The 52433-nt window shown below is 69.3% G+C and carries 63 protein-coding genes (2 of these 63 running past the window's edge); 33 read left to right on the forward strand and 30 right to left on the reverse strand.

All coding sequences use genetic code 11. From position 1 onward, the window contains the following. The 6 genes in view from BDK92_RS29270 to BDK92_RS29295 are tightly spaced (each overlapping or abutting the next) and all read left to right on the forward strand, a layout consistent with a single transcriptional unit that may run on beyond the window. On the forward strand, positions 1 to 335 hold the end of the coding sequence (locus tag BDK92_RS29270) for a glycosyltransferase (protein WP_121159605.1). It extends 883 nt beyond the left edge of the window; 335 of the gene's 1218 nt are visible here — the last part of the coding sequence; the start codon falls outside the window, past its left edge; its stop codon occupies positions 333 to 335. Continuing rightward, positions 335 to 1138 carry a D-sedoheptulose-7-phosphate isomerase gene (locus BDK92_RS29275; RefSeq protein ID WP_121159606.1) on the forward strand — a complete coding sequence of 268 codons (804 nt, stop codon included), beginning with the start codon at positions 335 to 337 and terminating at the stop codon, positions 1136 to 1138. Before BDK92_RS29270 ends, BDK92_RS29275 begins: the two co-directional genes overlap by 1 nt. After that, on the forward strand, positions 1135 to 2574 hold the full coding sequence (locus BDK92_RS29280; RefSeq protein ID WP_121159607.1) for a PfkB family carbohydrate kinase: 1440 nt from the start codon (positions 1135 to 1137) through the stop codon (positions 2572 to 2574). The genes BDK92_RS29275 and BDK92_RS29280 overlap by 4 nt, the downstream gene beginning before the upstream one ends. After that, a complete protein-coding gene (locus BDK92_RS29285; protein WP_121159608.1) occupies positions 2571 to 3272 on the forward strand; it encodes an SDR family oxidoreductase in 702 nt (233 codons plus the stop codon). The genes BDK92_RS29280 and BDK92_RS29285 overlap by 4 nt, the downstream gene beginning before the upstream one ends. Further along, on the forward strand, positions 3269 to 4291 hold the full coding sequence (locus tag BDK92_RS29290) for a glycosyltransferase family 9 protein (protein WP_121159610.1): 1023 nt from the start codon (positions 3269 to 3271) through the stop codon (positions 4289 to 4291). Before BDK92_RS29285 ends, BDK92_RS29290 begins: the two co-directional genes overlap by 4 nt. Further along, on the forward strand, positions 4275 to 5258 hold the full coding sequence (locus tag BDK92_RS29295; protein WP_121159611.1) for a DNA topoisomerase IB: 984 nt from the start codon (positions 4275 to 4277) through the stop codon (positions 5256 to 5258). The genes BDK92_RS29290 and BDK92_RS29295 overlap by 17 nt, the downstream gene beginning before the upstream one ends. 25 nt (positions 5259 to 5283) lie before the next feature. Here BDK92_RS29295 and BDK92_RS29300 read toward each other — a convergent pair whose 3' ends face one another. From BDK92_RS29300 to eno, 3 genes are all read right to left on the reverse strand, one after another. After that, positions 5284 to 6015, reverse strand: coding sequence for a MerR family transcriptional regulator (locus BDK92_RS29300; protein WP_121159613.1), 732 nt, complete (start codon positions 6013 to 6015; stop codon positions 5284 to 5286). Then, positions 6012 to 7391 (reverse strand): serine hydrolase domain-containing protein, encoded by a 1380-nt coding sequence (locus tag BDK92_RS29305; protein ID WP_121159614.1) that lies wholly within the window; start codon positions 7389 to 7391, stop codon positions 6012 to 6014. The genes BDK92_RS29300 and BDK92_RS29305 overlap by 4 nt, the downstream gene beginning before the upstream one ends. 255 nt (positions 7392 to 7646) lie before the next feature. Then, positions 7647 to 8951: a phosphopyruvate hydratase gene (eno, locus tag BDK92_RS29310; protein WP_121159616.1), complete on the reverse strand. Its 1305-nt coding sequence runs from the start codon at positions 8949 to 8951 to the stop codon at positions 7647 to 7649. An 83-nt stretch (positions 8952 to 9034) separates the two neighbouring features. Here eno and BDK92_RS29315 point away from each other — a divergent pair, with 83 nt between their 5' ends. Continuing rightward, entirely contained in the window at positions 9035 to 9523 is a 489-nt protein-coding gene (locus BDK92_RS29315; RefSeq protein WP_246017310.1) for a MarR family winged helix-turn-helix transcriptional regulator, read from the forward strand. Between the two features lie 171 nt (positions 9524 to 9694). Here the strand turns inward: BDK92_RS29315 and BDK92_RS29320 are convergent, their stop codons facing one another. Genes BDK92_RS29320 through BDK92_RS38570 form a run of 3 tightly spaced genes read right to left on the reverse strand, consistent with a single transcriptional unit; the run spans position 9695 to position 10453 of the window. Then, positions 9695 to 9988: a hypothetical protein gene (locus BDK92_RS29320; protein ID WP_246017311.1), complete on the reverse strand. Its 294-nt coding sequence runs from the start codon at positions 9986 to 9988 to the stop codon at positions 9695 to 9697. Next, the gene (locus BDK92_RS29325) at positions 9985 to 10257 is read right to left on the reverse strand and encodes a hypothetical protein (protein ID WP_121159619.1); all 273 of its coding nucleotides are present in this window, start codon (positions 10255 to 10257) and stop codon (positions 9985 to 9987) included. The genes BDK92_RS29320 and BDK92_RS29325 overlap by 4 nt, the downstream gene beginning before the upstream one ends. Next, positions 10247 to 10453, reverse strand: a complete 207-nt coding sequence (locus BDK92_RS38570; RefSeq protein ID WP_147457149.1) for a hypothetical protein — start codon at positions 10451 to 10453, stop codon at positions 10247 to 10249. The genes BDK92_RS29325 and BDK92_RS38570 overlap by 11 nt, the downstream gene beginning before the upstream one ends. A gap of 179 nt (positions 10454 to 10632) precedes the next feature. Between BDK92_RS38570 and BDK92_RS29330 the strand changes: the two genes are divergently transcribed. From BDK92_RS29330 to BDK92_RS39225, 3 genes are all read left to right on the forward strand, one after another. Beyond that, positions 10633 to 11403: a helix-turn-helix domain-containing protein gene (locus tag BDK92_RS29330; protein WP_121159620.1), complete on the forward strand. Its 771-nt coding sequence runs from the start codon at positions 10633 to 10635 to the stop codon at positions 11401 to 11403. Continuing rightward, on the forward strand, positions 11391 to 11582 hold the full coding sequence (locus tag BDK92_RS29335; RefSeq protein ID WP_121159621.1) for a DUF397 domain-containing protein: 192 nt from the start codon (positions 11391 to 11393) through the stop codon (positions 11580 to 11582). The genes BDK92_RS29330 and BDK92_RS29335 overlap by 13 nt, the downstream gene beginning before the upstream one ends. A 182-nt stretch (positions 11583 to 11764) precedes the next feature. Continuing rightward, positions 11765 to 11914 carry a hypothetical protein gene (locus BDK92_RS39225; protein ID WP_170208728.1) on the forward strand — a complete coding sequence of 50 codons (150 nt, stop codon included), beginning with the start codon at positions 11765 to 11767 and terminating at the stop codon, positions 11912 to 11914. 40 nt (positions 11915 to 11954) lie between these two features. Here BDK92_RS39225 and BDK92_RS29340 read toward each other — a convergent pair whose 3' ends face one another. Beyond that, positions 11955 to 13049, reverse strand: coding sequence for a DUF5937 family protein (locus BDK92_RS29340; RefSeq protein WP_211349409.1), 1095 nt, complete (start codon positions 13047 to 13049; stop codon positions 11955 to 11957). Between the two features lie 91 nt (positions 13050 to 13140). Between BDK92_RS29340 and BDK92_RS29345 the strand changes: the two genes are divergently transcribed. After that, a complete protein-coding gene (locus BDK92_RS29345; protein WP_246017312.1) occupies positions 13141 to 14382 on the forward strand; it encodes an MFS transporter in 1242 nt (413 codons plus the stop codon). A gap of 143 nt (positions 14383 to 14525) precedes the next feature. On the opposite strand, the gene BDK92_RS29350 is transcribed toward BDK92_RS29345, so the two are convergent. From BDK92_RS29350 to BDK92_RS38575, 3 genes are read right to left on the reverse strand one after another with little or no spacing between them, the layout of a single operon-like run. After that, positions 14526 to 14819 (reverse strand): hypothetical protein, encoded by a 294-nt coding sequence (locus tag BDK92_RS29350; RefSeq protein WP_246017313.1) that lies wholly within the window; start codon positions 14817 to 14819, stop codon positions 14526 to 14528. Further along, positions 14816 to 15094 (reverse strand): hypothetical protein, encoded by a 279-nt coding sequence (locus BDK92_RS29355; protein ID WP_121159623.1) that lies wholly within the window; start codon positions 15092 to 15094, stop codon positions 14816 to 14818. The genes BDK92_RS29350 and BDK92_RS29355 overlap by 4 nt, the downstream gene beginning before the upstream one ends. Next, complete coding sequence (locus BDK92_RS38575; RefSeq protein ID WP_147457150.1) at positions 15084 to 15299, reverse strand: hypothetical protein; 216 nt, start codon at positions 15297 to 15299, stop codon at positions 15084 to 15086. The genes BDK92_RS29355 and BDK92_RS38575 overlap by 11 nt, the downstream gene beginning before the upstream one ends. A 181-nt stretch (positions 15300 to 15480) precedes the next feature. On the opposite strand from BDK92_RS38575, the gene BDK92_RS29360 reads away from it, so the two are divergent. Both BDK92_RS29360 and BDK92_RS29365 read left to right on the forward strand, forming a co-directional pair. Further along, complete coding sequence (locus tag BDK92_RS29360) at positions 15481 to 16251, forward strand: DUF5753 domain-containing protein (RefSeq protein WP_121159625.1); 771 nt, start codon at positions 15481 to 15483, stop codon at positions 16249 to 16251. Next, positions 16242 to 16430 carry a DUF397 domain-containing protein gene (locus BDK92_RS29365; protein WP_121159626.1) on the forward strand — a complete coding sequence of 63 codons (189 nt, stop codon included), beginning with the start codon at positions 16242 to 16244 and terminating at the stop codon, positions 16428 to 16430. Before BDK92_RS29360 ends, BDK92_RS29365 begins: the two co-directional genes overlap by 10 nt. A gap of 459 nt (positions 16431 to 16889) precedes the next feature. Here BDK92_RS29365 and BDK92_RS29375 read toward each other — a convergent pair whose 3' ends face one another. Further along, the gene (locus tag BDK92_RS29375) at positions 16890 to 17792 is read right to left on the reverse strand and encodes a serine hydrolase (protein WP_121159628.1); all 903 of its coding nucleotides are present in this window, start codon (positions 17790 to 17792) and stop codon (positions 16890 to 16892) included. After that, entirely contained in the window at positions 17789 to 18682 is an 894-nt protein-coding gene (locus BDK92_RS29380) for a LysR family transcriptional regulator (RefSeq protein ID WP_121159629.1), read from the reverse strand. Before BDK92_RS29380 ends, BDK92_RS29375 begins: the two co-directional genes overlap by 4 nt. A 140-nt stretch (positions 18683 to 18822) precedes the next feature. Between BDK92_RS29380 and bla the strand changes: the two genes are divergently transcribed. Continuing rightward, positions 18823 to 19788, forward strand: a complete 966-nt coding sequence (gene bla / locus BDK92_RS29385) for a class A beta-lactamase (protein ID WP_121159630.1) — start codon at positions 18823 to 18825, stop codon at positions 19786 to 19788. Between the two features lie 286 nt (positions 19789 to 20074). On the opposite strand, the gene BDK92_RS29390 is transcribed toward bla, so the two are convergent. Next, the gene (locus BDK92_RS29390; protein ID WP_121159631.1) at positions 20075 to 21022 is read right to left on the reverse strand and encodes a LysR family transcriptional regulator; all 948 of its coding nucleotides are present in this window, start codon (positions 21020 to 21022) and stop codon (positions 20075 to 20077) included. A 129-nt stretch (positions 21023 to 21151) separates the two neighbouring features. Between BDK92_RS29390 and BDK92_RS29395 the strand changes: the two genes are divergently transcribed. From BDK92_RS29395 to BDK92_RS41285, 6 genes are all read left to right on the forward strand, one after another. Beyond that, a complete protein-coding gene (locus tag BDK92_RS29395) occupies positions 21152 to 22468 on the forward strand; it encodes an MFS transporter (protein ID WP_121162702.1) in 1317 nt (438 codons plus the stop codon). Then, positions 22419 to 22961, forward strand: coding sequence for a GNAT family N-acetyltransferase (locus BDK92_RS41280; RefSeq protein ID WP_425462273.1), 543 nt, complete (start codon positions 22419 to 22421; stop codon positions 22959 to 22961). Before BDK92_RS29395 ends, BDK92_RS41280 begins: the two co-directional genes overlap by 50 nt. Before the next feature lie 405 nt (positions 22962 to 23366). Continuing rightward, positions 23367 to 23747, forward strand: coding sequence for a VOC family protein (locus BDK92_RS29405; RefSeq protein ID WP_121159634.1), 381 nt, complete (start codon positions 23367 to 23369; stop codon positions 23745 to 23747). Positions 23748 to 23916: 169 nt separating this feature from the next. Beyond that, on the forward strand, positions 23917 to 24684 hold the full coding sequence (locus BDK92_RS29410) for a DUF5984 family protein (protein WP_121159635.1): 768 nt from the start codon (positions 23917 to 23919) through the stop codon (positions 24682 to 24684). 52 nt (positions 24685 to 24736) lie between these two features. Further along, positions 24737 to 25384, forward strand: a complete 648-nt coding sequence (locus tag BDK92_RS29415; RefSeq protein WP_121159636.1) for a class I SAM-dependent methyltransferase — start codon at positions 24737 to 24739, stop codon at positions 25382 to 25384. Between the two features lie 143 nt (positions 25385 to 25527). Then, on the forward strand, positions 25528 to 25818 hold the full coding sequence (locus BDK92_RS41285; protein ID WP_425462322.1) for a beta/alpha barrel domain-containing protein: 291 nt from the start codon (positions 25528 to 25530) through the stop codon (positions 25816 to 25818). A gap of 210 nt (positions 25819 to 26028) precedes the next feature. Here the strand turns inward: BDK92_RS41285 and BDK92_RS39230 are convergent, their stop codons facing one another. After that, complete coding sequence (locus tag BDK92_RS39230) at positions 26029 to 27405, reverse strand: hypothetical protein (protein WP_170208730.1); 1377 nt, start codon at positions 27403 to 27405, stop codon at positions 26029 to 26031. A gap of 139 nt (positions 27406 to 27544) precedes the next feature. On the opposite strand from BDK92_RS39230, the gene BDK92_RS29430 reads away from it, so the two are divergent. Both BDK92_RS29430 and BDK92_RS29435 read left to right on the forward strand, forming a co-directional pair. Continuing rightward, on the forward strand, positions 27545 to 27856 hold the full coding sequence (locus BDK92_RS29430; protein WP_121153559.1) for a transposase: 312 nt from the start codon (positions 27545 to 27547) through the stop codon (positions 27854 to 27856). Further along, on the forward strand, positions 27853 to 28779 hold the full coding sequence (locus tag BDK92_RS29435) for an IS3 family transposase (RefSeq protein WP_121153561.1): 927 nt from the start codon (positions 27853 to 27855) through the stop codon (positions 28777 to 28779). Before BDK92_RS29430 ends, BDK92_RS29435 begins: the two co-directional genes overlap by 4 nt. Here BDK92_RS29435 and BDK92_RS40490 read toward each other — a convergent pair. Next, the gene (locus tag BDK92_RS40490) at positions 28745 to 29233 is read right to left on the reverse strand and encodes a hypothetical protein (protein ID WP_246017314.1); all 489 of its coding nucleotides are present in this window, start codon (positions 29231 to 29233) and stop codon (positions 28745 to 28747) included. The genes BDK92_RS29435 and BDK92_RS40490 overlap by 35 nt on opposite strands. A gap of 93 nt (positions 29234 to 29326) precedes the next feature. Here BDK92_RS40490 and BDK92_RS40495 point away from each other — a divergent pair, with 93 nt between their 5' ends. The 3 genes from BDK92_RS40495 to BDK92_RS29450 are packed head-to-tail and all read left to right on the forward strand — an operon-like array spanning position 29327 to position 31631. Beyond that, positions 29327 to 29740, forward strand: coding sequence for a hypothetical protein (locus BDK92_RS40495; RefSeq protein ID WP_246017315.1), 414 nt, complete (start codon positions 29327 to 29329; stop codon positions 29738 to 29740). Further along, positions 29737 to 30357 (forward strand): tetratricopeptide repeat protein, encoded by a 621-nt coding sequence (locus tag BDK92_RS29445; RefSeq protein WP_121159639.1) that lies wholly within the window; start codon positions 29737 to 29739, stop codon positions 30355 to 30357. Before BDK92_RS40495 ends, BDK92_RS29445 begins: the two co-directional genes overlap by 4 nt. Before the next feature lie 8 nt (positions 30358 to 30365). Further along, positions 30366 to 31631 (forward strand): glycosyltransferase, encoded by a 1266-nt coding sequence (locus BDK92_RS29450; RefSeq protein ID WP_121159640.1) that lies wholly within the window; start codon positions 30366 to 30368, stop codon positions 31629 to 31631. 86 nt (positions 31632 to 31717) lie between these two features. Here the strand turns inward: BDK92_RS29450 and BDK92_RS29455 are convergent, their stop codons facing one another. Continuing rightward, entirely contained in the window at positions 31718 to 32299 is a 582-nt protein-coding gene (locus BDK92_RS29455) for an SUKH-4 family immunity protein (RefSeq protein WP_170208731.1), read from the reverse strand. 28 nt (positions 32300 to 32327) lie between these two features. Then, the gene (locus BDK92_RS29460) at positions 32328 to 32765 is read right to left on the reverse strand and encodes a GNAT family N-acetyltransferase (protein ID WP_121159643.1); all 438 of its coding nucleotides are present in this window, start codon (positions 32763 to 32765) and stop codon (positions 32328 to 32330) included. 233 nt (positions 32766 to 32998) lie between these two features. Between BDK92_RS29460 and BDK92_RS29465 the strand changes: the two genes are divergently transcribed. Next, a complete protein-coding gene (locus tag BDK92_RS29465; protein WP_121159645.1) occupies positions 32999 to 35215 on the forward strand; it encodes a choice-of-anchor J domain-containing protein in 2217 nt (738 codons plus the stop codon). An 82-nt stretch (positions 35216 to 35297) separates the two neighbouring features. On the opposite strand, the gene BDK92_RS38585 is transcribed toward BDK92_RS29465, so the two are convergent. The 7 genes from BDK92_RS38585 to BDK92_RS29500 all read right to left on the reverse strand — a co-directional run bounded on the left by BDK92_RS38585 (position 35298) and on the right by BDK92_RS29500 (position 41460). Continuing rightward, on the reverse strand, positions 35298 to 35582 hold the full coding sequence (locus tag BDK92_RS38585) for a hypothetical protein (RefSeq protein ID WP_147457152.1): 285 nt from the start codon (positions 35580 to 35582) through the stop codon (positions 35298 to 35300). A gap of 190 nt (positions 35583 to 35772) precedes the next feature. Continuing rightward, positions 35773 to 37272, reverse strand: a complete 1500-nt coding sequence (locus BDK92_RS29475; protein WP_121159648.1) for an FAD-binding oxidoreductase — start codon at positions 37270 to 37272, stop codon at positions 35773 to 35775. 363 nt (positions 37273 to 37635) lie between these two features. Beyond that, entirely contained in the window at positions 37636 to 38244 is a 609-nt protein-coding gene (locus tag BDK92_RS29480; RefSeq protein WP_342775859.1) for a DUF305 domain-containing protein, read from the reverse strand. A 114-nt stretch (positions 38245 to 38358) separates the two neighbouring features. After that, positions 38359 to 38814, reverse strand: a complete 456-nt coding sequence (locus tag BDK92_RS41290) for a DUF6153 family protein (RefSeq protein WP_425462274.1) — start codon at positions 38812 to 38814, stop codon at positions 38359 to 38361. A gap of 434 nt (positions 38815 to 39248) precedes the next feature. Beyond that, on the reverse strand, positions 39249 to 39605 hold the full coding sequence (locus BDK92_RS29490; RefSeq protein WP_147457153.1) for a hypothetical protein: 357 nt from the start codon (positions 39603 to 39605) through the stop codon (positions 39249 to 39251). A 129-nt stretch (positions 39606 to 39734) separates the two neighbouring features. Next, positions 39735 to 40778 carry an aminoglycoside phosphotransferase family protein gene (locus tag BDK92_RS29495; RefSeq protein WP_246017316.1) on the reverse strand — a complete coding sequence of 348 codons (1044 nt, stop codon included), beginning with the start codon at positions 40776 to 40778 and terminating at the stop codon, positions 39735 to 39737. A gap of 61 nt (positions 40779 to 40839) precedes the next feature. Beyond that, entirely contained in the window at positions 40840 to 41460 is a 621-nt protein-coding gene (locus BDK92_RS29500; protein WP_170208732.1) for a TetR/AcrR family transcriptional regulator, read from the reverse strand. 128 nt (positions 41461 to 41588) lie between these two features. Between BDK92_RS29500 and BDK92_RS29505 the strand changes: the two genes are divergently transcribed. After that, positions 41589 to 42044 carry an anthrone oxygenase family protein gene (locus tag BDK92_RS29505; protein WP_121159655.1) on the forward strand — a complete coding sequence of 152 codons (456 nt, stop codon included), beginning with the start codon at positions 41589 to 41591 and terminating at the stop codon, positions 42042 to 42044. A 152-nt stretch (positions 42045 to 42196) separates the two neighbouring features. Here the strand turns inward: BDK92_RS29505 and BDK92_RS39235 are convergent, their stop codons facing one another. After that, complete coding sequence (locus tag BDK92_RS39235) at positions 42197 to 42352, reverse strand: hypothetical protein (protein ID WP_170208733.1); 156 nt, start codon at positions 42350 to 42352, stop codon at positions 42197 to 42199. Positions 42353 to 42489: 137 nt separating this feature from the next. On the opposite strand from BDK92_RS39235, the gene BDK92_RS29510 reads away from it, so the two are divergent. Together BDK92_RS29510 and BDK92_RS29515 are read left to right on the forward strand one after the other, a co-directional pair. Next, the gene (locus BDK92_RS29510) at positions 42490 to 43776 is read left to right on the forward strand and encodes an ABC transporter permease (protein WP_121159657.1); all 1287 of its coding nucleotides are present in this window, start codon (positions 42490 to 42492) and stop codon (positions 43774 to 43776) included. Positions 43777 to 43855: 79 nt separating this feature from the next. Next, on the forward strand, positions 43856 to 44878 hold the full coding sequence (locus BDK92_RS29515; RefSeq protein WP_121159658.1) for a hypothetical protein: 1023 nt from the start codon (positions 43856 to 43858) through the stop codon (positions 44876 to 44878). A 40-nt stretch (positions 44879 to 44918) separates the two neighbouring features. On the opposite strand, the gene BDK92_RS29520 is transcribed toward BDK92_RS29515, so the two are convergent. The 4 genes from BDK92_RS29520 to BDK92_RS40890 form a co-directional block, all read right to left on the reverse strand. Further along, on the reverse strand, positions 44919 to 46673 hold the full coding sequence (locus tag BDK92_RS29520; protein WP_121159660.1) for a serine/threonine-protein kinase: 1755 nt from the start codon (positions 46671 to 46673) through the stop codon (positions 44919 to 44921). A gap of 76 nt (positions 46674 to 46749) precedes the next feature. Continuing rightward, positions 46750 to 47193: a nitroreductase family deazaflavin-dependent oxidoreductase gene (locus BDK92_RS29525; protein ID WP_121159661.1), complete on the reverse strand. Its 444-nt coding sequence runs from the start codon at positions 47191 to 47193 to the stop codon at positions 46750 to 46752. Positions 47194 to 47247: 54 nt separating this feature from the next. Further along, complete coding sequence (locus BDK92_RS29530; protein ID WP_121159662.1) at positions 47248 to 47751, reverse strand: hypothetical protein; 504 nt, start codon at positions 47749 to 47751, stop codon at positions 47248 to 47250. 104 nt (positions 47752 to 47855) lie between these two features. Then, positions 47856 to 47990 carry a hypothetical protein gene (locus BDK92_RS40890; protein ID WP_281278655.1) on the reverse strand — a complete coding sequence of 45 codons (135 nt, stop codon included), beginning with the start codon at positions 47988 to 47990 and terminating at the stop codon, positions 47856 to 47858. A 147-nt stretch (positions 47991 to 48137) separates the two neighbouring features. Between BDK92_RS40890 and BDK92_RS29535 the strand changes: the two genes are divergently transcribed. Further along, positions 48138 to 49655: a glycoside hydrolase family 3 protein gene (locus tag BDK92_RS29535; RefSeq protein ID WP_121162704.1), complete on the forward strand. Its 1518-nt coding sequence runs from the start codon at positions 48138 to 48140 to the stop codon at positions 49653 to 49655. Positions 49656 to 49796: 141 nt separating this feature from the next. After that, positions 49797 to 50576: a DUF6042 family protein gene (locus tag BDK92_RS29540; RefSeq protein ID WP_147457154.1), complete on the forward strand. Its 780-nt coding sequence runs from the start codon at positions 49797 to 49799 to the stop codon at positions 50574 to 50576. A gap of 18 nt (positions 50577 to 50594) precedes the next feature. On the opposite strand, the gene BDK92_RS29545 is transcribed toward BDK92_RS29540, so the two are convergent. Next, positions 50595 to 51824: a cysteine desulfurase-like protein gene (locus BDK92_RS29545; protein ID WP_121159666.1), complete on the reverse strand. Its 1230-nt coding sequence runs from the start codon at positions 51822 to 51824 to the stop codon at positions 50595 to 50597. A 101-nt stretch (positions 51825 to 51925) separates the two neighbouring features. On the opposite strand from BDK92_RS29545, the gene BDK92_RS29550 reads away from it, so the two are divergent. Together BDK92_RS29550 and BDK92_RS29555 are read left to right on the forward strand one after the other, a co-directional pair. Beyond that, a complete protein-coding gene (locus tag BDK92_RS29550) occupies positions 51926 to 52252 on the forward strand; it encodes a hypothetical protein (RefSeq protein ID WP_121159667.1) in 327 nt (108 codons plus the stop codon). A gap of 138 nt (positions 52253 to 52390) precedes the next feature. Next, positions 52391 to 52433, forward strand: partial view of a DUF1206 domain-containing protein gene (locus BDK92_RS29555; protein WP_121159669.1) — the start only. It continues 791 nt past the right edge of the window; the window shows 43 of its 834 coding nt (coding positions 1-43); the start codon lies at positions 52391 to 52393; the stop codon falls past the right edge of the window.

Raw genomic sequence — 52433 nt, forward strand, 5'->3', positions numbered from 1 at the left:
ACGTGCTCGTCGCCGCCCCCTGGTACGAACCGTTCGGCCTCACCCCACTGGAGGCGATGGCGTGCGGCGTACCGGTGATCGGCACCCGGGTCGGCGGACTGATCGACACCGTGGTCGAGGGCCGTACCGGTGACCTCGTGTCGCCTCGGGACCCGTCCGCGCTCGGCACCGCCATCGCCGACCTGCTGGCCGACCGGACCCGCCGTTTCGCGTACGCGAAGGCGGCCCTGGACCGGGCCCGTCAGCAGTACTCGTGGCGGCGGGCGGCGGCCGAACTCGGCGGCGTCTACACGGCGGTCAGCGAGGTGCGGCGGCCGAGCGGGGTGGTGGCCTGATGCCGCACTCGACCGAGGTGATCGACGCGCACCTCGCCGGTCTCGCCTCGGCGCTGCTGCCCTACCGGCGGGTGGCCGGGGAACTCGCCCGCTGGGGTGACGAACTCGCCGCCCGGCTGGCCCAGGGTGGACGGCTGCTGGTCGCCGGCAACGGTGGCAGCGCGGCGGAGGCGCAGCACCTCGCCGCGGAACTGGTCGGCAAGTTGCGGGCGGACCGGGCGCCGCTGTCGGCGATCGCGTTGAGTGCGGAAACCTCGTCGTTGACCGCCATCGGCAACGACTACGGCTTCGAGGAGGTCTTCGCCCGGCAGGTACGGGCACATGGCCGCCCCGACGACATCCTGCTGCTCCTGTCGACCAGCGGGCGCAGCGCCAACCTGATCCGGGCGGCGCGAGCCGGGCAGGAGACGGGGTTGCGGTGCTGGGCGTTCACCGGACCGGTGCCGAACCCGCTCGCCGAGGCGTGTGCCGAGGTGCTCGCCGTACCGTCGCCCGACCCGCAGGTGGTGCAGGAACTGCACCTGGTCTCGGCGCACGTGCTCTGCGAGTACGTCGAACTGGCCCTGCCCACCGCCCTCGGCACACCAGCCGGCTACGCCGCCCTACCGCTGGTCGACCCCGGGTTAGGAAGGGCCCCTTCCTATACAGAATCCGATAACAAGGGGCCCTTCCTTCCCCAGGGTGAGGTGGCGGTGGAGGTGCCGGAGGAACTGGTGGAGGAGTTGCCGCCGGTGGAGCACCGGCCGGTCGGGTCCCGGCGACCACACAGTCGGGGGCCGAACAGTCGCGGAGCCGGGCCGTGACCGGCCGGTTGGTCGTCATCGGCGACACGCTGCTCGACCGGGACGTCGAGGGTGTGGTCAACCGACTCTGCCCGGACTCCCCGGTGCCGGTGCTGGACGAGAGCACGCACGTGGACCGGCCCGGTGGCGCCGGCCTCGCCGCGCTCTTCGCGGTCGGCCGGGGATTCGAGGTGGCCCTGGTCACCGCGCTCGCCGACGACGCCGGTGGGGCCCGGCTGAGCAGCCTGCTCACCGCCGCCGGGGTGCAGGTGTACGCGCTGCCGCTGCCCGGCGCCACCCCGGAGAAGATCCGGCTCCGGACCCGGGGGCGGGTGTTGCTGCGACTCGACCGGGGTGGTGCGGCCGGCCCGCCGGGTGAACCGAGCGACGCCGTCCTGGAACTGCTCGCCGGGGCGGCCGGGATCCTGGTCAGCGACTACGGGCGAGGGGTGGCGGCACAGCCGACCCTGCGTGCGGCGCTCGCCGCCGCGACCGCCCCGGTGGTCTGGGATCCGCATCCGCGTGGTCCGGCGGCCGTCCCGGGCATCCGGTTGACCTGCCCGAACGAGGTCGAGGTACGCGAGCTCGCCGGTGGTACGCCGGGAGCCTCCCGGTTGATCACCGCCTCCCGTAGCGCGAACGGGCTGCGGGAGCGCTGGCGGGTCGGCGCCGTCGCGGTGACCCTCGGTGGTGACGGCGCGTTGCTCTGCCACGCCGGCTCCACGCCACTGGTGGTGCCCTCGCCGACCAGCGCCGACGGAGACACCTGCGGGGCCGGGGACCGGTTCGCCGCCACCGCCGCGCTGGCGCTCGCCCGGGGGGCGCTGGTCTCCGAGGCGGTGCAGCAGGCGGTCGCCGAGGCGTCCGCGTACGTGGCCGCCGGCGGTGTTTCCGAGGCCGTACCGGCGCCCGTGCCCGAGCCGGTGTCGGTGTCGGTGGCCGACCGGGAACAGCGGATCGGGCCGGGGCCGGCCGGTGCGCTGGTCGCCGAGGTGCGGGCGGCGGGCGGGACCGTGGTCGCCACCGGTGGCTGTTTCGACCTGCTCCACGCCGGACACGTGGCCACCCTGGAGGCGGCCCGCCGGCTCGGTGACTGCCTGGTCGTCTGCCTCAACTCCGATGCCAGCGTGGCCCGGCTGAAGGGCTCCGACCGTCCCCTGGTGCCGCAGTACGACCGCAGCCGGTTGCTGGCCGCACTCGGCTGCGTCGACGCGGTGGTGATCTTCGACGAGGCCACCCCGCACGCCGCGCTCTCCTGGCTGCGCCCCGACGTCTGGGTCAAGGGCGGCGACTACGGCACCGGCGGCGGGGACGAACCGGGGCTGCCCGAGGCCGAGATCGTCCACCGGTGGGGCGGGCACACGGTGGTGGTGCCGTACCTGGACGGCCGGTCGACCACCGGAATGATCGCGGCGGCCCGAACGGCCGCGCCACACTCGACGGGAGGAGCGCGATGACCGCAACCGTGCCGGGCGCCGGCCCAGCCGTACTCGTCACCGGGGGTTCCAGCGGGCTCGGGGCGGCGGTGGTGACCGCGGTGGCGAAGTCCGGCGGCCGACCGTACGTGCTGGACCGGCAGGCCCCCGTCGACGGGGTGCCGTGGGTCGAGTGCGACCTCGCCGACACCCGCGCCGCCGAGGCGGCCACCCGGCAGCTCGCCGAGCAGGCCGGCGGGCTCGACGGGCTGGTCACCGCCGCCGGGATGGACGTACCCGGTCGGCTCGTCGACCTGCCGGCGGAAACCTGGGAGCGGGTGGTCACCGTCGACCTGCTCGCCACCGCCGCGGTGGTCCGGGCGGCCCTGCCCTATCTGGAGAGCTCACACGGGACGGTGGTCACCGTCGCCTCGACGCTCGGCGTCAAGGCGGTCAGCGACGCCACCGCGTACTGCGCCGCGAAGTTCGGGGTGGTCGGCTTCACCAGGGCGCTCGCCGCCGAACTGGCCGGCTCGGTCGGGGTGACGCTGCTGGTGCCGGGCGGGATGCGTACCGCCTTCTTCGACGAACGGACCGAGCAGTACCGGCCGGGCGCCGACGCCGTCCTCAACGACCCGGCGAGCGTCGCCGCCGCGGTGCTCTTCGCGCTCGGCCAGCCGCCCGGCTGCGCGATCCGCGAACTCGTGGTCTGTGCCGAGCAGGAGACGTCGTACCCATGATCCTGGTCCTGCGGGCGCTCGGTGTGGGTGACCTGGCCACCGCCGTCCCGGCACTGCGTGGCCTGCGGGCCGCGTTCCCGGACCGGACCCTGGCGCTGGCCGCACCGGCCTGGCTGGCACCCCTGGTCGACCTGGTCGGTGGGGTCGACCGGCTGGTGCCGACGGACGGTCTGGAGAGCGTGGAGTGGCCGGGGCCGGCGCCGCACTGGGCGGTGAACCTGCACGGACGCGGGCCACGTTCGCACCAGGTCCTCCAGGCGGCCGGGGCGCAGCGGCTCTGCGCGTTCCACAACGCCGAGGCCGACCACACCGACGGTCCGCCGTGGTCCGCCGACGAGCACGAGGTGGACCGCTGGTGCCGGCTTTTGAGCTGGTACGACATCAGCACCGACCCGAGCGACCTGGCGTTGCGCCGACCGAGTCCGCACCGGGTCCCGGTCGGGGTGACGGTCGTCCACCCGGGAGCCAAGATTCCCGCCAAGCGCTGGTCACCGGAGCGGTTCGCGGCGGTCGCCCGGGAGTTGAGCCTGGCCGGTCACCGGGTGGTCGTGACCGGTTCGGCGCCCGAGCGTGATCTCGCCGAACAGGTGGCCCGCCGGGCTGGTCTGCCCGCCACCGCCGTACTCGCCGGCCGGCTCGACCTGGCCGGGCTGGCGGCGATAGTCGCGCACAGCCGACTGGTGGTCAGTGCCGACACCGGTGTCGCCCACCTGGCCACCGCGTACGGGATTCCGTCGGTGGTGCTGTTCGGACCGGTCCGCACCGAACACTGGGGTCCGCCGGTGGACCGGCCCTGGCACCGCGCACTCTGGGCGGCGGCTCTGGCCGACGACGCCGCCGCCACCGACGCCGAGCTTGTGGAACTCGACCCGGAGGTGCCGGAGACGCTCCCGGTCGAGGGGGACAGCGAGCCCTTCACCCCGCACCCGATGCTCGCCGCGATCGGGATCGAGCAGGTGCTGACCGCAGTCGACGAGGTCGACCAGGTGGCGCGGGAGCGCCATGCGGTTGCGACGTAGCGACCCGGCGAAGCCCGGGTACGGCCGGCGCCGCCGTGGTCGCGGCGTGAGCTTCGTCGACCTGCGCGGCCGACCGATCCGCGACCCGGAGGAGCTGGACCGGCTCCGGGGACTGGTCATTCCGCCCGCGTGGCGGGACGTCTGGATCTCACCCCACCCGGCCGGTCACATCCAGGCGACCGGGATCGACGCCGCCGGCCGCAAGCAGTACCTCTACCATCCGCTCTGGCGTACCCGCCGGGACGAGGCGAAGTTCGACCACGTGTTGGAGGTCGCCGCCCGGCTGCCGGTGCTGCGCGCCCGGGTCAATGCCGACCTCGCCGGTCGGGGACTGGGCCGGGAACGGGTGCTGGCGATCGTGGCGAGCCTGCTCGACTCGGGCACCTTCCGGGTCGGCAGCGACCAGTACGCGGCCGGCGACGATCCCACCTTCGGGGTGGCGACCCTGCGACCGGAGCACACCCGGGCGCAGCGCGGTTGTGTGGTTTTCGAGTTCCCGGCGAAGGGCGGCATCGCCCAGGTGCAGCGGATCGAGGACCCCGGCCTCTGCGCGGTGCTGCGGGACCTGCGCCGCAGGCGGCGCGGCGCGAACCGGCTCTTCGGCTACTGGGACGGTCACGGTTGGCGGGACGTACGCAGCGACGAGATCAACGAGTATCTGCGCGCGGCGAGCGGCGGTGAGATGACCGCGAAGGATTTCCGTACGTGGCACGCGACGCTGCGTACGTCCTGCGCCCTGGCGCGGCTCGGCCCGGAGCGGTCGGAGACCCGGCGCAAGCGGGCGGTCGCCGGGGTGATGCGGGAGGTCGCCGACCTGCTCGGCAACACCCCGGCCGTGGCGCGCGCGTCGTACGTCGACCCGCGACTGATCGACCGCTATCACGACGGTCAGACGATCGACGTCGACCCGGACGCCCCGCCCGAGGTGCTCGAACGCGCGGTGGTCGAGTTTCTGTCGTCGACCTGAGATGTCCCTGAGCCCTTGGCGGGGGTCAGTCGGGCGCGCCGCGCTCCCGCAGGAGTTCGGCGAGCCGGTCCCAGGCGGGCGACGTCACGCTGGCCGAGGTCCCGACCAGTCGGGCGGCGATCGGGTCTGTGAGCTGTTCGTCCTCGATCCTGCCGTCGCGGTTGATCATCCAGCGCCACATCCGGTCGGCCAGCGCGGGCAGGCGCGGGTCCTCGGGGGGCCAGTCGAACGCCGCGTCGTACTCCAGGTAGCTGCCGACGAACTCCGGATCGTCGATCGAGTCGCGCTTGTCGGCGAGGAGCAGGGCCGCCTCCTTCGGCGAGACCGAATACAACAGGATCCAGGTGTCCCGCTCCATCCATGTCAGTCGTTCGCTCACCCCGAGCGCCCGCAGCCGGTCGAGAAAGTCGGCCACCTCGGGCGGGACGAACAGCCGGTCACCACCGCTGAGCCGGGCGATCCGTTCGCGGGTACGTATCAACTCCTCGGCCCGTTCCCGTAGGTTGCGGTCGATTTCGGCGATCGCCGTGGCGAACCGGTCCGGGTCGGCCGCGAGCAGCTCCCTGACCCGGGCGAGCGGCACCCCGGCTTCGGCCAGTGTTTTGATCTTGACCAGCTCGATGGCGTGCTCGGCGCCGTAGCTCCGGTAGCCCGACGAGTCGCGCGGTGGTTCCTCAAGCAGACCGCGCTGGTGGTAGTGGCGGACCGCCTTGATTGTCACGCCCGCGTATCCGGCGAGCTGGCCGATGGTGATCATTTCCGGACCCGGGGGAAGAGGCGGCCGGCAAGGTCCACCCCGACGATCGCGCCGGTTGCGTCGCGGCTGAAGAAGCCGCGCTGCCCGGTCAGTCCACCCTCGGTGATGATGTACTCGTCGCCGTCGCCCGCGAGTAGGCCCATCGCGGCCGGCGGGTAGTCCGGGGGCGCTTCGGTCTGTAGCGCCGCGCGGATCTCCGGCTTGATCCCTACCTCCAGCGTCAGTCCCGCCCCGTCGGTGGCGATGATCAGCGTCATCGCGTCGTTCTCGTAGCTCCCCGCGATCTCGGCGGCCCGCGCCTCGACGTACGGGATCGGCTCCGGGTCCTGGTCGATCACCCCCAGGTAGTGCTCGAGCGCCCAGCGCAGTACGGCCTGGTTGAACGGAATACCGTCCGGGCCGGCGTTGGCGAGCGAGACGATCGCGAAGTCACGCTCCGGTACGGTGAGCAGTTCGGCGAACTGGCCGTCCGACGACCCGCCGTGCCCGGCGGTACGGACGCCGTCCACGTGGCGCAGGAACCAAGCGATGCCGAGCGCGTCGCCGATGCTGCTGCCCCGCAGCTCGACCGTCGGCTCCGTCATGCTCCGCAGCAGCTCAGCGGGGAGGATCCGCTCGCCGCCTTCGGTGCATCCGTCACCCAGATGGAACCTGGCCCAGCGCAGCTGGTCACTCACCGAGGACGCCAGTCCCGCGCCGGGGTTGTTGCCGCGTCCACCCGGCCGCCACGGCTGCGCGACGGAGAGCGTGCCGTCCTCGCCGCGGTTGTGCCCCACGGCGAACCGCCGGGTCATCACGTCGAGGGGCGCGAAGAGGCTGTGCGACAGCCCCAGTGGCTCGGCGAGCAGCGAGGCGACGGCCTGTTCGTACGTCAGGTCGGTGACCTTTTCTATGATCCGCCCGGCCAGGTTGTAGCCGGCCTGGCTGTACGAGGCGCGGGTGCCGGGCGGAGAGGTCAGCTTCAGGTCGGCCAGCCGTGCTACGTAGCCGGCCAGCGCGTCGTCCCCCTCACCGGTCTCGACGATGACCGACCAGTCCAGTCCCGACGTGTGGTTGAGCAGTTGCAGCACGGTGATCTCCGCCGCCGCCCGCTCGTCGGTGAGCGCCAGCTCGGGGACGTACCGCCGCACCGGCGCGTGCAGGTCGACCCTCCCTTGGGCGACGAGGCACATCAGCGCGCTCGCCGTGTAGGTCTTCGTGACCGAGGCCAGCGCGAACAGCGTGTCCCGGTCGACCGGGACCGGGTTCTCGACGCTCGTCACGCCGTGGCACGCATAGACCTCCCGGCCCTTCATCCACACGCCGACAGCGACGCCCGGAATGTCGAACTTCGTGGCGGTCGCCGTGACGAAATCGGCGAGCGTGTCGTGTGACATTCGTGTTCCCTTCCCATCCTCTGCGCGCCCGGCGCCGAGCTGGCCGCGAGGTCCCGCGCCGGCCCGCACCGTGTTCCCGCGCGTTCCTGCCACAAATGCTCGAACCTTGCCCCAGGGGCAAGGTCAAGCCCGGTCGGGACATTTGCTCGCGGAGTCGGGCGGTCAGTGCGGGACCGGGATTTGTCTCCCCGGCACGCGAGCGGGGCCCCCGATCGTGATCGGGGGCCCCGCGTGGTCTCTACCTCTGCCTGGTGTTCACGCCCGACGCAGTGCGGAGCGGCCCGCGAAGCGCGCCGAGTCGCCCAACTCCTCTTCGATCCGGATCAGCTGGTTGTACTTCGCCGTGCGGTCGGAGCGGGAGAGCGATCCGGTCTTGATCTGACCGCAGCCGGTCGCCACCGCGAGATCCGCGATGGTGGTGTCCTCCGTCTCGCCCGAGCGGTGCGACATGACAACCGTCCAGCCCGCCTGGTGGGCCGTGTCCACCGTGGCCAGCGCCTCGCTCAGGGTCCCGATCTGATTGACCTTGACCAGGACCGAGTTGCCGACACCGGTACGGATGCCCTCGCGCAGCAGCGTCTCGTTGGTGCAGAACACGTCGTCGCCGGTGAGCTGACAGCGGTCACCGACGCGGGCGGTCAGCTCGCGCCAGCCGTCCAGGTCGTTCTCCGCCATCGGGTCCTCAATGGAGAGGACCGGGTACGCGTCGATGAGTTTGGCCAGGTAGTCGGCGTGCTCGGAGGGGGTGCGGCGTACCCCCTCGCCCGCGTAGTCGTACACCCCGTCGCGGAAGAACTCCGACGACGCCGGGTCCATGACCAGGCCGATGTCCGTGCCGGGGCGGTAGCCGGTGCGCTCGATGGCGGTCATCACGAAGTCGAGCGCCTCTTCAGCGGTACGCAGCGCGGGCGCGAAGCCACCCTCGTCGCCGACACCCGTGGAGTGCCCGGCGGCCAACAGGTCGCGGCGCAGGGTGTGGAAGACCTCGCTGCCCATGCGGACGGCTTCGGCGAAGGTGTCCGCGCCCACCGGGACGATCATGAACTCCTGGAAATCCAGCGGATTGTCGGCGTGGGCGCCGCCGTTGACGATGTTCATCATCGGCAGCGGCAGGAGGTGGGCGTCGGCGCCGCCGAGGTAGCGGTAGAGGGGCTGGCGGTGGGCTGCCGCGGCGGCCTTGGCGGCGGCGAGGGAGACGCCGAGGATCGCGTTGGCGCCGAGCCGGGACTTCGTGGCGGTGCCGTCGAGGGCGACCAGCGCGGCGTCTAGACCCGACTGGTCGGCCGCGTCCCGGCCGCGTACGGACGCGGCGATTTCCCCGTTGACGTGGGCCACCGCGCGGTCGACGCCCTTGCCGTGCCAGCGCGCGGGGTCACCGTCGCGCAGTTCCACGGCCTCCCGGGCGCCGGTGGAGGCGCCGGAGGGGACGGCCGCGCGCCCCAGGGACCCGTCCGTCAGGACGATGTCGACCTCGACCGTGGGGTTGCCCCGACTGTCGATGATCCGGCGGGCGGTGACGGTCTCGATGGCGTTGACGGTTCCGACTGCCTCTGCGGACATGGGAGTTCCTTCCCGTTGTCTTGGTCGTGGCCCTGGCTGCGACAGCGCTGGCGCCGAGCCCGACATCGGCAAAACCTACAGCAATGCTGTTCAGTATTGCTGTGCAGGTCTGCTGCACAGCTCTGCTGGTCAACGGGGTAAAGTGCCCTATGCCCGCCCCGGAAGCCGCCGCCATCGCCGCTGAACTGCGCACCGCGATGGGCAAGCTCACCCGACGCGTCAAACACGAGGACCGCATCCCGCTGGGTCAGGTCGCCGTGCTCGGTGCACTCGACCGCGACGGCGCCATGACCATCAGTGACCTCGCCGCCGATCAGCGCGTGCGTCCCCAGTCGATGGCCCGGACGGTGGGGCTGCTCATAGAACAGAACCTGCTCACGCGCCGGGCGCACCCCACGGACCGCCGTAAGTCGCTGGTCGATTTGTCGGACATGGGTCAGGCCGCGCTCGAAGCGGAGCGTGGCCGCCGGGCCGGTTGGCTCGCGCAGGCCATCGATGCCGAACTCACGGATGAGGAACGGGCGTTGCTGGCACGGAGCGCCGCCCTGCTGGAGCGGCTTGCCACACGCTAGTGCCCCGACAGGCAACGTTTCGCGATGCCGGGCACGCGCCCCAGGCTTGCGCGGTGTCCCTCCTTTTCCCTTCGCGGCACTGGCCCAGGCATGGCCCCGCCCCCGGGGTCGCACCACGGGGGAAGTAACGACACGCGCCGGGGGCGGGGGCGTTGGGCACCAACGGTGCGATCAGGCCGAGGGTGGGGGACGGTCCGGCGGCATCCAGCACATGATGCGGTCGAAGATGGCGCGTACGTCCGGTGGTGGTCCGAGGGCGGAGTCGTAGACGTGCAGGTCGGAGATGGCGTCGACGAACTGTGTGCCGAGGTAGAGCATCAGTGCGATCCGTTGGTGGCGGAAGCTCACCGTCAGGTCGAGTCGGGCGTCGGCGCAGGGCCAGGGTTGGGCGCAGATCCGGCAGCACCAGACCGGGCGCAGCGGGAGGTGGAGTTGCCGGCTGGCGACCGGCTTCGGCTCGATCACCAGGTCGGTCCCTTCGGTGCGGGGCGTTCGATGTCGAGGAGTACGCGGCGGCGGATGACGTAGTCGGCCTCGGGGCGTTCGGGCTTGCCCAGTGGCTTTTCGATGCCGTGTACGAGGACCCACTCCTGGTTCGTGTTCAGCGGCGCCTGGGTGATGCGCAGGTGGAGGTCTCCGACGCCGGGTCGGCGGTTCGCTCCGGTGCCCCGGTAGTAGTCCTCGCCCTCGGCGTTGACGATGTCACCGACGCTGACCAGCGGCCTACCGGACATGACGGCCCCCGTTGCGCCGGGCCACCCGATACCCGACCTGCTGCCCGAGCGTGAGCAGCGGGACCTGGCGCAGGTTCGCCGTACGCTCGTCGGCCCACTGGGGGCGGGGCGACGGCGGTGCGATGGGTGGCTGCGGTACGGCGGCCCCAGGGGGCCACGGCCAGACGTAGCCCCACCAGCGGCGGACTCGGGACATCTCGACACCTCCTCGTCTTGGGTTCGGACCACCTGATGGATCATGAAGGGCCCACTCGGTCCCGCTCATGCAAGTGGTTCCGCTGGTAGAAACCCTCCCGCGTTCGGGGCAGACACCACAGCGACCGATGTGTAATGTCCCGGGATATCTGCGCTCTGTCCTCAGAGGAGGCACCGAACGTGAATGAGGTTCTTCGGTCCGCGATGACGGCACGCGGCCTGACGGTGGAGTCCCTCGCGCAGCAAACCGGCGTCGACCGAAAGACCGTGGGTCGGTGGCTGTCGCCCGGTCGGGTGCCGCACGCCCGCACCCGTTCCCGAGCCGCTGCGGTCCTCGGCCTCGAAGTAGGCGAATTGTGGCCGAACACCGGCCGCCGCCGTGACCCACTCTGGTTCGTACCGTGGGCGCAAGCGGAGCGGGAGGCGACGTCGCTTCGCTGGTTTGAAGCCCTGGTAGTGCCGGGACTGTTGCAGACCGAGGCGTACGCCCGTGCCGTGCTGACCGACGCGGGGCTGATGTCGCGGGACGCTGTGGAGCAGCGCGTACGCACTCGGATGGACCGGCGAGCGATCCTCGCCGGCAACAAGCCGCCGCAGTTCACGGCCGTCCTGGACGAGGGGGTGCTGCGGCGCCCGGTCGGCAGCTCGCGGGTGATGCGCGATCAGGTTCAGGCGATCATCACGGCGTGCGAGGAGCCACACGTACGAGTGCACGTCGTGCCATCGACGGCCGGCGCGTACGCTGGCCTGAACGGACCCTTTGTGCTTGCCGCAGGCCCGGGCGGTCGGCTCACCGGTTACCTGGACACGCAACTGGACGGCCAGGTGGTCGACAGCGCCGACAAGATGGAAGCGCTTCAGGCAGCGTGGGAATCTGTGCGCGGTGAGGCGTTGCCGCACCGACAGTCAATCGACCTGATGACGGAAGTGGCAGAAACATGGACGACCTGACCGGCGCCCGGTGGCGCAAGAGCACTCGCAGCAGCGGGAATGGTGGCGCGTGCGTCGAGGTGGCGGACAACCTCCCCGGCCGCGTGCTGGTCCGGGACACGAAGGACCGTGACGGTGGCACGCTGACCTTCGCTCCCGAGGCGTGGCGGGCGTTTGTCGGACTGGCAAGGCAGAGCTGAACGCCTGTCGTGGACGCACCGGTGGGTGCGGGCTGACGGCAGTGACGAAAGGCGTCACTCCCTGCTTCTTCTCAAGTGGCCGAATTCTTGGGAGAGACAGGGAGTGACGTCTTTGGCGTCCCGTGGGATCGATCAGTGGGCGCGTATCGGTATGCCACTCAACGAGGCAGGGTGAAGCGGTCATGCCGGACTACGGGTTGCTGGTGGGGTTTCTCGACCAGGAGCAGTCGTTCGACCAGCTAGTGGAGCTGATCGCCCGGATGACCGGTGCGACCGTGCGCGACGTGCCCGGCCAGACTGAGTCGGTCGTCGGCAGGATCGGCACCGGGTAGGCACCCAACTATCGTCCGGAGCCTCCGTTGCCCGCCTCGATCAGCGCAGGATCGCCTCGACGAAGTCGGCGCCGAGGCGGGCGCAGACCGTCAGGTCGAGCTGGTGGTGCACGTACCGCCCGCGCCGGCTCACCGTGGTGAGCCCGGCCTGCTTGAGCACGGTGAGCTGGCGCGAGACCTCGGGCGTGCTGAGCTGCCACGCCTCGGCGATCTCCCCGGTCGTGTGCGGGCCCCGGGCGAGCGTGCGGGCGATCCGCCGCCGCACCGGGTGGGCGAGCGCGTCGATTCGCCGCTGGATCAGGTCGAGCGGCACGGGATGCGGCAGCCCGGCCTCGGCCGTCGGATATTGCACGACCGGCCGCCAGCCCGGCGCGTGCACGACGAGCAGGTGCGGTCGGCCGAACGCGGTCGGGGTGAAGGTGACCCCCTGCCCCTGCGCGGTAGTCGCGTTGTCCTGCAGCTTGTCGATGAGGATCCGCCGTCCGTCGGGAGAGCGGGTCGTCGCGGGGGAGACCGCCGCGAGCACCGTGTCGAGGCCGTACCGGGCCAGCAGGTCCGCCTTGTGCCGGGAGTCTGCGGCGAGCTGATGCTGCACCCGGGCCCACGACTCGGCGAAGAAGGCCTGCTCACAGTCCTCCAGGAGGCGGCGCACCCAGGCGCGTACACCCGGAGGGTCGGCGAGGAGCTGGTCGGCGAAGTCGGCCTGGCGCGGCCCGCGAGCCAGCGCCAGCTCCCGGGCCCGGTGCCGAGCGTCGGCGTCGACCAGCGGTGAGCGCAGGCGGCGCTGGGGCGTGGAGCCGCAGCTCGTGGTGATCAGAGCAGCCGCGACATAGGTCTCGTCGTCGAGCCGGTCCACGTCGTCGAGCTCGGCGGCGAGGGTGTCGCGGGGCTGGCCCGGCACGAAGAAGTCGGCCCGAGCCGACCGCCACAGGAAATCGGCCTCCAGCAGCCGGTCGCTCAGCTCCGGCTTGAGCGACGCGGCGGTCGTGGTGATCCAGCCGTGCAGCGCCGGGTGGTGTGCGGGCTCCGCCAGCGCGTGCAGCATCGCGGCCAGCTCACCCAGCGGTGAGGGAGAAAAGATAAACCGTTCATTCGGTACGCCGGTAATGTCGATTGTCAGTCCCACGCCGCCCATCGTGACACCACCCGCCGGGGCGGGCCGCGACACTTGACGAGGATCGTCAACCGGCGTGGCCCGGGACCACCCGGCGACGACCGTGGTCGGCGTGACGAAGCAGAAGGATGAACGGCTGGGCTGGGCGGCGCTGCTGCACGCCGGCGGCGGTCCGCGATACACGCTGGCTCTGACGATCGACTCGGTGGGCGGCGGCCTGCTCCGCCCGTTCCTGCTGATCTACGGCATCGTCGTGCTCCACCTGAGCGCCGGTGCGGCAGGGCTGGCGCTCTCGGCCGGGCTGCTCGCGGGCCTGGTCGTGCTGCCGCTCGCGGGACGGTGGATCGACCGGGGTGCGAGGTCGGCCGTCGTCGCGGCGACGCTGCTCGTCCGGGTGGCCGGGGTCGGCGTGCTGCTCGCCGGGGACGGCGAGGCGGGCTTCCTCGCCGCGTCGGTGCTGCTGGGGTTGGGCAGCCAGGCCTGGCCGGCCGCGCATGCGGCCCTTGTCGCCGCGCTCACCACCGGCCGCCACCGGGATTCGGCGCTCGCCGCCGGGCGTTCGGTGCGCAACGCGGGCCTCGGCGCCGGAGCGCTGATCGCCACTGTCGCGGTGACGGGCGGGGACGGGGGCCTGCGGGCGCTCGCCGCCCTGACCGGGCTGGGGTTCCTCGTCTCCGGGCTGCTCGTCGCCTCGATGCGGCTGCGGGTGCCGGACCGCCCGGCGGTGGCGAGCGAGCGGGGTGGGGTGGGGCACCTGACCGGGCTGCTCTGGGCCAACCTGCCTTTCGCGCTCTGCTTCAGCGTGCTTGAGGTAGCGCTGCCCGCGGTGATGGTGACGCAGCTCGACGTGTCGCCGGTCTGGTCGGCGGGGATGTTCGTTGGCAACACCGTGCTCGTCATCGCGGTGCAGGTGCCGCTCGTCGTCTGGCTGGGCCGGTGGCACCGCAGATCGGTCCTAGCCGCCTCGGGGGTGGTGCTCGCGGGCTCCTATCTGGGGTTCTGGGCGGCGGCCGGGGTAGGTGGCGACGCCGGTGCGGCGCTCGTCGCGGTGGTCTGCGTGCTCTACACCGCCGGGGAGATCCTCTACACGGGCAGCGGGACGGCGCTCGTCATCGCGAGCACGCCGGAGCGGCTGGTGGGGCGTGTGCTGGTGTGTTGGCAGCTCTCCACCGGGCTAGGAATGGCCGTCGCGCCCGCGATCCTGACCGGCCTGCTCGCGGTCGGCCCGTCGGCGCTGTGGCTGATGCTGGCACTCACCACACTGGCCGGTGCGGCCGTGGTGCTGCGCACGCCGACGGGAGAGGGGGTCAGGCCGGGCCGGCGGCGCTCGGCGCGGCTGCGGTGGAGCGGCTGAAGGGACACACGCACGAGACGTACTTGCCGTCACCGACGTGCTCGACGCCCCACCTGGTGCAGAGCGCTCGAACATGCGAGATACCTGAACTCCCGCGACGCGTACTGGAACTCGACCTTGCAATCGCCCTGACCAAGGTGCGATCAGGCCGAGGGTGGGGGACGGTCCGGCGGCATCCAGCACATGATGCGGTCGAAGATGGCGCGTACGTCCGGCGGTGGTCCGAGGGCGGAGTCGTAGACGTGCAGGTCGGAGATGGCGTCGACGAACTGTGTGCCGAGGTAGAGCATCAGCGCGATCCGTTGGTGCCGGAAGCTCACCGTCAGGTCGAGTCGGGCGTCGGCGCAGGGCCAGGGTTGGGCGCAGAGGCGGCAGCACCAGACCGGTCGCAGGGGCAGGTGGAGTTGCCGGCTGGCGACCGGCTTCGGCTCGATCACCAGATCGGTCCCTTCGGTGCGGGGCGCTCGATGTCGAGAAGCACGCGGCGGCGGATGACGTAGTCGGCCTCGGGGTGTTCGGGCTTGCCGAGTGGCTTCTCGATGCCGCGTACGAGGACCCATTCCCGGTTGTCGTCAGTGTCCGTCGGGACCTGGGTGATGCGCAGGTGGAGGTCTCCGACGCCGGGGCGGCGGTCCGCCCCGGTGCCCCGGTAGTAGTCCTCGCCCTCGGCGTTGACGATGTCGCCGACGTTGACCAGTGGCCTATCGGACATGACGGCCTCCGTTGCGTCGGGCCACCCGATACCCGACCTGCTGCCCGAGGGTGAGCAGCGGCACCTGGCGCAGGTTCGCCGTACGCTCGTCGGCCCACTCGGGGCGGGTCGGCGGCGGCGACAGGCGAGGTGGCGACGGCGGGGGCGGCGGCTTGGGGCGGGTACGGCCGGACCACGGCCACACCGACCATCGACGCGAGAGCATCTACGACCTCCTTGGGTGGGAGGGGTGCCCCTTGCCGGGGGCACCCCACAGACGCGACCGCCGGGCTCGTACCTCCACCGGCCACGCCGCCTCACGAATCACCCTCCGTGATGTGGTGGAACACATACACAGCGTTGCGGTAGGTTCTTCCTGTGTTCGGAACGTCCACACAGGAGGCGCAATGAACCACGTACTACAGGTGGCAATGGCCGAGGCGGGGGAGACGGCGGAGTCGCTCGCCGCCCAGGTAGGTGTCGACCCGAAGACGGCGGCGCGTTGGCTCAACCCGGGACGCATTCCCCGTCCGAGGCGGCGGGCGCAGATCGCGGAGATCCTTAGGCGGGACATTGGGGACCTTTGGCCGGACGTCCTCAAGCGTAAGGAGCCCGCGTGGTTCCGGCAGTGGGCGGACATCGAGCGTGAAGCGATCGCCCTGCGTACCTTCCAACTGTCCTGGATTCCGGGCCTGTTCCAGACCGAGGCGTACGCGCGGGCCACGCTGGCAGGCGAGGCGTTCACGCCCAGCGAGGTCGAGGACCTGGTCTCCGCGCGGATCGCCCGCCAGGTCATCCTGCGCCGGGAGCGTCCGCCCCTGCTGATCGCTGTCATCGACGCGATGGTTCTGCACCGGTCCGCCTACGGGGACCGGAAACTGATGCGCGAGCAGTGCCTCCACCTGGCCGAGTGCGCCGAGCTTCCCTCTGTCCAGGTGCACATTGTGCCGCTCAACGTCGGCATGTATCCGGGCCTCGGCGGACCGTTCGCGATCGCCGACCTGTCGGACGGCGGCAAGCGGATCGTGCACGTCGACAGCCAGGCCCCCGCGCAGTTCCTGGAACGGCCAGAGGACGTTGCTACGCTTGACCGACGGTGGGAACGCATCCGGGGGGAGGCACTCCCGCGAGCGCAGTCCCTAGACCTGATCAGGGAAGCGGCGACATCATGGACGTGACCGGCGCGCGGTGGCGCAAGAGCACGAAGAGCGGCAACAACGGCGGCGACTGCGTCGAGGTCGCGGACAACCTCGCGGGTGTCGTGCTGGTCCGGGACACGAAGGACCGTGACGGCGGCACGCTGACCTTCGCTCCCGACGCATGGCGGGCGTTCGTCGGGCTGGCGAAGCAGAGCTGACGCTCGTAGCGGGCGGTGCCGGCGGGTGCCGGCTGACGACAGTGACGAAAGGCGTCACTCCCTGATCGCTCTCAAGTGGCGCAACTCTTGAGCGAGAAGCAGGGAGTGACGTCTTTGTCGACCCTTGAGACCGATCAGTGACGCGCGATCGATCTGCCACTCAACGAGACAGGGTGAGGCGTTCGGTACTCCTCGACGCCGCAGACTTCGAACCGTTCGCGAGCCACCCGTACGTGGTCGACCTGAAACTTAGGAATGCGTCACGGGAGCCCGAGTTGGCGAACCAGATATTTGACGCCCTTGTCGCTACCGGCGGTTACCAGGTGATCCTAATGGTCGACTCAGGCCCGATTCGCTCCTCGCACTACACCGAGGAGGATGCTGGGCACATTCGTACCGCCGAGACGGAGGAGCTTGCGCACTGCGCGCGCGGAGCCCTGCGGAAACCGCTGGTCCTCATCAGTTGAGCCGGAGGTGGTCCCGCAAGCTGCGAGCGACCTGCGCCATCAACGCCTCCGCGCCCGGCTGCTGAATGGCCGGCACCCGGGACTCGGTCAGCACCGCGATGGCGAACACCTGTCCGTCGGCGTGTTCGACCACCCCGATCTCGTGCCGAAGGTTGAGCAGCGTGCCGGTCTTCGACGACCAGCGGGACGCGTCGGCGCTGAAGTCTGGCGCCAGCCGCTGCCGTAACACGTTGTCGCCCATCAGCTCCCGTACCCGGGCCGCGACCGGTGGGCGGATCGCCGAGGGGCGCCACAGGCCGCACAGCAGTTCAACGAAGGATCGCGCGGTACCGGTGCTGGCGCGGCCGACATCGAGCTGAGCCACCGCGTGGCCCTGGCCGGCCGTCGTCGCGCCGATGGCGAGGGAATGGGCGAGATGCGCCTGCGCCGGCACGAACCGCTCCGCCGGGGTCTCGACGAGGTCGCGAATGGGGTGACGTACCGCGATGCCGTCGAAACCGAGCCGACGCAGTTCAGCGGTGACCTCGGCGGGTGAGGTGAGGTCGAACAGGGCGTCGGCGGCGATGCCGTCGCTCACCGAGGTACTGAGATAGAGCAGGTCGTCGAGGGCGACGGTCGCCGAATGGTGGAATTTACTCAGGCCCGTCGGTCCCGGCGCGGAGATCCGGCCCGGCGTCACCGTGACCGGCGTCGCCCCGTCGAGCTCGCCACGTGCCATCCGTTCGAGGGTGGCGACCGCGAGCGGCACTTTGACCAGCGACGCGACGGGGAACTCCAGGTCCGGGTCGATGCCGATCTCGTCGCCGGAATCCAGGTCGCGTACGAGGAACGAGCCGTGCAGACCCCCGTCGTCCAGCGCCTCTCGGGCCTCTCGGATCATCCGTGCGACGTTCATGCCTGCCCTCCGTCGTCGTTGACCGCGCCAAGGCAGCGGCCGATCGCCGCGTGTAGCTGGGTCCGGAGCTGTCGGCGGTCCTCGCCCAACGTGGCAGAGATGTCGTAGCCACGGACGAGTTTCACCTCGCCGATCGGACGCCAGTGCAGGCCCAACTCGTCCGCCTGGTCCTCCGCGCAGAGCAGGAGATCGGACGAGTCGATCACCGATGCCGCTGCGGCGACGAGCGAGGTCGCGACCGTGACCTGTGCGGGCTGTAGGCCGAGGGCGTCGCGTAGGCGCGTCACCCGGTCCCGCACGTGTGGCACGTCGTCCTCCGGCTGGATCCAGACACGCCGACGCTGCTGGTGGTTGTCGGCCCGGCCTGCTCGCAGCGTCTCCAGGTAGATGGCCGGGACCTGCGGGTCGGCGGTACTGGCGAGGCCCAAGGGCACCCGCCACGCGCCGCTGTCCGGCGTTACCGCCACGATGGCGGCGCGTGCCTCCAACGTACGGGACAGTTCTGCGCGCTCACCCGGCCCCGCCGGATGCGGGTCCAGGTGCAGGCCGCTCCGGCGTCCCTCGACAACCAGTCGTACGAGCCGGGGCGAGGCGCAGACCGCCGGTACGGCCAGCCGAAAGGGTCGCCGTTGTGCTTGTACGGCGTCGTGCTCCATCGTCTCGGCCAGTTCGACCAGCCGCCGGGCCGAGGGCAGCATGTCCCGGCCGAACGTCGTGAGCGTGACGCTGCGGGAGGTCCGTTCGAGGAGTCGGGCCCCGAAGTGCTCCTCCAGCGCCGCGACGCGTCGGCTGGCGACCGGCTGCGGGATGCGCGCGGCGGCGGCGCCCGTGGTGAAGCTGCCGTACTCGGCGACGGCGACGAAGGCTCGGCACGCCGCGACTAAGTCCATGGGTCAGCAACCTATGTCGGATCAGCATGGATTGGCGCATTGGTGTGTTGGACGGCATAGCCGCAGGGGTGTCAAGGTCCTTGGCGGTGGGTCTAGGCCCTGGCCTGCTGTAACCGATTGTGAAAAGGGGAAAAGCGACGATGAGGCACCACAGCTCCCGACCGGGTGGCATCGCGGTCTCCCGACGGACCGGGATCGCGATCGCGGCATCGCTGGCGCTCGTACCGCTCGCCGCCTGCTCACCCGGCGACGTGTCGGCTAACGTCGCCATCCGGCCGACGGCCGTCGCGGTCTCGTACGACACCAGCACCGAATCCCGATCCAAGGCCGAGCGGGAGTTCGCCCGACTCGAGACGGAGTTCGACGCCCGGCTCGGCGTCTACGCCATCGACACCGGCTCGGGCCGCACCATCACCCACCGTGCCGATGAACGCTTCGCGTTCGTGTCGACGTACAAGGCGCTCATAGCTGCGGCGGTGCTGGACGAAACGTCGACGGCCGGCCTCAACAAGGTCATCCGCTACTTTAAGGAAGACCTGGTGAGCCATTCGCCGATCACCGAGCAACACGTGCAGACCGGCATGACGCTGCGCGCCGTCGCCGACGCCGCCGTGCGCTACAGCGACAACACCGCCGGTAACCTGCTGTTCAAGCAGCTCGGTGGCCCGAACAGCTTCGAGCGGGCGTTGCGTGGCATCGGCGACCAGGTCACCGAGTCAGCTCGGCTCGAAACCGGGCTGAACGAGGCCATTCCGGACGATGAGCGGGACACCAGTACCCCGCGCGCCCTCGCCAGCGATCTGCGCGCGTATGCCGTCGATACGGCGCTCTCCCGCGATGACCGCACCATCCTGACCGAGTGGCTGACGGGCAACACGACCGGAGCCAGTCTCATCCAGGCTGGCGTACCGGCGGGTTGGCAGGTGGGCGACAAGAGCGGTGCCGGCGGCTACGGCACCCGCAACGACATCGCGGTGGTGTGGCCGCCCAAGGGTGCCCCCATCGTGCTAGCGATTCTCTCGAGTCGTAGTGAGTCCGACGCCACGTACGACGATGCGTTGATCGCGCAGGCGGCGGAAGCGACAATTGCGGCGCTGCACGGCTAGGGTGCCGGCATCGTGCGGTGGGCTGGGCACGTATCGCGCCCAGCCCACCGCGTGCCCCTGGGGCTACGACTGCTTCACGTCTGAAGAGGAATGTGGACAACGAACTCTTCCAACGCACCCGGCAGTTGTTACAGCTCGCTCACTTCATCCAAGCCGCCGTTGACGTTTCCGTCGATGGAGTTCACGCCTTTGCTTGAATCCGGGTCGGAGCTTCTTTGCTCACCCACGGTAGGGCGCCTGTCGGGGCACTAGCGGCAGGCAGAGGTAGAGACGACGCGGCCCCCGATCACGATCGGGGCGCCCACCCCCATGTCGGTGTCCAAATCTCGGTGGCGGGTGCCTCCGCTCGTCTGGAGTGGAGGTAGTCGCGGAGTTTGACGAGCGCAGGATGCGGGTTGTCGTCGCGCCAGATCAGTGACATGGGATATACCGGTGCCGGGTCGCGCACCGGTATCCGCCGCAGGTCGTAGCTGTCCGGCCAGAGGTATCGCGAGCGTTCGCCGACCAGCGTCGCCAGTTCCGCAGAGTCGGCGATCTCGGCCATCAGCGCCTCGTTCCCGAAGACCGGACCGACCAGGTCGATAGTGAGGCCGAACGCGGCGGCGAGTTCGTCGTAGTAGTCGGCCCATTCCGTACCGGCGGCCATGCCGGGCATCCAGATGCGATGTTCGGCCAGTTGTGCGGGCGTGACGGTGCGGGCGTTGGCGAGCGCATGGCGTGGCCCCACAAGGACCTCATGGTGCTCGTCGATCACACGGGCCGTCCTGATCGCGCCCGGCAGTTGACGCGCGGGGACGGTGACGGCGTGGAAGGTGGCATCGATCGTCCCCGCCTCGACGGCGGCGGTCGCGGCGTGGACGTCGGCATCGAGGAGCGTCACGACATCCAGCTCGATCCGCGGATGGATACGGTGGAAGTCCTGCAACAGCACCGCCGGTGCGATCCGCCGACTGTGGACGTCGACGCGGAGTGCGCGCCGACCGGGGCGCACGGAAGCGTCGGCGCGCGCTTCCACCCGGAGCAGTTCACGGGCGTGCGGCAGGAAGGCTTGGCCGTCGATCGTGAGTTGGGCGCCGCGAGCCGTGCGGGTGAACAGCCGTACCTCGAGATCTTTTTCCAGCGCGGCGATGCGCTTGGACACGGCCTGCTGGGTGATCGACAGCGCGGTCGCGGCGTCCTGGAACTGGCCGGCATCCGCGGCGGCGACAAAGGTACGGACAGCGTCGAGATCCACGAAGCAGATCCTACGCACACAACCGTTGGTTGTGGCTCGCCACCGGTTTGATTGTTTGATCCGCTGTCCCAGACCTTGCTTTGATCACGGCGGTCAACGGCTGGTTGTTTGAAGCGGGAGGTGTGGGGCTTGGCGGCGCGACGAACCCTGGGTCGGCAGTTCGGATGGCTGTGGGCGTCGTACGCGGTCAGCGCCTACGGTTCCGGGCTGGGGTTCGGTGCCCTGCCGCTGATCGCCGTGCTGGTGTTGCACGCCAGCCCCGCCCAGGTGTCCGCGCTGTCCGCGGTGGGGCCGGCAGTGGGCGCACTGATCGCCTTGCCACTCGGGCCGTGGGTCGAGTTCCACCGCAAGCGGCCGGTGATGATCGCGATGGATCTGGCCCGGTTCGCGGTCATGCTGACCATCCCCATCGCGTACGCCCTCGGCCGGCTCAGTTTCGTGCAGTTGCTGGTCGTCTCGGCCGTGCTCGCCGCCGCCAAAATCGCCTTCAGCGCGGCCAGCGGCGCCTACCTCAGGGCCCTCGTCCGGCCGGATGACCTGCTCGTGGCGAACGCGCGGTTCGAGTCGACGACGTGGAGCTCCATCGCGGTCGGGCCGCCGCTGGGCGGGGCGGCGGTCGGCCTGTTCGGGCCGGTCGCCACCATCGTGGCCGACGCGCTCAGCTACCTGCTCTCCGCGCTGGGCATCACGGCGATTCGTAGGCACGAAGAACACCCACCGCGAACCGGCAAGCGCCGAGTCCGGGCCGGCGAGCTGCTCGACGGCTGGCGGCATCTGCTGAGTCATCCCGGCCTACGGGCGCTCTACCTCAACCAGTTGCTCGTCGCCGGACTGATCATGGCCACCGAGCCGCTCCTGGCCGTACTGCTGCTCGGCGAGCTTGGCTTCCCACCCTGGCAGTACGGCCTCGCCTTCGCCGTGCCCTGCGTCGGCGGCCTGATCGGCGCACGCCTGGCCCCTCGTGTCGTGGCCCGGTACGGCCAACACCGGATCCTCCGTACGGTGGGCACGCTGCGCGCGATCTGGCTGATCGGCCTCGCCTTCGTCCAGCCCGGAGTCGCCGGCCTCGCGACGGTGATCGCGGTCGAACTCGCGATCATCATCAGCATGAGCCTGTACAACCCGGTACTGGCCACCTACCGGCTGGAACACACCCCCCAGGACCGCATCGCCCGCACTCTGTCGGCCTGGTCGATCAGCAGCAGCGCCGCAATCGCCATCCTCAGCGCGCTCGTCGGACTGCTCGCCGAAGCCACCAGCCCACGCACCGCCCTCACGGTCGCGGGACTGCTCATCCTCGCCAGCCCGCTGCTGCTACCCCGTCGCCCGGGTCCCGGAGTTGTACCAGAGCATGAGCTGGCATCAGCCCGTGCCGAAGGCGCGGTCGCACGGCGCGATGCGCGGGTGGGCGCCGGTGGGTGGCGAGTGTCAGGGCCGCGCAGGTGAGCGGGAGCAGCGCACTCCACGGCTGTGGCAGACTCGCCTCGTGAGGATCGGTCAGGCGAACGCGGAGGACGTCGCAGGATTGGCCCGGCTGTTGTGGCTGGACACCCGCAATGAGGAACCAGCGCAGCCGTCCGTTGACGCATTCGCGGCGGAGCTCGCGAAGTGGTGGGACGCCCACCAGGACTCGCACCTGGCGTTCGTCGCTCGACTCCGCCGACCTGAGATCGTCGGCATGGCCTGGGTCGCGCTCGTACCCCGCGTCCCGAGACCTGGAGCGACAGGTCGGCTCTCCGCGGACATCCAGAGCGTCTTCGTCATGCCGGATCAGCGAGGCCAGGGGATCGGCTCGGCGCTCGTGCAGGCTGCTTCGGAGCACGCGACCCACCTCGGGTCCCTTCGCGTGACAGTCTCTTCTGGCCGTAGGGCAGTCCCGCTGTACGAACGGCTGGGCTTCGAGTCGTCCCGACAACTCCTACAGCGACGACCGCACTAGCGGTGCCGAAGAGTGCTGAGGTCTGTCGTCACAAACAGATCTTCAACACCCTTCGCCTGTACCCACAACCGGGGTCGTTCCTCGGCACGATGGCGTACGGCCACCTGAACGACGGCCTGTCCGAATCGGAGAGCCGGCGGCTGGTCGACCGGTACGCCGACGCCGTTGGCAACGTGGTGGACAGGGCTGAGCGTGGCCGCCTGGGCACTGCTCGCCCACGGCGCGGGCGCTTCCCCACTGCCCGGCCAACGGCCTTGCCCGGCTGCCCGGACAGGGTCGGCCCTAAAAATCAGTTCGCCCGTGTTCGCCTCGTCCGGTACGGTCGCGAAATTGTTTTCGCTGCTGGGAGCCCATGGGTTCGCGTGTGGCCTCCCCAGCAGCCCCAGGCTGAGGGCAGGTTTTGTTATGGCATGTCGTATCGGTGAGCTCGTGCTCGGTTGCCGTGACCCTGAGCTGCTGGCGCGGTTCTGGTGCGAGGTCCTGGACTTCGTCGTGCTCGATCGCGAGGACGACGGCTCGGTGGAGATCGGCCCGCGCGAAGGGTTCGGTGGTCCGCAGCCGACGATCTTCCTCAGTCGCAGGGATGAGCCGGAGAAGGGGAAGTCCCGGCTGCACATCGACGTCAACGCCACCGACCGCGATCAGGACGCCGAGCTCGAACGCCTTCTGAAGCTTGGGGCGCGTCCGGCCGACATCGGCCAGACAGGGAAAGAGCAGTGGCATGTCCTGACCGACCCCGAAGGCAATGAGTTCTGCCTGCTCAAGGCTCGCCTCAACCCACTCTGATACTCATCGGTCAAGCCTGGGCATCGGGTAACCAGGGCCTGCCTCGGACCGAGGCATGGTGGGCGTTCGTCGGCCGGCGAAGCGTCCCCGACAGTTCGGGATACGTTCGCGATTGGTACGCGGTGCAGATCGCTGCTCGACCTTGTCACCGATCATTGAAGGCGGCTGAATGCTGCGGTTTCACTTCGGGCTCGACCCGCTCGCTGACGTGCCGCCCTGGGGTGGTGACCAGCCGACGCTGCACTGGTTCGGGTTGACCAGCGGCTGGTACTGGATCGAAGCCGACCGGCACCAACTGCTCCGATACAGCGAGCAGGCCGTACGTCGCTGGGACCTGGCCCGCCCCTATCCGCACTACTACGTGGTCCGGCTCTGGGAGGACCTTCTCGTTCTGCGCTGGGCTCTGACGGAGCCGGTGCCCGCCGATGTCGTCCCTTTCGTTGACGGGACCTTCGGGATGAGGGAATTTCCCGAGTACGACACCGGCGTCGAAGTGGACGCGGCATTTGGCCTACAGAGCGACTACCACCTTGACATGGGCTACCTGACCGACGCACCGCATATCGAATGTTGGCGGCAGACCGATGCTGGACCGGATCTGGTAACCATCAGCCAGCGAGTCCCGCCAGGTGACCAGGGGACCTTCGTTGGGCCGGAACTACTGACGATCAGCGTGCCGACCGCCGATTTCTTCGCCGCAGTGCACGACTTCGACCGTCAGCTCATCGCGGCGATGGACGAGCGGATCACCGAGCTGGAACGGACCGGGCCGCCAGCGGGAGTGGAACTCGACCTGGACGCGCTGCGCGCCGAGCACGTGAACCGGAGCCGCTGGCTGGCGGAGCGTCTGGCGGCTCCCCGGCAGGTCGACTGGGACCAGATACGGTCCGGCATCGCCGAGATCTCAACCTGGCCCCTGCTGGGCGCCCGGTCCTGATCCGGCGGCGCAGAGGCACAGCCGTCAACGCCTGAGGGTAAGTTGTACTGGCATGAACGATCTTGGTAGTCAGATCGCGTACTGGGACAGCGTCGGCGCGACGAAGACGTTCACCCATCCGGTGAATCTCCGCTGGCTGGCTGGCGTGAGTCCGGATGCTCGGGTACTGGACTACGGCTGTGGGTACGGCCGCGTCATGGCCGAGTTGAGTGAGCACGGTTTCTCTGACGTCTCCGGCGTGGACCTGTCTCCCGCGCTGATCGAGCGGGGCCGTCAGCTCCACGCTGACCTGCACTTTTCTGTCCTGCCGTCGCCGCCGGACCTGCCTTGCGCGGCAGCGAGCTTGGACGTTGTTCTGCTGTTCGCAGTGCTCACCTGCGTCCCGGACGACGACGCCCAGCGGGCACTGGTCGCCGAGTTGAGCCGTGTCCTGGCGCCTGGCGGGCTGCTCTACGTCAGCGACATGGTCCAGCAGCACGACGAACGAAACCGAAGCCGCTACGCCGCGTACGCCCAGCAATTCGGCACACCGTACGGGGTTTTCGCCACGGACGACGGTGCGGTGTGCCGGCACCACGACATCGCAGAGCTGCACGACCTGCTGTCGGACTTCGACCTGGTGGAGGAGCAGCGGATCGAGGTCACCACGATGAACGGCCACCGGTCGCAGGCCGTGCAGTTGCTGGCCCGCAAACGGTGAAGGTCACAGAGCCGGGCGGGTGACAGGCGCTGTGCCGGGGCGGGGCGACGATGGTGACCGTTCACGCGCTGGCTGGTTCCAGCATTCTGCGAGCTGCTGTGCCGGCTGCCGCCTAGTTCCCGCAGCTGCGCGTCGTCGCACTGATAGAGGTCGCGCGCGTCAATGAATCGGATTTCACCGAGGTCGGGGTGGACACCACGACGGACGAGCAAGTTGTCCGTCTGGCGCTCCTGGCGCAGCGTGCGGGCTACCTCGGCGTCGTTGCCTCGCCACACGAGGCTGCGATGCTGCGCGCCCGAGTCGGCCCCGAGATGCTGATCGTTACGCCCGGGGTCGTGCTGCGTGCGGAGCTGGACCCGACCGTGGTGAGTCCTTGGGATGAGCGGCCCACATCGCCGGGTCCGGGACGTGATGGCCGGGGCTCAGGGAGCTGATTACGAAGATAATCCGCTTTATTCGAGATCCGCCTGGTTAGAGCTAGAACCCCCCTCATTCGATGAATCGGTCGGATACGCTGCAAACCGCCCATGAAGTGACTGTATGTCACTATCAAGTAGCTCTGGGTGTATCTGGGGCGACTTTCTGGAGGGGTCATGAGCAACGACCGACGGCTGCAGCGAGGGCCGAAGCATGGCCGCGCCGCTTCAGGGCTGGGTTCTGTCCTGCTGGCAGTCGGGATATCGGGTGCTCCCGCAGCCGCAGCGCAACCGGCGGAGGCGAATTCGCCTGCCCAGGGCGTGCACATCGGTACACCCGGTCCGCTCGGACAGTACGGCGGGTGGCCGTTGGCCTGGTCGACTGTCCGCGATGACGGCGGTGGACCTGACGATTCGTCGGACCACCACCCCGGAGGGACGCCGGACTACGGCCCGCAGGGCTGGCAGGGCCCGTGGGGTGGGCACGACAAGGGCAAGAACTCGGGCTACCCGCATGGCCCCCAGGGCGCTCAAGGTCCCCAGGGTGTTCAAGGTGTCCAGGGTGATGTAGGTGTTCAGGGTCCGCAGGGTGATGTGGGCGCCCAGGGTGTTCAAGGTGTCCAGGGCGATGCGGGTGTTCACGGTCCGCAGGGTGATGTGGGTGCTCAGGGCGTTCAAGGTGTTCAAGGTGTCCAGGGTTTCCAGGGCGACGTGGGTGTTCAGGGTGCGCAGGGCGATGTGGGTGTTCAGGGTCCGCAGGGTGATGTGGGCGCTCAGGGCGTTCAAGGTGCTCAAGGTTTCCAAGGCGCCCGGGGCGACGCGGGTGCTCAGGGTCCGCAGGGTGATGTGGGCGCCCAGGGTGTTCAAGGTGTTCAGGGTTTCCAGGGCGACGTGGGTGTTCAGGGTGCGCAGGGCGACGCCGGTGTTCAGGGCCCGCAAGGTGATGTGGGTGCTCAGGGCGTTCAAGGTTTCCAAGGTTTCCAAGGCGTCCAGGGCGACGCGGGTGTTCAAGGTGCGCAGGGCGACGCGGGTGTTCAGGGTGCGCAGGGCGATGTGGGTGTTCAGGGTCCGCAGGGTGATGTGGGCGCCCAGGGTGTTCAAGGTGTCCAGGGTTTCCAGGGCGACGTGGGTGTTCAGGGTGCGCAGGGCGACGCCGGCGTTCAGGGTCCGCAGGGTGATGTGGGTGCTCAGGGCGTTCAAGGTTTCCAGGGTTTCCAGGGCGACGCGGGTGTTCAGGGTGTCCAGGGTGCTGTAGGTGTTCAGGGCCCGCAAGGTGATGTGGGTGCCCAGGGTGTTCAGGGTTTCCAGGGCGACGCGGGTGTTCAGGGTCCGCAGGGTGATGTGGGTGTCCAGGGCGACGCGGGTGTTCAGGGCCCGCAGGGTGATGTAGGTGCTCAGGGCGTTCAAGGTTTCCAAGGTTTCCAAGGCGTCCAGGGCGATGTGGGTGTTCAGGGTGCGCAGGGCGATGTGGGTGTTCAGGGTCCGCAGGGTGATGTGGGTGCTCAGGGTGTTCAAGGTGCCCAGGGTGTTCAAGGTGTCCAGGGTTTCCAGGGCGACGCCGGCGTTCAGGGTCCGCAGGGTGACGTGGGTGCTCAGGGCGTTCAAGGTTTCCAGGGTGTCCAGGGTTTCCAGGGCGACGCGGGTGTTCAGGGTGCGCAGGGCGACGGGGGTGTTCAGGGTGAGCCACCCCCGCTTTCATGGAGCTTCTTGATCATGGTCTGATGGCCGTGGGGAGGAAGTTTCTGTGGTCGCACCGAAGAAGTACCCCGATGAGCTACGTCAGCGTGCTGTGCGTTTGTACCGCGAGTCGGACCCGAAGCCGGTGATCCGGCGCCTGGCCGAGCAACTCGGCGTGCATCACGAGGCGTTGCGGAACTGGATCAGGCAGGCCGAGGCTGATGCGGGTGAGCGTCACGACCGGCCCACCAGCGAGATGGCCGAGGAGAACCGGCGGCTGCGTAAAGAGGTAGGCGAGCTGCGGCGGGCGAACGAGATCCTGAAGGCGGCGAGCGCGTATTTCGCGGCGGAGTTCGACCCGACCCGGCGACGGTCATGAGGTTCATCCACGAACATCGTGACCAGTTCGCGGTCGCGCTCCTACTACGGGTCCTCAACATCGGCGCCTCGACGTACTACGCGTGGGTCAAGCAGGCCGAACAGCCCTGCGACCGCGACGTGGTCGACCTGGGCCTGCTCTCCAACATCCACGAGGTCTGGGCCACGTCCGGGCACACCTACGGCGCGGACCGGGTACACCGGCAGCTACGCCGCGACGGCATCCGGGTGGGCCGCAAGCGGGTCGAGCGGTTGATGGCCGCCCAGGGCTGGCAGGGCGCGTTCCTCCGTCGCGGCTGGCGCGGCGGCTCCACGAAGCAGGACCCACGGCACACGCCGGCACCGGACCTGGTCAACCGGCAGTTCACCGCTGCCGGGCCGAACCGGCTGTGGGTCGCCGACGCCACTCGCATCCCCTGCGGCGAGGGCGTGTTCTGGCTCGCTGCGGTCCGCGACGTCTTCTCCCGCCGCATCGTCGGGTGGAAGACCTCCGACCGCTGCGACACCGACCTGATCCTCGCCGCCCTCGAATACGGCATCTGGTCCCGCGACGTCCGCGACGGCCAGTTGATCCACCACTCGGACAGGGGCTCGAACTACACGTCGTTCCGCTTCACCGAACGCCTGCAAGACAACGGAATCCTGCCCTCGATGGGCTCCGTCGGCGACTCGTACGACAACGCACTGATGGAGAACTTCTGGTCCACCCTGAAGATCGAACTGGTCTACCGCACGAGCTGGCGGACGCGAGACGAGGCCGAGAACGCGATCTTCGCCTACATCGACGGCTGGTACAACACCCGCCGCATCCAAAAGGAACTCGGCTACCTCAGCCCCGACGAGTACGAAACCGCCTGGCGTATCCGCCAGAGCAACCCAGCCGAGCCACCTATCGCCACCCCTGCGCCGGCCGGCAGCAGGTAACCACCGCTCCATCAAAGCGGGGGGAACTCAGGGTCCGCAGGGTGATGTGGGTGCCCAGGGTGTTCAAGGTGTCCAGGGCGACGCGGGTGTTCAGGGTCCGCAGGGTGATGTGGGTGCTCAGGGCGTTCAAGGTTTCCAAGGCGTCCAGGGCGACGCGGGTGCTCAGGGTGCGCAGGGCGACGCCGGTGTTCAGGGTCCGCAGGGTGATGTGGGTGCTCAGGGTGTTCAGGGTTTCCAGGGCGACGCTGGTGTTCAGGGTCCGCAGGGTGATGTGGGTGCTCAGGGTGTTCAGGGTTTCCAGGGCGACGCTGGTGTTCAGGGTCCGCAGGGTGATGTGGGTGCCCAGGGTGTTCAGGGTTTCCAAGGTGATGTGGGTGTTCAGGGTCCGCAGGGTGATGTGGGTGCTCAGGGTGTTCAAGGTTTCCAAGGCGCCCAGGGCGACGCGGGTGCTCAAGGTTTCCAAGGCGCCCAGGGCGACGCGGGCACTCAAGGCGCCCAGGGCGCCCAAGGTGCAATGGGCTTGCCGGGCGTACCAGGACCGCAGGGCGTGCAGGGCGCCCAGGGCGCGCAGGGCGTCCAGGGCACGCAGGGCGTCCAGGGCGCGCAGGGAGTGGCGGGCAACGGAATCCAGTCCGCCTACATTCAGGGCCCGCTGACCGTGATTGCGGATACCCCCGTTAATTTCGGGTGCGTTCCCGGAGACATTGCTGTCGGAACCGGATATCAGCTCTCGGGTGCGGGCGTCAACCCGGTGCTGATCCAGCCGCTCTCGATCAGTGGCTACCAGTTCACCTTTACCGGTGGAGGTGCCGACATCTGGGTGTCCTGCATTTCGCCCGCCACACCGGTGGCGTTAAGGGCTCCGGCCAACACGTCGGGCCGGGCAACGGCCAACAGTAATAAGGCCAGCCGGCCGAACAGCAAGTCGGACCGCCCCGTTACCGTCAAGGAGGAGAAATGAGCATGCGTCAGATATTCGGGTCGCTCGCCTGTGGTGCGGTCCTGCTGACCGGAGTCGCGGCATGCAGCGAGGATCCTGCTCAGAAGCCGCAGACGAGCAGCTCCGGCAATAGCGACAAGGCGAGTGGCGGCACCGGAACCGCGCCGGCGGACCTGCTGAATCTCGGTGTCGAGCAGGGCCAAGCCGGTAACTTGGACGAGGCGAAGACCACCTTCGAGAAGGTGCTGGCAGCCGAGGCCAACAACAAGTTCGCCTGGTTCAACCTGGGCTTCATCGCCCAGTCGCGCAACCAGGCCGACGAGGCGGTCAGCAACTACGACAAGGCGTTGGAGGTCGACGCCAACTACAAGCCGGCCCTTTACAACAAGGCCATTGCATTAGAAAGTAAGGCCCCGACGACGTCGATGGACATCTACCGCAAGGTCGTGTCGATCGACGACAAGTCGTCAACCGCCTACCTCCGACTAGGCATACTGCTGTCCCAATCCGGTGACGACGCGGAAGCGCGGGCCGCCTTCGACGCGGCGATCCGACTGGACAACGGGCTCGCCTCAGCCGTTCCGGCGAAGTACCGCGCGACCCCGACTGCTCGGTCCTCGGCACGGGCGGGTAGGTGATTGAGTCAATGCATACACCGCGCGTAACGGTCTTCACGGGGAGTAACCGCACCCGTTTCATCGACGAATGTTTCCGATCACTGGTCGCGCAGACTTTCGCCGACTGGGAATGGGTGGTCATTCTCAACCAGGGGTCTCGATGGCGGCCTGAGCGGCACGACGATCGGATCCGGCTTATTGTCCAGGACAACCTGAACGGCGTTGGCGCCGTGAAGGGGTACGCCTGCGCCGAGGCTGCCGGGGAAATCCTGGTCGAGCTTGACGACGACGATCTGCTCAGCAGCGACTGTCTCCAAGAAATCGTCGACGCCTTCGACTCCAACCCGGAGGTGGGGTTCGTCTACAGCGACACCGCGCAGATCCAGGAGGACGGCAGTCGCTGCGAAGACCGTTTCGCGAGTTCATTCGGCTGGCAGCACTACGACGAGAAGGTGGACGGCCGCGAGGTGCTGGTCTGTCGGGCGTTGCCGCCGACGCCGCACAATGTGAGCTACATCTGGTACGCACCGAACCATGTGCGGGCCTTCCGCCGGGACATCTACGAGAAGGTCGGCGGATACGACGAGTCGCTCGACGTTGCGGACGACGCCGATCTCATGGCTCGGATTTACCAGGTGAGCGAATTTCATCACATTCAGAAATGCCTGTACCTGCAGCGCATGCATGCCAAGAACACGCAGCGCATTCCGGATGTCAACGCCCGTATCCAGCAGCGTACGGTGGAGATCTACGACCGGAACATCCAACAGAATGCGCTGGCCTGGTCACGGCGACAGGGACTCCTGGCGCTCGACCTGGGAGCGGCCCACGGCAAACCGGAAGGATATCTCGGTCTGGACTGCCACGACGGGTCGGGCGTCGACATGGTCTGCGATGTGACGAAGGGGGTCGATCTGCCAGACAACAGCGTCGGGGTCATCCGGGCTGCGGATTTCCTGGAACACATTCCGGACAAAATCGCACTGTTCAACGAGTTGTACCGACTGCTCGCGCCGAACGGGATGCTGCTGTCGCTGACACCCAGCACCGACGGTCGGGGTGCCTACCAGGATCCGACACATGTGGCGTTCTACAACGAAAACTCGTTCTGGTATTTTACGGACGCCAACTATTCTCGGTTCGTGCCAGAAATCAAATGCCGATTCCAGGCGTCGCGGTTGGTCACGTACTTCCCGAGCGAATGGCACCAGACGCACAACATCCCGTACGTCTCCGCTAATCTCATTGCGATCAAGGACGACGCCCTACGCAACGGCGGCCTGTTGAACATATGACTATCGGGCGGGCGCAGCCAGCGTCCCGGTTCTACGAGACACCCGGCCGTGCTTGATCGATCTCGTAGCGGCGGACTTCCCTAGTGCTAGTAGCTCAGTAGTCTGCGTACGTTCCCGAGAACGGAGAACCAGCAGGACTCCGGATACTCCATCGCGGCCGGGTCGGCCCGGCGCATCAGCGACAGCAGCCTCGCCTCCGCTCCCTCGGGATCGACCACGTCGGCGTCCGCCTCGAGGTCGTACTGCGGTCGCTCGACCTCCAGCGCGTGCAGGAAGAACGCCAGCCGGTCGACACCGCTGTTGAGCAGGTGCGGAGCACCGTCCTCCGGAATGCAGTACACGACGCCGGTGGTCGTGTCCACGATGGCGTCGTCGAGGCCGATCCCACCGAGCGTCAGCCAGGCCGACATGTCGAAGGGACAGCTCGGATGCCGTCGCGCGACGCGCTCCCACGCCTCGCCGCCGACTTGCAGATCGCCGTCGACGAAAAGCTGGGCGGCCTCGAACCAGCCCACCCGGTCCGGTAGGCCGACGTCACGCAGGAAGGCCCGGGTCGGTTCGTGCGTGACAGCGGCAAGAGTCGCGTCGTCCAGCGTGACCATATCCTCGGCGCGGTAGACCGACTCCATCCGCGCCCGATCGATCAGCCAGCCTGAATCCATGTTCATGGGGTCGTCAGCGTACGCCGCCGCCATGTCACGAAGGTCGAGCGACGTACGCCGTCTTGACGTCGGCGGAGAACCCGCAAGCTCGGTAGAAGGCGTGGGTCGCGGGCTCACGCGAGGCCGTCATCAACATCGCCTTGTAACAGCCGGCGTCCCATGCGGCCTGGAGTGTGCCCGCCATGATCTGTCTGCCCAGACCGGTGCCTCGCCGCGATTCCTCGACGACGACGTTCTCGATGACGGCGTAGGGCGAAGCCGATCGGGTGATGTTGGGGATCACGTTGAGGTACGTCGTGGCGACGACAACCCCGTCCAGTTCGAGTACGAAGAGACGCAGCGCCGGAGTGCCCAGGATCTGCTCGAAAGCCGCCGCGTCGGATCCGTCCTCCAGGACCGGATCGCCGGGGTGCAGTTGCCGGTAGAGGTGGATGATCTGCTCGAAGTCGCCGGGTCGCGCCGCACGGAACACGCCCTGGAGCGTAACCAACCCATCGGTACGTTCTCAGCCCCGTTTCTTTGCCCGGGTTGCGAGATCAAAGTCTCCGCGTGAGGCGACTCGTACGGCCTGGGTGATTTGGGTCGCTTTCTCTTCTCCGGTCGGGGTGTCCACGGGCTACGGTGACGCCGGTTCAAATGATCAACGTGAGCGGCCCTCTCCACGGGCGCTCACGGGCACCGGGTGAAGAACCCGAAGGAGGTTCCATGGCACGCAGCCGCCTTGTTGGGGCGCTCGCCGCCGTTCTGGTCCTACCGGCCCTTTCCGTCGTCGCTTCGACGTCACCGGCATCGGCGCAAGCCGTCACGCCGAAGGCCGCCCCGCCGAGTGACATGCGTGAGCTCACTCGGAAGGACTTCAAGCTGGACGGTCGGCCGATCGACACGTCCCCGCGTTACCAGCCCCGTACGGCTGACGCCAGGTCCCGGACGGCGGCGGTCGAGACCCCGCCGGTCGGCACGGTCCGTCAGTGGCTCGCCATGGACGACATCGAGGGCTCGGTCTACCGCAAGGACTACACGCTCCGGGCCGTCGGTGAGCACATCGAGGTCTGGGTCGCCAACGACCTGGCGTTCCCGGCCGGCGACTGTCGCCTTCAGCTGCCCTCCTCGACGCAGGTCACCGACGCGCAGGTGAAGAACCTCGTCGACGAGTTCGACAACAACATGTACCCGAAGGAGACCGCGGCGTTCAGCACGCCGCCGGACCGGGACGGCACCCACGCCCAGGTCGGGCCGGACGAGAACGGCAACGGCGGGGTCTACACCGGCGGCGGCGACAAGACCGTCACGCTGGTGGACAACGTACGCGACGACAACTTCTACGACTTCCCGGCCGCTCCGACCTACATCGCCGGGTTCTTCTCCGCGAATTTCAACGAGTTGCTCGACCGCAACGTGATGACCATCGACGCGTTCGACTGGTTGCACCGGATGGGGGCCAACCCGCCGGACGAGCCGACCGACGACCTGTGCACCAGCCGTAGCGCGCGGCCGCACAGCTACGAGGGTACGTTCGCGCACGAGTGGCAGCACCTGCTCCAGTACTACACCGACCCGTTCGAGGTGAACTGGATCAACGAAGGGCTCTCCGACTTTGCCCAGACGCTGACCGGTTACGTCACCTCGACGGCTACGATCTTCGATCGGGGTGCGGACAGCCACCTCTACTGCTACCAGGGCTTCGGCACGGTGGAAACGCCGTTCAACCCGAACCCGCGCGACTGCGGTGGCCCGGAGAACTCGCTCACCCTCTGGGACGAGAGCCCCAACCCGAACGCGGTGCTCGCCGACTACGGCAACGCGTACTCGTTCATGTTGTTCCTGTACGACCGGTACGGCGCCGACTTCATGTCCAAGCTGCACCGGGACGGCGCTCACCAGGGTCTCGCGAGCCTGGAGGCCGCGCTCAAGGACGAAGGGGTCCGCGACGTCTACCAGGTCATCCACGACTACCAGTCGATGACCCTGCTCGACAAGATTGTTGGCGATGCGCGGCTGGGGCTCATTCTCGGCGTCGCCAAGAGCCGTGTCACCACGCCGAGCCTGCGCTCGACGGTGAACCTGGCCAACCCGGCCGCCAACAGCACCCCGGGGGTCGCCCCCAACGGAGCCGACTACGTGCAGCTCGCCACGGCCAAGGGCAAGACCCTGCGCGGTAGCGACCTGCGGTCGGTGAAGTTCCAGGGGGCTCGGACCCTGCCCGCGCTTCCGCTGGCCTGGACGACCACCGCCCAGGATCCGGACCGCCCGGGTAACGCCGTGCTCTGGTCCGGCAACGCCAACAGCACGGACGCGGCCGCGGTCACCTCGGTCACCGTGCCGAGCACCGACCCGACGCTGCGGTTCCTGGCCAAGTACGGTGCCGAGTTCGGCTTCGACTACGGCTACGTGACCGTGTCGACCGACGGCGGTGCCACGTACACCGTCATCCCCGGCGACCAGACGGTCGCGGGACCGCTCGGCCCGGGTCTCAACGGCACGACGAACGGCTTCGAGCCCCGCTCGTACGACCTGTCCGCGTACGCCGGCAAGACCGTGCTGCTCGGCTTCCGTTACGTCAGTGACGGTGGCGTCAACGAGGGCGGCCTGTCGATCGACGACATCACCGTCGGCGGCAAGGCGATCAGCGACGGCAGCAGCCTCGCCCCATTCCAGTCGCCCAGCCAGATCCACCCGACGACGGTCCACAACTGGAACCTGAAGCTCATCGGCATCGACGACAAGCACTCGCTCGCCTGGCAGTTCGAGTCCAACGGACGGCCCGAGGTGACGATCGGAAAGCTTGAGCTGGCACTGCTCAACGCGTTCCCGAAGGTCGTCGCCGTGGTGTCGTACGACGAGCCGACCGAGCAGCTCAAGCAGTACGCGCCGTACACGCTGACCGTGAACGGAGCGGTACAGCCCGGAGGGACGGCTCACTGAGCCGACGTCCCATCGGTCGCAGGGGCGCCCACCGTCGAGTTCGGCGGTGAGCGCCCCTGCGGCGTTTCCAGCACGATCGGTCTCAGGTGGGACTGAGCCAACGGGTCATCCGGTCGGCGAAAACCACCTCATAGGGAAGACCTCGCAGGTCATCCTCGGTCACATCCAGGCCGCGAGCCCGCGCCAGCTCGGCCAGCCATGACCAATCGTGTTCCTGCTCCATCGCGCACTCTTCGTCGTTGGGAAGCACGGCGCTCAAAACTTGCTGGGTGATGCTTTCCCGAGTCTCGACGAGCGGTACAACACCACCCGGGACACCGGTTGATCTGGCAGTGACACTGAACCCACGTTCCGCGTGCAGGAGCACGCGCCGACCGTCCTCCAGTATCGCGAACTCACTGACTAGGAAGCTCCGGGTGCTCGCGTCCTCGGGGTAGGCCCCTTGGAGATCGCAGCTGGCACCCAGGCCGACGACACGGCCGGGCTCGACCCGGGGAAGACCCCTGGGCGCACGGTAGGCGCCCGGCGCTGGGCGCCAACCGGCTTCCACGCTCAGCTCAGCAGGTCGCGGGTGGAATGCTCTGCTCGTACTGGAAGACGTTGAGGGGGTCGTACTTCCCCTTGATCTGGCGTAGCCGCTTGAAGTTGCGGCCCCAGTAGGCGGTTTCCCATTCCGCCGTCCCGATGTTCGGCACGTTGACGTAGGCGCCGTCCACGTACGGTCGCAGTGCCTGGCTGAACTCGGCGATCCAGGTCTGGGCGACCGGGGTGAGGGCGTCGCCGCTTTCCGGCTCGCCACGGGTGCCCCAGCCAACGCCGGGTTCGGAATAGAAGAGCGCGTCGCGATGCGGGAACGCCGAGCCGCCGGGGGGCTCGTGCCTTTGCGCTCCGGTGCCGAATGCCTGGGTGAAGAAGTTGCTCTCCTCCGTCGGGGCGATTTCTATGAACGAGCGGATCAGCTCGATCGCCTCGTACGGGAACGGTTCGTTGGAGAACTGCGAGAAGAACTTCCAGTTCGCGGGCTCGTCCTCGGTCGGAATCTGGAATCCGTTATAGATTTCGCCCCAGCCCCCGGTCTGCACCGTGACCTCGGGATTGCCGAACGAAAGAATCGGTGCCAGTAGCGCCTTCGCTTCTGCCTCCGACCCCTCCGCGAGAACCCCGAAGAGCAGGATCTGCGATTTGTGGATCTCGAGTTGGGTGCCGAGGCGGTTGTCGGCTAATGGTGCGCTGCGCTGCCACGTGTCGAAGATCCCGTGCAGGTCGCCGAGACCCTCCCAGGTCGCCTGAAGATAGGCGACGCTCCGCAGTGGCGTCACCTTGTAGGTGAGCGAGGTGACGATCCCGAAGTTCCCGTTTCCCGCACCGCGTAGCGCCCAGAGCAGGTCCGAGTGGTTCTTCAGGTCCACCTCGAGCACCTTCGCGCCGTCGACACCCCAGGGGATGACAATCTCCGCCCCGATCAGGCTGTCGCAGGCCATGCCGAGGTAGCGGGTGAGGAAGCCCAATCCGCCACCGAGGGTCGCGCCGGACAGACCCACGCTTCCCTCCGTACCGGTCGTTACCGCCAGGTCGTACTCGCCGAGCGCGGTCACCGCTTCCAACTGATTGAGACCGGCGCCGACTCTCGCGGTGTTGTTGTCCGTGTCGATGTGGGTCGACTTCAGCTCGCTGACGTCGATCACAATGCCGTTGTCCACGTTCGACCAGCCCTCGAGGCTGTGGCGGCCACTGCGCACCCGCAGCGCGACGTCGTTCTGCCGCGCCCACGTGAGTGCGTTCACCACATCCTGGGTTTCCTGCGCGAAGACGATGACCAGCGGATAGCGATCGAAGAGTTCGTCCCAGCCGAGGCGCGCATCCGCATAACCGGGGTCCTGGGGACGAACTATGCGGCCGGTTAGCGTCGCCGGCGGGCACTTCTCGCCGTAGGCCAAATCCGAGCCGTCTGCCGCAAAGGCTGCGGTGCCGCTGGTGATAATGCCCGGGAAAACGACCGCCCCTGTGCCAACGGCCGCTGTCGCCTGGAGCAGTTTGCGACGAGAAAGGTCGTGCATGGTCCGTATCCTCTCGATCGGGTTACGTCAGTATTCGACCGAGAGGACTCTTGTCCGTCACCCGGCGCGCAAGCCCACGGTAATACCGGAGACTTCCTCGGAGATCCGAGAACTTGTCTCGGAACCCGGTCGGGTGACGCTCGCCTGCCTTTTGTAGGGCAGACCAGACGTTGGCATCGGCAGCCTGCTAATGAGGTTGAAAGAATCACCCGTTTAGGGTCGGCCTTTCGGTAGAGCCGCACCACACGCTGGCGCAGTACGTTCCCGAACTGCCAGGGGAGCTTCAGGTGTGGCTGGCCGACCGACCGGTGATGGCCCGGGCGGGCGCCCGCGAAGGCGACCTGCCCGGGCACTCAACATCTCTTACGACAGGCGGTCGAGGATGCCCTGCAGTTGCTTCACCTCAACGGCCTGTGACTTTTCGATTTGGCCCGCCATTTCCTTGGCCTGTGGGCTGGCGCCGCTGGCCTGTTCGGTCTTGGCCATGGTGATCGCGCCGTTATGGTGGGCGATCATCATCTCCGCGAACTTGCGGTCGAAGTCGGTGCCCGTGGCGCTTGTCAGCATGGTTATGTCCTGCTCGGACATCATGCCGGGCATACCGCTGCCGTGTGCGTCATGCCCGCCCGACGCGCCGGGTGCGGCCGTCGGTCGACCCCACGCGGTCAGCCATCCGGTCATGGTGCTGATCTCCGGGGCCTGCGCGGTCTTGATCTGGGCGGCGAGTGACTTCAGTTCCGGATCCTTGGCCCGGGTGGTGGCCTGGTCGGCCATCTCCACCGCCTGCTGGTGATGCGGGATCATCATTTGCGCGAACATGACGTCCGAGTCGTTGAAGTCACTTGTGGCGGATGACGAGGCGGCGGTGGTTGGGGCCTTGCTCGCCCCGTGGTCCATAGTGGGCATACCGCCGTCGTCGCCGCAGCCGGCAGCCAGGATCAACGCGGCGAGGGCAGCCACCCCGCCGAACATGGAGCGACGCAGGATAATAGTGCGATTCATCGTTTGTGTGCCTTCCGTACGGTGACTGGATCTAGGAGCTATCGCCCATATCCGGACGTGGTGAAGCGCGTCCGGAGGTGGCTCCTATGTCCGCGACACCGAAAGGTCAGCGATTCGCAAGCCGACGCGCAGTCGTGGAGGCGCTCGGCTGGGCGACGTGATGTAAACCACGTCGCTACCTATGAGACTTGGTGACCAGATGGCACGTAGCGCCGCCGCGACGAGGACCGCCATGCCCAGCGCTGTGAGGATGGCCAGGCAGACCGAGAGCGGATCCCCATGCGGTACGCCTGATCCGCCACCGTCCCCTGCGCGGACCCACCCGACCCTGACAGTCGCCGTATCCATGGGCGCCACGGTGAACCCATCGAGGGCAGTCATGCGATCGCCGACGGCATGCGATGTGGGTGCCATCGACATATTCCGGCCCGCGCTCGCGTGCCGTTCGCCGGAGACGTGACCGAGGGTGTGCATGCTGGCGACACCGAAGGCGACCGCGACGAGTAACAGCAGCCGCAGAAGCGGCCTGGCGCCTGCCATGATCACCCCCCTCTGCGGTGTACCCACAGTAACTAAGCCCCGGACCTCAACACCGAAGGCACCAGGGCACACGTGGAACGCGGCCCGGGCAACCGCACCGTCCGACTGCAAAGACGAGGCACTGGCGGAAGGCCGGCGAAGGTCACCGAAGGGCTGATGACTCCGCCGTACGGTAGCCGCCGTGCCACCAGTCCAGGATCAGCGCGGGGTACTTGTCCGGGCGCGCCTCCCAGGTGAAGTGCCCCAGCGTCGATCATTTCAAGCTTGCTGGTTGTCAGGCTGACCATAACAACGGTCCCGGCACGCCGGCCGGCGTTCGGTCGGTGCCGAAGCGGAGGCCGAACCTGCGGGGCGTGCGGGTGCGATGCGACGGAAGCGTCACTTCTGCCCGCACCGACGGGTGCCACCGTGCGGTGCCCGTACGCCCGATCTGCTCAGTCGCAGTCGTCATTGTCGTCGTCCCCGACGACGTACGGCACAACCACCGGCCCGCCGTCGCGGTGCCCGGTCCGAGAGCCCACCGACCCGTTCCCGGGCATCTTCTGCACCGGTTGCCCGGCAGGCTCTCCGACCTGCCCGGCGGGCTGTGCCGGAAGTACGACGGGGGCCTTCGGTGCGGTCCGGTTGCTGTTCGTCCCGCCGCCGGTCGACTTCGATCCGCTGGACCCGCCGGTCGACCGACCACCGCTGGATCCGCCGGGCGCCGCGCACGCCTCGTCTCCGTTGCAGGCGACCAGGGCGGCTGACGCGGTCACCGCTACGGCGATCATCGCTAGGGCGCGGTACCTCATGCACTCATCCCCACTCGGTTCAAGGTCCACCCGACGTACGCGGTGACGGTAACGTGGCCGCGCCACCGCGCGTCGTAACAGATCTCGACAGTCCGAAAGGGACGGACCAAAAGGCCGTGCCGCCGTCGGTCAGGGCAGGGCGAGCCGGAACCAGGCCATCAGGAGTTCGAGCACGCGGCGTCGGCCAGCGAACATGCTCAGATCGTCCCGGCTGTCGTAGTGCTGGCTCCGGTCGGTGTCACGTCGGGCCAGCGCACCGATCATCCCGGGAGCGAGCCAGAAGTACTTCGCGGCGGCGCAGAGCGCGACCGCCCGACGTACCACCTCTGCGTCCACCGCCGGGGCGAGTCCGCGCTGGTAGCCGGCGAGGACCGCGCTCACGACCTCGTCGAGCAGGTCGACGCCGACCAACCCGTCGAAGAAGGTGTCGAGGATCAGGTTGGCCGCGTCCTCGCCGATCGGGCCCGGCCCGACGAAACTCCAGTCGAAGAGCACCGGCCCGTCGGCGGCGACGATCAGGTTCATCGGCCACACGTCGTGGTGACTCAGGGTCCGGGGCAGCTCGTCGGTGGCGGCGAGGACGTCGTGCCGCCGCTCCCAGAGCAGGCGCAGCCCGTCGCGCAGCTCGGCCGGCCAGCTCCGTACCGCGACGGGGTGGTCCCAGCGCTGCGGCTCGGGCACCGGACGGGAAAGGGTGTACGCCCGCAGCCAGTCCCGCGCCAGCCAGCCCTGCCCGGGACTGCGCCCCAGCCACGCGGCGTGCGCGACGCCGAGCCGGTGGCCGAGGTCGCCCAGTTGTTCCGGCGAGCACTCCATGCCGGGGCGACCCGCGACGTCCTCCAACCAGAGTGCCACCGAGCCGTCGCCCCGCTCGACCGTGTCGAGCAGCACCGGCGCCCGGACCCCGGCCGGGGCGTACGCGGTCGCGGCCAGACCGCTGCGGTAGGCGAGCGGTTCACGGCGCCAGTAGTTCCAGTGGCCCGGGTCGTCGCTGGTCGCCCAGTGTGGCGGGTGGTTGCCCGGCGGCCGGGGCGGCGCGGCGATCTTGAGGATCGCCGTACCGGTGTCACGTCGGACCCGCCAGATGCCCCCGGTCGCGGCGTTGAACGGGTTGTGGCCCAGTGGCTCCACCGACCAGCCGGGCCGGATCAGGTCCTCGATCGGTTCCGACACCCGACCATCCTAGGTTCGTCCCGGGTGCACCGGTCCGTCGTCGACCTGACCCATCAGCGGATCAAACGTCGGCCGCACCTTGTGGAGGGGCGACGCCATCGTAGGCACCGGTGACGGTCCTGAGGAGCTCGACATTGCTCGGGTAGGTCGCCGAGAGGAGTTCGCGTATTGCGGGTTCACGGTCATAGTCGTCGGCCAGACGTAAGCCGAGGACGACGTTGGCCATCATGCCGGCGGCGAGGATCTGACTGGCTTGTTCAGGTGCGAGATGACCGTGGTCGACGAGCACCCGGTAGACGCGGAGGAAGCCGTCTCTGGCGAGTGGCCCGATCTCCGGATCGGTGCCGGCGGTGAAGGCGTGCGCGAGGCAGAGTTGCAGTCCCTGCTCCTTGAACAGTTGAAGGTAGGCGACACCGATACGCGGTGCGAGTTCGCCAGGTGCGTCGTCGTCGATCGTCTGCTCGAACACCTCGACCACCCTGTCGAGCGCGTGCTCGATCGCGGCTCGGACGAGGGCATCTTTGCTGCCGAACAGGGACACCACGTAGGGCTGGCTCACGGCGGCCTCGCGGGCGATGTCTGCCGTGGTGGTTGCGACGAAGCCCTTGCTGCCGAAGATCCGGATCGCCGCAGCGAGCACGGAAGCGCGTCGCTGGGACGAGGAGATTCGTTTCTGGCCCATGGTTGACATGTTATCAATCAATCAATAACGTCGTCGAGGAACGTGCGGTGTCGCGTCGCGGGACGCCTGCGGTGCAGTTCGCCGATGGGCGTGGCGCTGTGCCGACCGGCACGATGAGAGGACCGGGGATGGACGTACTGATGTTCGCCACCGTCGCAGTGCTGGGGTTCACGGCGTGCGCCGAGTTTGGTTCCTATGCTTTTGTGCATCCGGTGGTCAAGCGTCTGGCGCCGCGTGACCACATCCTGGTCGAACAGGGTCTGCTGCGTACCTTCGGCATCGTGATGCCGGTGCTGATGACGGCTTCGCTTGTGCTGGCTATCAGCTACGCGGCCCGCCCTGACGGGGCGGGGTTGCCCGAGGTGTTGCGTTGGGTTGCGGCCGCGACCTGGGCCACGGGCATCGTCACGACCGTGGTCGTGAACGTGCCGATCAACCTGTCCACACTCCGCTGGAACAAGGATTTCCCTCCGGAACGCTGGCAAGAGCGCCGTAACCGCTGGGAGTGGTTTCAGGGATACCGTTCGTGGGCCTATCTCACGGCCTTCCTGCTCGTCGCTCTCTCGGTCGCCACGGTCGGCTGAGAAAGTGGTGGGTTACCCCGTTGACTACGTGAAGTGAGTCGACGGGATCCGTTGCGGCGTGGGGGATAACGGTCTGTCGTGGTGTGAAGAGCCGCGCCCTGACCGCGTGTTTGTGGACAAGGTGCCGTGGCGTTGCCTGGTCGGGCGACCTGTCACGCCAGAGCGACCCACTCGTGCGCCACGTCGTTCGCCGTACCGGTGGCGGGGAAGCCGCCCGCCGACAGCCATGACCATCGTCCTTCCGCGACCTCCACCACGCCGCACTGTCCGAGCCAGCGCCGCGCGGCCTTCATACCTCCGTTCTCCATCGGACCAGTATCGACGGGTCGCCAGGCGGCTGACGGGAAAGGGTGTACGCCCGCAGCCAGTCCCGCGTCAGCCACTCCCGCCCGGGGCACGTGTTCAAAGAACCGTTTTGGTCGAGTTTGCGGCCTAACCTGACGTGATGGGATTCAGGGGCGCCGGCGGTGCGGTCGTAAGGACGCTCACGGTCGAACTGCGGCGGAGCGCGGCACCGGCCGCAGCCGTGGCCCTGTGCGTCGCCGGGGTGTGGCTGTTGGCCGCGCACCCGGACGAGTGGGGCGGGCGCTGGGCCGGCCTCGCTAACTACCTGCGGATATCGCTCCTGGTCCTCTGCCCGCTGATGGTGGCGGGTAGCGCCTGGCAGGCCGGCCGGGAGCGGCGATGCGGGATGGACGAAATGCTCGGCTCGGTGCCCCGGCCGACCTGGCAGCCGCTGCTGGTCGCCTGGACGGCGGTCTCGCTCGCCGGCACTGCCGGCCTGCTGGTTCCGTTCGCGGTGGCGGCGGTGCTGGTGGGACGGGTCGCCACGTACGGCGGCGGCGCCTGGTGGTGGACCCTGGTCGGGGGAGTCCTCGCGCTCTGGACGGCCAGCGCGCTCGGGGTGCTCCTCGGCCGGCGGGTCCGGTCACGGGTGATCGCGCCGATCGCCGGCCTCGCCACCTACGTGGGGCTCGCCATCCCCGGCTACCTGGAACAGAGCGGGCCGAACTGGTTGTCCCCGGCCTACAGCGGCTGGTCCGTGTACCGGCTGGTGCCCGAACCCACCCAGCTCTGGCAGGGAGTCTGGCTGCTGGCGTTGACCGCCACCCTGCTCGCCCTCGCGGCTGGGCTGCGCGCGGCGGCGTCGCTCGCCGGTCTGCTCGCGATCGTCGCGGCGGCGACGATCGTCACCGGCGCCGGTCCGCGCCTGCGGGACCTCCGCGAGGACCCGGAGGCGTTACGATCGGTCTGCACCACCGCCGGACCGTCGGTCTGTCTGGCCCGGATCAACGCGTTCCTGCTGGAGGACGTGGCGACGGCGATCCAGCCGCTGATGCGGCGGATCGAGGGGATCCCGGGTGCCCCGGTCCGGGTGGCGGACTACGCGTTGAAGCCCCCGGATCAGTCGTACGACCCGGCCGAAGGCACCCTCTGGCTGAGCCTCGACTTCCAGTCGAACGCCCTCGGCGGCCTGTCCGACGTGGAAGCGCTCCGCATCGAGGCCCGCCAGGTGGTCTATCCGAGTTGCAACGTGCGCGACGAGGAGGCGTACGAGACCCGTGAGCTCGCCCGCGCGTGGCTGTTCGAGGAACCACCGGAGTCCGACGTACCGATCGATCGGCTGCGGGCGCTGCCGGCCGACCGGCAGCGGGCCTGGTTCACCGCCTACCTCGCTGCTTCCCGGGATTGTGACGGGGCCCGCCTGGTCCGACTGCGGCACGGGTGGTGAGGCCGCCCGGCGACCCACACCGGGTCCGGCGACCGGCGTTCGGGCTGGTGCGGACGGAGCATGGTCGAGACAATGGGTCATGAGGTTCGTCGGGCCGGAGGAAACCGGCTGGGTGGAGGCGTTGCGCGAGGTCGCCGAGGGGCAACGGGCCGAACTTGATCTCGAACTGCCCGGTTGGCCGGTCTACGGGCTGGCCGACTCGGTGGAGTCGGGCTGGCTCGCCGGGTGGTCGCGGCAGGACGGCATGGTGGTGACGGTCCAGATCGGGTACGGGCTGCGGACCGACGAGTCCTGGCTGTTGGTGGAGACCCAGTCGCGTACGGACACGACGGTGCAGCCGCTCGACTGGGTGCTCGCGTCGGTCTTCGCCCAGTCCGGCGAGGACTACCCGGTGCCCGGGGTGCTGCCCCCGGCTCGTGACGGCCTGCCCGACGCGCCCCGCGCCGAGCCGGTCGACGTCACCGCGGACACCGTGACGGCGTCCGCGCTGGTCCAGCGGGTGCAGGGGTACGTCGCCTGGCGTCTCGTACGCGACGACGTGGTGGTCACGGTGGTCGGGCGGGGAGTGACGACCCTGCCGGGGCTGGTCCGCCTCACCGACCTGGGCTCGTACGCGGCCCGCCGGGGCGAGTGCCTTGCCGCACTGCACACCGGCCGCTGCTCGGAGCCGTCCCCGCTGACCGGCCCGGACGAGACACAGCCGCTCTGGGCCCACCACGGCCTGCTCACGATGACGATCGCCAGCCACACCGAACACGCGGCGAAGCTGGCGATGAACCGCCCGCATCCGCCGCTGGTCGCCGACTGGGGGGCGCGCTGGGAGGCGGCGATCCGCCGGCAGCGGCAGTTACGGGAGCAGGGCATGGCCGACGCCCGGCAGGCGGTGACGGCGATGGTGGCGCAGGTCGGCGACCTACAGGACGGTGCTGCCTGGTGGAAGCGGGACGAGCTGCGGCGACGCGCGCTCAACGAGATCGTCTGGGTGACCGCCACCGGGGAGTGGAACGTGCCGAGCGCCGAGGCGCAACGGGCCTGGGCGGACGATCGTCGTACCGGTCTGGACGCCTGGCAGCGCTGGGCGGACGGTCACCGCAGCGGCTGACCGCTGGGTTGATCCGCTGGTCCGTGCCGGCCCGCTCGGGTCACTCCTCCTCATCCTCCTCATCCTCCTCGTCCTCGTCGCCCTCATCCCTGTCGCCGTCGCCCTTCGGCCCCGGTTTCCGCGGGGGCGAGTCGACGGTGCGGTCCGGGCCGGCCCGGGGCGCCCCCTTCGCCGGTGGTGCCTCCGGCTGCTTCCCCTTGGCCGGGGGCGCCTTGGGTGGGGCCCCTTCGCCCGGGCGGCCGACCGGCTGCTTCGAGGTGACGCCCGAGGTCGCGGCGCCGGCAGCGGGTGGGCTGGTGCCGGCGATCCCCGATACCTGTGCCGCGCAGGCCGCGTCGCCGAGCCGGAACTGGACCGGAAGCGGGTTGGTGCCGGTGTACGTCCCGGTGAGCCGGACCGTGGCGGCGGAGCCTGGGGTGAGTTCGCCGGCATCGGCCGGGTGCAGCACCACGCCGCGATCCCGTTGCTGCCACTGTGCCGCCCCGGCCCCGGTAACGGTCTGCTCGGCGGGGAAGTCGAAGGTCAGCACCCAGTCACGTACCGGCTGGTCACCGGTGTTCCGTACGGTCACCTCGGCTTCGAAGGCGCGACCGGTGTCGGTGCGCAGCGCGTACCCGATCTGGCACGGGGCCGGTTGGGTCGCGGCCTCGGCGCGCAGCGGTACGTCCGCCCGGGGGCCCGGGGTCAGCGAGTTGGCCGCCCACGCCAGTCCTGACACGGCGAGCAGGCCGAGGCCGAGCGCGGCGGGGCCGATCCGACGACCGGTGGCCCGCTGGCCGGGTCGGCGGGCCGTGCTGGCCGGGCGGCTGCGCCAGGGTGGTCGGTGGCCGGTGACGGGTCGGCGCAGCGGCAGGGCGTCGGTGCCGGCGGCCCACGGCAGGATGGTGGTGCCGGCGTTGGCGAGTGCTATCGGCGAGCCGGCGCCGGCCGGCGCGGGGGAGACCGGCAGGACCGCCGAGGTCCCGGCGGCCTCGGCCAGGGTACGGGCCACCTCGGCGCTGTCCGGTCGTTCGCCGGGGGTCTTGGCGAGGCAGCGGGCGCAGAGGTCGACGACCTCGTCGGGGAGGCCGTCGACCGGTGGCAGGGGTGCCGGTTCCTGGTAGAGGTGCGCCCGGAGCACCCCGGTGGCGCTGCTCTCCGGCCACGGAAGGTGGCCGGTGAGCGTGCGGTAGAGCAGCAGACCGAGCGCGTAGACGTCGGCGGCGGGCGACACCTGGCCCCCGTCGAGCCGTTCGGGCGCGCAGTAGGCCGGCGTACCGAGCAGCCGGCCGTCGGGTCCGGTGTCGTTCTCGCCGCTCAGGGCGGAGATGCCGAAGTCGACCACCTTGACACCCGCGTCGGTCAACATGACGTTTCCCGGTGTCACGTCCCGGTGCACGATGCCCCGGGCGTGCGCGGCGGCGAGCGCGGCCGCGGCCTCGGCGATCGCGGCGACGGCCGGACGCCAGGGCAGCCGGTGCTCGCGGGCGAGGCGGGCCGCCAACGACTCGCCGTCGACGAGTTCCATCACCACGTACGGAACGGTGAGCCCGTCGGTGACCGACTCGCCGTAGTCGTAGACGCCGGTGATGTGCGGGTGGACGAGACGGGCCACCGCCTGTGCCTCGACCCGGATCTGACGTCGGAACGCACGATCGTCGGCGAGCCGGGAGGCGAGCACCTTCACCGCCACCTGCCGGCCCAGCACCTCGTCGTAACCGCGCCAGACCACCGACATGCCACCGGCACCGAGTCGCTCGACCAGCCGGTAACGGCCGCCGAGCAACTCCGTGCCGTGAACTCCTGCCCCACCCATGAGCGACTTCTGTGCCCCGGGGTGGGGGAATCCACACCTGTTCCGCCGAATTGACCAGAACGTGTGCGCGGGCTGGTCAGTCGACGGGTTCGAGGATGACGACCGGGATCTGCCGGCTCGTCTTGGTCTGGTACGTCGCGTACGGCGGAAAGATCTCGACCATCCGTTGCCAGAGTTCGGGCTTCTCCTCGGGCGTGGCGGTACGCGCCCGAGCGACAAGCGTCTTCCCGTCCACCTCGACCCGGACCTCCGGGTCGGCGGTGAGGTTCAGGTACCAGGCGGGATGTTTCGGCGCTCCGCCCTGTGACGCGACCAGCAGGTAGTTGTCGCCGTCCCGTCCGTAGATCAACGCGGTCCGGTGCAGCTTGCCCGACTTCCGGCCCCGGACAGTGATCAGTAACGTCGGGTAGCCCCGCCAGGTCCGGCCCCGCTCGCCGTTGCTCTCCACGTACTCGCGGATGTGGTCGGCGACCCAACCGGTGGGGCTGTCCTGGACTTCCTCGGTCCCTGGTGCGGTCATCTTGTCGTCTCCTCCGCCATCGGGTCAGTCATCATCGGGTCAGTCGTTATCGGGTCAGTCGTTGAGGACTTCGGCCAGCCGGTCCCGGAACCGCCGCTCGGCGTCGCTGACCGCCTCGCCGCCGATGCCGAGGATGCCGCCGCTGGGCGCCGCCGACACCACCTGGTCGGCGATCTCGACCAGCCAGTGCTCGTACGCGCCGACCTCGCCCTCGTGCATCCGGTCCGCGAGCAGGGCGGCGGCCGTCTTGGCCCGCTGCAGCACGTCGGCGATCATCGCCTGCGGGTCGTCCGGCTCGATCACCGGCAGTTCCTCGCCGGTCTCCGGGTCGCCGGTCCGGGCGATCGCCTCTCCGGCGACCGCGGCGACGAGCGGGCTGGCCGACTCCCGGCCGGCGGAGATCGCGTCCAGGCCGGCGGCGTTCTCGGTCCGGGTGCGCCGGGTGCCGTTCGACTCGGCGGCGCTCGCCGCGGTCAACACTGCCTGCGGCAGGCCGACGAGCAGACCCCATTCGTCGTCGGAAAACCCGAACTCGCTGAATACCGGCTGGTCTGTCACGACAAGCCCCTTTCGCGTACCGGACGGATACAGATCAGCTGACAGGTTAGAACAGGTCCGGCCATCCGGCCCGCAAAGCGCGTCCGCCCCGCCCGCCGCCCTGTTCAGCGGCCACCTCGGCCGAACATCGAGCGGATCGCCGCGATCAGCAGGAGTGTGCCCAGGACCGCGCCGAGCAGCCGTACGCCGGGCACGTCGTACCAGCTGGTGTCCTCGGCGGCGAGCGGAATCTGACCCATCCGCACATTGTCGTACGGCCGGCGGAAGGGCGCATCCCGCTAATAGAAAGGTTTATTGACTATTTCCGGGGCCGGTGTGACCATGGCAGCACGCGCCGCGACCGGACCGGCGCGTTCACTGTGGACAACACGGGGGTACGCAGCCTGATGAGCACTCCGACGGGCAGCCTGTCGATTCTGGCCTCGGCCGTACTCCAGCCGGGTTTCGAAGGCAGCGACGCCCCGCCGGACTGGGTACGCCGCTGGCTCGGCGAAGGGCTCGGCGGCGTCGCACTCTTCGCCCGCAACGTACGCGACACCGCGCAGGTCTCGGCGCTCACCGCCGCACTGCGCGCGGAGCGGCCGGACGTGCTGGTGGCGATCGACGAGGAGGCCGGCGACGTCACCCGCTTCGAGTCGCGTACCGGCAGCTCCCGCCCCGGCAACCTGGCCCTCGGCGCGATCGACGACCCCGAACTCACCGAGCGGGTGGCCCGGGACCTCGGCGCCGAACTGGCCGCCGCCGGAATCACCCTCAACTACGCGCCGGTCGCCGACGTCAACTCCAACCCGGACAACCCGGTGATCGGCGTACGCGCCTTCGGTGCCGACTCCGCCCTGGTGGCCCGCCAGACCGCCGCCTGGGTACGCGGACTCCAGGCCGCCGGAGTCGCCGCCTGCGCCAAGCACTTCCCGGGACACGGCGACACCAGCGTCGACTCGCACATCGACGTACCCCGGATCGACTCGACCCGGGACCAGCTCGAACTGGCCGAACTGCCGCCGTTCCGGGCCGCGATCGACGCCGGGGTCCAAGCGATCATGACCGGGCACCTGCTGGTGCCGGCGATCGACGACGAGTGGCCGGCGACCCTGAGCCGTCGGGTCCTCAACGGCCTGCTCCGGGAGGAACTCGGCTTCCAGGGTGTCGTGATCACCGACGGGATCGAGATGCGCGCGGTCGCCGACCGGTACGGGCTCGAAGCGGTGGCCGTACGGGCCCTGGCCAGCGGGGTCGACGCGATCTGTGTCGGCGGCGACCACGCCGACGAGGAGACCGCGCGCCGGCTCCGGGACGCCGTCGTGGCCGCGGTCGTCTCCGGTGAGCTGCCCGAGGAGCGGCTGGTCGAGGCCGCCAAGCGGGTGGGTCAGCTCGCGGCCTGGACCACCGCCGCCCGGGCCGAGCAGGACCCCTGGCCGGGCTCCGGACCGCAGGGGTCGCCGATCGGACTGGCCGCCGCCCGCCAGGCGATCCGGCTGACCGCCGAGCCGGACGCCGTCCCGCTGCCGTTGGACAGCGCCGCCCACGTGGTGGAGTTCGCCCCGCCGCGCAACATCGCCATCGGCGCGGAGACCCCGTGGGGACTGGCCGAACCGCTCGCCGCCCTGCTACCGGGCACCACCTCGATCCGGCTGACCGCCGATGACCTGCCGACGGGCGACCGGCTGCCGCCGTCGCTGCTCGCCCCGGCGGTGGGTCGGCCGCTCGTACTGGTGGTCCGTGACCTGCACCGGCACGACTGGATGGCCGGCACCGTGAGCCGGGTGCTGGCGGTACGTCCGGACGCCGTGGTGGTGGAACTCGGCGTACCGGAGCGGGTGACCGGGCGACTCCACCTGGCCACCTTCGGTGCGACCAGGGCCGGTGCCCGCGCCGCCGCGGAGCTGCTCGCCGGTCGTTCCTGAAGGGACGGACACCCATCACCGCTCCGCCGTCCGGGAGCGCAGGTGTGTCCACTCCGATCGGCGACCCTCCATAACGGAATGGGTCCAGTCTTCACGAAGGGTGCCCCCATCTTCACGTCGAGTCGCGGTATCCTCCGTCCGGTGACCCCCCGCTGGCAGCGGGCCGCGCTGATGCCGTCCTGGATCCGCTGGCTTCCCTGCTCCTTTGTCTACCTGACCGTCGTCCCCCAGTCGGTGCCGTTCCGCCGCTCAGCCTGGAACGACCTCGTGCCCTGGGACGACGCGCTCTGGTGCGATCCCGGCGACGTGGAGGACTGGGTGACCCGCTCCCGGCACCGCCACCCCCGTCGGGAAGCCGCCCACGCCGAGTTGCACGCCCGTGAGCACTACGACTGGATGGTCGAGGTACGCGGCGCCCGGATCGAACTCTTCGCCGAGATGTGCCGCCGTCGAGACCTGCCGGTGCCGCACACCGTCGGCGAACTACTGCCCTGCCTGACCGGGTTCGGCCTGTTCGAGTTGGACCACGACAGCGACGCCGACGACCCGTGGATCCGCCCACGGCTCGAACGGGATCCGCTGGACGTACTCCCGCTCTCCTTCGAGGAACGTGAACTCGAGGCGCGCGCGCAGCGCGACGACCGGGCGGTGCTACTCGCCATCGCGGTCCGTCAGCTCGCGCAGCGTACCCGGCGGCGCTGGCGGCGCCGGATAGTCAGCACCAGCGTCACCGGCCTGGCCGAACAGGCGGGACTGTCGGTGGAGCAGACCCGCCAGGCCCTCGGCGACCTCGGCGAGATCGCCGACCTCGGTCTGGACTGGCGCGACCGGGACGAGCGGGTACGCCTCACCGTGCGCTGGCCGGACTTCCGGCTGCGGTTCCCCTTCACCGAACTACCCGCCCCGGAACACGCGGTCTGACAGCTCCGTGGTCTCGGCTCAGCCGCGCGAGCCCAGCCGCTCCAGCTCGTGCAGCAGCCGGTCCACCTCGTCGACCGTGTTGTAGTGGTAGACGCTGGCCCGGACCGCGCCACCGGACTCGCGCAGCCCCATCGCCTGGAAGTATTCGTACGCGTAGTAGTCACCGGCGGAAACGCAGATGCCCAGCGTGCCGAGTGCCGCCGCCGTCTCGCCCGGCGTCTGGCCCGCGACCCGGAAGGAGACCGTCGGCCAGCGGTGCCGGGGCGAACCGTAGACGGTCACCGAGTCCAGCGTGGCCAGCCCGGTCAGTAGCCGGTCGAAGACCGACTCCTCGTACGTCCGCACCGCGTTCAGGCTGGTCCGCAACCGCGACCGGCGGTCGCCGGCATCGGCGTCCGGCAGGCCGGCCAGGCGACCCAGGTCCGCCAGGTGGTCGACCGCGGCCCGGACCCCGGCGAGCATCGCGAAGCTCGGCGTGCCCGCCTCGAACCGGTCCGGCACCCCGTCCGGCGACGGGATCAACTTCGCCGGACGCAGCGGCTCCCAGACCTCCGGTGCCGCGACGACCGAGGCCAGGTGCGGGCCGGACCACTTGTAGGCGCTGGTCACGAAGAAGTCGGCACCGAGTTCGGCCAGGTCGGTCGGGGCATGCGGGGCGGCGTGCACCCCGTCGACGTAGACGAGGGCGCCGGCCGCGTGCGCCAGCTTGGCGATCGCCGGTACGTCCGGGATCGTGCCGAGCGCGTTGCTGCCCCCGGTCACCGCGACCAGCCGGGTCCGCTCGGTGACCAGGTCCACGTACTGGTCGGTCGGAAGTTCACCGCTGGCCGGGTCGAACCGCGCCCAACGTACGGTCGCGCCGGCCGCCTCGGCCGACTGCACCCACGGGCGCACGTTCGCGTCGTGGTCGAGCTGGGAGAGGACCACCTCGTCGCCGGGCCGCCAGGTCCGCGCCACTGCCCGCGCCACGGTGTACGTCAACGCGGTCGCGCTCGGTCCGAAGACCACGCCCTCGGGCACCCCGCCGACCAGGTCGGCGATGGCAGCCCGCGCCTGGGCGACCAGTTGGTACGCCCGTTGCCCCGCTACGTTGGCGGTGCTCCGGTTCGCCACCGCGCTCCGCATCGTCTCCGCCACCGCGTCGGCGACCCCGGCCGCGACCTGGCTACCCCCGGCCGCGTCGAAGTGCAGGAAGCCCTCGGCGAGAGCGGGGTAGGCGGCCCGGACCCGGGCGATGTCGTACGGCATGTCCGGGACGATAACCGGTCCGGGACCAGCACGGGGAATGAGGTTGGTCGCATTGCTCTCGTACCCTTGGTGGGGTGAATATCCCCCGCAGGTATCCCAGAATGACGAATGTCCGACGCATCGCCGGTCTCGCCGCCGGTCTCGCACTCGGTGCCGCGCTGCTCGCCGGCTGTAGTTCCGATGGCGCCGACACCGACTGTGGGATCGACCAGTGCACGGTCACCTTCAAGCAGGGGGTCGAGGCCAACGCCTCGATCTTCGGCGTGAACGCCAGGCTGGTCAAGGCCGAGGGCGAACAGGTGACCATCGAGGTCGCCGGGGAACAGCTCACCCTCACCACGGGTCAGCAGGCCACCGAGGTCGGTGGGATGGCGGTGACCCTGCAGAGCGTCACCGACACCGAGGTCGTGGTACGGATCGGCCGCTGATCCGACCCGGTACGTCCGCTCAGGCGTGCGGTGGCGGTCGGGGTCACCCCGGCTGCCACCGGCCAGGGCCTGCGTGGACCGGGCCGCAACGGCCGGGCAGGGGTTTGGAAATCATGCCGGCCGGTCAATGACACGTCCATGTCGATGACCCGCGGTGTCGAAGCCACCGCCTCCCGAGCCG

Source organism: Micromonospora pisi (assembly GCF_003633685.1).
Lineage (GTDB): Bacteria > Actinomycetota > Actinomycetes > Mycobacteriales > Micromonosporaceae > Micromonospora_G > Micromonospora_G pisi.

Coding starts and splice junctions, on each gene's coding strand:
- BDK92_RS29275 (WP_121159606.1), top strand. CDS start 335: ATGCCGCACTCGACCGAGGTGATCGACGCGCACCTCGCCGGTCTCGCC.
- BDK92_RS29285 (WP_121159608.1), top strand. CDS start 2,571: ATGACCGCAACCGTGCCGGGCGCCGGCCCAGCCGTACTCGTCACCGGG.
- BDK92_RS29290 (WP_121159610.1), top strand. CDS start 3,269: ATGATCCTGGTCCTGCGGGCGCTCGGTGTGGGTGACCTGGCCACCGCC.
- BDK92_RS29295 (WP_121159611.1), top strand. CDS start 4,275: ATGCGGTTGCGACGTAGCGACCCGGCGAAGCCCGGGTACGGCCGGCGC.
- BDK92_RS29300 (WP_121159613.1), bottom strand. CDS start 6,015: ATGATCACCATCGGCCAGCTCGCCGGATACGCGGGCGTGACAATCAAG.
- BDK92_RS29305 (WP_121159614.1), bottom strand. CDS start 7,391: ATGTCACACGACACGCTCGCCGATTTCGTCACGGCGACCGCCACGAAG.
- eno (WP_121159616.1), bottom strand. CDS start 8,951: ATGTCCGCAGAGGCAGTCGGAACCGTCAACGCCATCGAGACCGTCACC.
- BDK92_RS29315 (WP_246017310.1), top strand. CDS start 9,035: ATGCTGTTCAGTATTGCTGTGCAGGTCTGCTGCACAGCTCTGCTGGTC.
- BDK92_RS29325 (WP_121159619.1), bottom strand. CDS start 10,257: ATGTCCGGTAGGCCGCTGGTCAGCGTCGGTGACATCGTCAACGCCGAG.
- BDK92_RS38570 (WP_147457149.1), bottom strand. CDS start 10,453: ATGTCCCGAGTCCGCCGCTGGTGGGGCTACGTCTGGCCGTGGCCCCCT.
- BDK92_RS29335 (WP_121159621.1), top strand. CDS start 11,391: ATGGACGACCTGACCGGCGCCCGGTGGCGCAAGAGCACTCGCAGCAGC.
- BDK92_RS39225 (WP_170208728.1), top strand. CDS start 11,765: ATGCCGGACTACGGGTTGCTGGTGGGGTTTCTCGACCAGGAGCAGTCG.
- BDK92_RS29340 (WP_211349409.1), bottom strand. CDS start 13,049: ATGGGCGGCGTGGGACTGACAATCGACATTACCGGCGTACCGAATGAA.
- BDK92_RS29355 (WP_121159623.1), bottom strand. CDS start 15,094: ATGTCCGATAGGCCACTGGTCAACGTCGGCGACATCGTCAACGCCGAG.
- BDK92_RS38575 (WP_147457150.1), bottom strand. CDS start 15,299: ATGCTCTCGCGTCGATGGTCGGTGTGGCCGTGGTCCGGCCGTACCCGC.
- BDK92_RS29360 (WP_121159625.1), top strand. CDS start 15,481: ATGAACCACGTACTACAGGTGGCAATGGCCGAGGCGGGGGAGACGGCG.
- BDK92_RS29365 (WP_121159626.1), top strand. CDS start 16,242: ATGGACGTGACCGGCGCGCGGTGGCGCAAGAGCACGAAGAGCGGCAAC.
- BDK92_RS29375 (WP_121159628.1), bottom strand. CDS start 17,792: ATGAACGTCGCACGGATGATCCGAGAGGCCCGAGAGGCGCTGGACGAC.
- BDK92_RS29380 (WP_121159629.1), bottom strand. CDS start 18,682: ATGGACTTAGTCGCGGCGTGCCGAGCCTTCGTCGCCGTCGCCGAGTAC.
- bla (WP_121159630.1), top strand. CDS start 18,823: ATGAGGCACCACAGCTCCCGACCGGGTGGCATCGCGGTCTCCCGACGG.
- BDK92_RS41280 (WP_425462273.1), top strand. CDS start 22,419: ATGCGCGGGTGGGCGCCGGTGGGTGGCGAGTGTCAGGGCCGCGCAGGT.
- BDK92_RS29405 (WP_121159634.1), top strand. CDS start 23,367: ATGGCATGTCGTATCGGTGAGCTCGTGCTCGGTTGCCGTGACCCTGAG.
- BDK92_RS29410 (WP_121159635.1), top strand. CDS start 23,917: ATGCTGCGGTTTCACTTCGGGCTCGACCCGCTCGCTGACGTGCCGCCC.
- BDK92_RS29415 (WP_121159636.1), top strand. CDS start 24,737: ATGAACGATCTTGGTAGTCAGATCGCGTACTGGGACAGCGTCGGCGCG.
- BDK92_RS29435 (WP_121153561.1), top strand. CDS start 27,853: ATGAGGTTCATCCACGAACATCGTGACCAGTTCGCGGTCGCGCTCCTA.
- BDK92_RS29445 (WP_121159639.1), top strand. CDS start 29,737: ATGAGCATGCGTCAGATATTCGGGTCGCTCGCCTGTGGTGCGGTCCTG.
- BDK92_RS29450 (WP_121159640.1), top strand. CDS start 30,366: ATGCATACACCGCGCGTAACGGTCTTCACGGGGAGTAACCGCACCCGT.
- BDK92_RS29455 (WP_170208731.1), bottom strand. CDS start 32,299: ATGAACATGGATTCAGGCTGGCTGATCGATCGGGCGCGGATGGAGTCG.
- BDK92_RS29465 (WP_121159645.1), top strand. CDS start 32,999: ATGGCACGCAGCCGCCTTGTTGGGGCGCTCGCCGCCGTTCTGGTCCTA.
- BDK92_RS29475 (WP_121159648.1), bottom strand. CDS start 37,272: ATGCACGACCTTTCTCGTCGCAAACTGCTCCAGGCGACAGCGGCCGTT.
- BDK92_RS29480 (WP_342775859.1), bottom strand. CDS start 38,244: ATGTTCGGCGGGGTGGCTGCCCTCGCCGCGTTGATCCTGGCTGCCGGC.
- BDK92_RS41290 (WP_425462274.1), bottom strand. CDS start 38,814: ATGGCAGGCGCCAGGCCGCTTCTGCGGCTGCTGTTACTCGTCGCGGTC.
- BDK92_RS29490 (WP_147457153.1), bottom strand. CDS start 39,605: ATGAGGTACCGCGCCCTAGCGATGATCGCCGTAGCGGTGACCGCGTCA.
- BDK92_RS29500 (WP_170208732.1), bottom strand. CDS start 41,460: ATGGGCCAGAAACGAATCTCCTCGTCCCAGCGACGCGCTTCCGTGCTC.
- BDK92_RS29505 (WP_121159655.1), top strand. CDS start 41,589: ATGGACGTACTGATGTTCGCCACCGTCGCAGTGCTGGGGTTCACGGCG.
- BDK92_RS39235 (WP_170208733.1), bottom strand. CDS start 42,352: ATGGAGAACGGAGGTATGAAGGCCGCGCGGCGCTGGCTCGGACAGTGC.
- BDK92_RS29510 (WP_121159657.1), top strand. CDS start 42,490: ATGGGATTCAGGGGCGCCGGCGGTGCGGTCGTAAGGACGCTCACGGTC.
- BDK92_RS29515 (WP_121159658.1), top strand. CDS start 43,856: ATGAGGTTCGTCGGGCCGGAGGAAACCGGCTGGGTGGAGGCGTTGCGC.
- BDK92_RS29520 (WP_121159660.1), bottom strand. CDS start 46,673: ATGGGTGGGGCAGGAGTTCACGGCACGGAGTTGCTCGGCGGCCGTTAC.
- BDK92_RS29525 (WP_121159661.1), bottom strand. CDS start 47,193: ATGACCGCACCAGGGACCGAGGAAGTCCAGGACAGCCCCACCGGTTGG.
- BDK92_RS40890 (WP_281278655.1), bottom strand. CDS start 47,990: ATGGGTCAGATTCCGCTCGCCGCCGAGGACACCAGCTGGTACGACGTG.
- BDK92_RS29535 (WP_121162704.1), top strand. CDS start 48,138: ATGAGCACTCCGACGGGCAGCCTGTCGATTCTGGCCTCGGCCGTACTC.
- BDK92_RS29545 (WP_121159666.1), bottom strand. CDS start 51,824: ATGCCGTACGACATCGCCCGGGTCCGGGCCGCCTACCCCGCTCTCGCC.
- BDK92_RS29550 (WP_121159667.1), top strand. CDS start 51,926: ATGACGAATGTCCGACGCATCGCCGGTCTCGCCGCCGGTCTCGCACTC.